The sequence below is a fragment of the Sphingomonas sp. 2378 genome, from assembly GCF_038084995.1.
Taxonomy (GTDB): Bacteria; Pseudomonadota; Alphaproteobacteria; order Sphingomonadales; family Sphingomonadaceae; genus Sphingomonas.
Genome location: NZ_JAXCMJ010000022.1, coordinates 1 through 53,006, shown reverse-complemented (window position 1 = coordinate 53,006; position 53,006 = coordinate 1). Strand labels below are relative to the sequence as shown.

Genomic DNA, 53,006 nt, shown 5'->3' with positions numbered 1-53,006 from the left:
GGATCGGTGCCGGGCAGGGGGGGGGCGGGGATCGTTTCCTCGCCACGCGCCGCGCGGGCGGCGCGCTGGATCGCCTCGACCAGCCGGGGATAGATGCCGCAGCGGCAGATATTGGTGATACTCGAGCGGATCACCTCTTCCGAGGGGTCGGGGTTGCGGTGGATCAGCGTGGCGGCGGCCATCACCATGCCGGGGATGCAATAGCCGCACTGGCCGACATTGGCCGCCAGGAACGCCTGCTGGACGGGATGCGATCGATCGCGCGACAGCCCCTCGATGGTGGTGACGACGCTGCCCTCGATCCGCCCGATCGGGACCTGGCAACTGCGCACCGCCCGGCCATCGACATCGACCGTGCATGCGCCGCAATCGCCGGTGCCACAGCCATATTTGGTGCCCGTCAGATTGGACGCATCGCGCAACGCCCACAGCAAGGGCGTGTCGGGCGGCAGGCGATAGCGGACGGGCTGGTTGTTGACGGTCAGGCTGGTCATCGCGGGCGCGGGTTTAGCGGATAGCGCGGCGGACGGCTACCGACCCAGCATCGGCGCGGCGCGGTCGAGCGACAGGTCGGCGTCGGAGAAGCGGATCGGTGTGCGCACACCGGGGACGGTCGATCCGTCCGGCCGCTCGGGCCGGATGGCGAGACCGCGTGCGAGGACTTGCGGATCGGCAAAGGCCTGTTCCACCGTATTGATCGGCCCCGCCGGGACGCCCGCCGCCTCTAGCGCGGCGAGCAGATCGTCACGCCGCCAGCGCGCGGTCGCGGCTTCGATGATCGGCGTCAGCGCGGCGCGGTGCTCGCAACGCAGCGCGTTGGTGGCGAAGCGCGGATCGTCCCCGTCGATCCCGACGATCGCAGCGAAGCGCCGGAATTGCGCATCATTGCCGACCGCCAGGATGAACCAGCCGTCGCTCGCGGGAAAGGCGGCATAGGGCACGATATTGGGATGCGCGTTGCCCAGCCGGGTCGGCGTCACCCCGGAGGCGAGATAGTTCATCGCCTGGTTCGCGAGCACCCCGGTCATCGTGTCGAGCAGCGCCATGTCGATCCGCTGCCCCCGCCCGGTCCGCTCACGCATGTGGAGCGCGGCCTGGATCGCGATGACTGCGTAGAGCCCGGTCATGATGTCGGCGAGCGCGACGCCGATCTTCTGCGGCGCGCCCGTCGACTCGCCGGTCAGGTCCATGATGCCGCTCATCCCCTGGACGATGAAGTCGTATCCCGCCCGTGCCGCATAGGGACCGTCCTGGCCGAAGCCGGTGATCGAGCAATAGACGAGGCGCGGGTTGATCGCCGACAGGCCGTCGTAATCAAGGCCGTAGCGGGCGAGGCCGCCCAGCTTGAAATTCTCGATCACCACATCGGCATCGGCGGCCAGGGCGCGGACCGTCGCCTGCCCCTCGGGGGTGGCGAAGTTCGCGACGATGGAGGTCTTGCCGCGATTGGCCGCGTGGAAATAGGCGGCGTCGCGGCTGCCATCCGGATTGTCGATGAAGGGCGGGCCCCAGCGGCGGGTGTCGTCGCCTTCCGGGCTTTCGACCTTGACGACCTCCGCGCCGAGATCGGCCAGCACCTGCCCGGCCCAGGGACCGGCGAGGATGCGGGCGAGTTCGACGACCTTCAGGCCGGTAAGGGGGGCGGGCTTTACCACTTCAATCCTCCCCAAGCTTGCTTGGGGAGGGGGACCATCCGAAGGATGGTGGAGGGGCGGGACGGACCGGCCATGCCCCTCCACCACGGCCTTCGGCCGCGGTCCCCCTCCCCATCGGAGATGGGGAGGAATTGGGTCTGCATCAAAATGCCGCGATCCCGGTGATGGCGCGGCCCAGGATCAGTGCGTGGACGTCGTGCGCGCCTTCATAGGTATTGACCGTCTCCAGGTTCATCAGGTGACGCATCACCTGATATTCCCCCGAAATACCGTTGCCGCCATGCATGTCGCGCGACACCCGCGCGATATCCAGCGCCTTGCCGACATTGTTGCGCTTGACGATCGAGATCATCTCGGGCGCGAACCGGCCCTCGTCCATCAGCCGCCCGACGCGGAGCGAAGCCAGGAGGCCCAGCGCGATCTCGGTTTCCATATCGGCCAGCTTCTTCTGGAACAGCTGCGTCGCCGCCAGCGGCCGCCCGAACTGCTTGCGGTCCAGGCCATATTGGCGAGCGGCATGGAAACAGAATTCCGCCGCCCCCATCGCGCCCCAACTGATGCCGTAACGCGCACGGTTGAGACAGCCGAACGGACCCTTCAACCCCTCGACATGGGGCAGCAGCGCCTCCTCGCCCACCGCCACCTCGTCCATCATCACCATGCCGGTGATAGAGGCGCGTAAGGAAAGCTTGTTCTCGATCTTGGGCGCGGAGAGCCCCTTCATGCCCTTTTCCAGCACGAAGCCCCGGATCGCGCCGCCATGCGCGTCGGACTTGGCCCAGATCACGAAGACATCGGCGATGGGCGAGTTGGAAATCCAGGTCTTGGCCCCCAACAGGACATAACCGCCCTCGACCTTCTTCGCGGTCGTGCGCATCCCGCCAGGGTCGGAGCCCGCATCGGGTTCGGTCAGCCCGAAACAGCCGATCCACTCGCCGCTCGCCAGCCTGGGCAGATAGCGGCTCTTCTGCGCGTCCGAGCCGTAAGCGTGGATCGGATACATCACCAGGCTGGACTGCACGCTCATCATCGAGCGATAGCCGCTGTCGATCCGCTCCACCTCGCGCGCGATCAGGCCGTAAGCGACATAGGATGCGCCGACCCCGCCATATTCCTCCGGGATGGTCGGCCCCAACAGCCCCAGTTCGCCCATCTCGCGGAAGATTTCGGGATCGGTATGTTCGTTGGCGAAGGCGTCGATAATGCGCGGGGCCAGCCGATCGTCGGCATAGGCGCGCGCGGTGTCGCGGATCATCCGCTCGTCATCGGTCAGCTGGTCGTCGAGCAGAAACGGGTCCGCCCAGTCGAACTTGCCCATTCGGGACATCGGTATCTCTCCTTATGTCCCGCTTCTCCCGAAGCCCGGGGGCTTTGTCCACCCCCGGCATGGGGTCAGGAGAGGGGTTTGCCGGGCGGCGGTGCGGTGGGACCGGTCGAGGGGTTGGCGTCCAGAAACGCGTCAACCGCCCCCAACAAAGTCGACCACCATTCGACCGTATCGGTGAAATTCACGCGCGTGACACCGCCGATCGTCGTCAGGTCATGGGTTATCCGCAGGTCGCCGTCCTTGGTCAGCGCCATCTGCGCGAAGCGCTTCTCGCTGTTCCATTTGTTGACGAAGGCCAGGTCGCGCGGCTTGGACGGGGTCAGCCGCATCGAGAATTGCAGCGAGGCGCATTCCTTATGCGCTTCGCAGTCGTAGAACAGGATGTTGAACTTGTATCCCGCCGCCGAGCTGACGATCATCGGATCGCCCTCGTTATCGGTGTCGACCAGCCCCTGATAGCCCGCGCGGATCATCGCGCCGCCCACCGTCTCGGGCGCGCTGGCGCAGATCAGGTCCTTGGGGCAGGGGGCGCTATCCTTGGCCGAGGCCTCGCCTGCGCATCCCGCCAGCAACGCCGCCGCCGTCCATTGCCACCATGCCATCGTCATTCCCCTGTCGAAACATGGGGTGAATCTAGCATCGATCACTTGTTGCGCAAGCGGATCGATGTCGCCCCGGCCGGAACCGGGGCGACACGCTATGGCGTCAGAGCCTGAAGCTGAGCGTCGCGCGCAGGTCGCGACCGGCGAGCGGTGCGAAATCCTTCAGCACGCTGGCATGGCGGCGCGCATCCACGTCGAAGATGTTGTTCGCTGACAGGGTCAGCGTGGTCGGATTGGCCGCGCCCCAGGGCTTCAACTGGACCGAAGCGTTGACCAGCGTGAAGCCGTCGGTCGGCGTCTCCAGTCCCAGTACGCGGGTCTGCTTGAAGCTGCGCTCCACCTCGACGCGGGCGTTGACGCTGTCCGACTGGGCCTCCAGTCCGCCGAGCAGGCGCAGCGGCGGGATGCGCGGGGCGGGGCCGGTGCCGATGATCTGGGCATGTACATAATCGCCCAGCAGGTCGGCGTTGATCGCATATCGGCCGACCGTGGCGAGGCGCAGCGAGCCCTCCGCCTCGATCCCGTAATAGCGCGCATCGGCCTGGGCATATTGGAAGCAGGGCAGGTCGACCTCGCGGCCCGAAGGCGCGGCGGCGGCTTCGCACGGCCCCTGCGTCACCAGCGCGTCGTAGATGTAGTTGGAGAAGCGGTTGTAATAGGCCGAGGCGTCGAAGCTATAGCCCTCGCCATGACCGTGGACGGTCGCCTCGATACCCCAGCTCGCTTCCTTCTTGAAGTTGGGATTGCCCAGTTCATAGGCTTCGGTCCCGGCATGGGGGCCGTTGGCGAACAGTTCCTCGGCGGAGGGCGCGCGTTCGGTGCGCGACAGGTTCAGGCCCGCGCGCCAGTCGGGCGCGAAGCCGTAGCTGGCCCCGATCGATCCCGAAAAGGCGTCGAAGCTGCGCTGGCCCCGGAAGAAGCGGTCGTCGCTGACGGCGGTGCGGGCGGTCAGCGTGGTGTGCTCGAAGCGGCCACCCGCCTCCATCTTGAACGCACCGCGATCCAGTTGTTGCAGGGTGAACAGGCCGACCTGGGCGGTGTTGTTGCGCGGCAGGAACGCCTCTTCGCCGCGCACGTCGAAGTCGCGGTTGAGGAACTGGACGCCCGACGCGCCCTGCCAGCCGCCACGCTTGGACTGGATCAACTCCAGGCGGCTCTCGATGCCCTTATTGTAGAAGGCGGTGCCGACGCCGCCATCCTCCTCAAGCTCGAAGTGGCGATATTGTGCTGCGCCCGCGCGCAGGCGGATGCGGTCGAGGAAGCCGCCGGTCTGGATCTCGCCGCGCAGGTCGAGACGGTTCTGGACCAGGCTGAGGCGGGGGGCTTCCGGCTCTTCGCCGCCGGGGGTCAGGTTATAGCGGACCGGCACGCCGTACAGGCTGTCGTAATGGCTATAGGCGATGCCCAGCGATCCGGTGTCGGTGATCAGCGCACCGCCGACGCCCGCCGTCCAGGTTTCGCTGGCGGTGTTGGGCAGGCGACCGCGCAGATTGGCGACACCCGCGAAGTCGAGCGGATCGTTCGGCGCCTGCCGTGCCGCCGCCTGTGCCTCCGCACGGGCGCCCCGGGACAGGACATAGCCGCCGATCTTCAGATCGTCGGTCTTCAGACACGAGCCATCGGCGTGGACGACGAACTGCTTGCCCACCGCGACATCGGTCGCCCCGGCGACCGAGCGTTCATTGGCCGCCGAGCCATAGGAGGCGATGCCCGACAGGCGATAGCCCTGCTCAGGCACCGAGCGCGGGATGCGGGTGTCGATGACATTGACCACGCCGCCCACCGCCGACGAACCGAACAGCAGGGCGGAGGGGCCGCGCAGCACCTCGACCCGTTCGGCGAGCAGCGGGTTGATGACCACGGCATGATCGACGCTGGTGTTCGACACGTCGACCGAGCCGATGCCGTCGGTCAGGACGCGGATGCGCTCGCCCTGGAAACCGCGCAGCACGGGGCGCGAGGCGTTGGGGCCGAACGAGGTGGCCGACACGCCCGGCTGGCGCGCCAGCGTCTCGCCGATGGTCGGGCGGATCGAGCGCTGCAATTCGTCGCCGGTCACGATCGAGGTGCCCGACAGCACATCGGTTTCCGACTGCTGCACCGGCGCGGTCACCACGATCTCGCGACCGCGATTGGTCGAGGACGGCGCGCTCTGGCCAGCGGCGGGGGCGGCGAGCAGGCTGGCGAGCGCGGTGGCCGACAGGCCGGACAGCAGAACGGGCTTGAACAAGACAGGGCTCCGATAAGTGAAGCCCCGCCGACTACAGTAGTGTTACAACATATCAAGGGAAAAGTGACATGAGGCTGACCCTTATGTCATCCATTGGCCGCATCCAGGCAGAGCAGGACGCGCAGGCTCCATCCGCCATCGATCCGCTCCGCCGCGATGTCCGCGACCAGATCGCGGCCCAGGGGAATGTCGATCTCGGGCAATGCGTCGAGCCAGGCCGACAGGGCCGCACCCGGCGCGGCGGCCATGGCCAGCGTGATGACCGACCCGCTGAACGTGACCGAGGACCAGGGCTCGACCGTCGATACGGTCAACAGGATGGGGCACCCCGCGCGTCCGGCATGGGCCATCAGCGCACGGGCCAGCCGTTCGCCGCGATCGGTCGGGCGGCGCAAATGGGTGTGGGATCGAACGGAGCCGGCGATGCGATCGTCCAAGGGGGCGGGGGCGCTCATGCGGTCTTCCCCGCGATGAAGCGGGTGACGCGCTCGATCATGCTCGGCCCCGGCTCGCGGCCCTTGCGCAGGTCGCTGACCAGCCGGGGGTCGTTGACCGCCAGCCGCCCGAACTTGGTCTCCGGCATCTGACTGTCCTTCAGATAGCGTTCGATCACTCCCAACAATTCCATGGACATTCTCCCAAAGTCCGATTCTCGAATGATGTTCATGATCTGTTCTTATTTCCAACTTGTCTAGGAAAAATCCTATGACTATATGCGATGGCATGTCGGAGACGGAAATCAGGGCGGTCCTGCAGGAGCTTGCGGCGAAGGCCGGGGTCAGCCTCGCGGCGCTGTCGCGCATGCTGGGCCGGAACGACGCCTATCTTCAGCAATTTGTGCAGCGGGGAACGCCGCGCGTCCTGGCCGAAGGGGATCGGCGACAACTCGCCGAGTTCCTCGGCGTGCCCGAAACCCGGCTGGGCGCATCGGTGGCGGCGGGGCCGATGCTGGTCAGGCGGCTGGCGGTCGCGGCGTCGGCGGGGCCGGGGGCGACGGTCGATGACGAGGTGATGATCGGCGTCGAGGCGATCGACCGCCAGCTTGCCCGACGACTGGGCCTCAGCGACGGCGCGGCCTCGGTCATTCGGGTACGGGGTGATTCGATGGCGCCGGGGTTGATGGACGGCGATCATCTGGTGGTGGACCAGAATGACACCCGCCCGACCGCGCGGGGCGGGCTCTATATCATCCGGATCGGCGACGCACTGATGGTGAAGCGCGTTCGGGCGGGCAGCGGGGGGCTGGTCGCGACCAGCGACAACCCCGCCGCGCCGCCGGTGCCGACCGGGCCGATCGCGGTGATCGGGCGTGTCGTCTGGCAGATGCGGTTGCCCAATTGATCCTTCCCTCTCGCCTGGACAGGGGGGAGAGGGAAGGAGCCAGCGGCAGACGCTATCGCCCTAACGCTGGCGCCACCAAAGCAGCAGCGCCACGACAATTCCCAGCGCCAGCCCGATCAGAACGCCCATCGTCACCTGACCCGTCGCGAGTCCCGCGACGATGCCGCCGACCACGCCGAGCGCGATGAAGAAGCCGCCCGCCGGAGTGGAGGCGCGCGGAGGTCGGGGGGGCTGCGGATCGGTCATGCGCCATGTCCTGCCATGCCCGGCGCGGCGAAACCAGCCGCCCTGTCCCGCCCTGGGCTAAGCTGCCGCACCGTTAACCATCTCGGGGGGTGGCAAAATTCATGACCTCTGCCTAGGGGAACGGTCTTTCGGAATTGGGCTCAGGAGTATTCATGCGCGATCACGGTGGCGAATTCCATGTCGCTCCCTTCGTTACCGGGACCGATGTCGAGATGGCCGCCGAACTGATCGAGACCTTCGGCGAGTCGGCATGCGGTGAAGCCGCGGCCCGCGCCGGACGTAGTCGCGACATGGGCAACCACATCCATTTCTGCCGCTGGCGTCAGATCGAGCGGTTGATCGGTCTGCTCTCCACCGAAAAGGCGTTCGGGACGGTTCACTGATCGCCCCGCGTCCGCTGACTGGCTGACTTGGGTCATCGCGGTGAACGGCATGGCAAATCTGTTCGATCGATGGCGCTTTGGGGTGTCGCAATCGCGTGCGCGCGGCTAGGGATCGGGCATGATGGTCCGCCTGGGGCGGCCGCGCCGCTCGGTCGCCATCCTCGTCTTTGCAATGGGTTTCGGCGGCACGGGCTGGGCCGGGCGTGCGATCGCGCAGACGGCGGCGACTCCATCCGCGCAGACCCAGCCGCCGATAAGCGCCGCGCCCGCGACCGACGCCGACGATCCGACGATGCTCGATCCCAGCGCGCCACTGGCCCCGCTGCCCGAGATCGGCGTGGCCTGGCCCGATCTGGCGCAGGCGCCGGGCGATCCGGCGGGCGCGATGGCCGCGACCGTCGATGCCGCCGCCGAGCGTCGCTATCGCTGGCGGGTCGAGGGGATCGACGGCACGGGCGCGTTACTCCGCCAGCGTTTCGACCAGCTTTCGTCGCTCGACGCCAATGACGGCGAGCCCGCCAATGCCGCGCAGCTCGACCGCCGCGCGCGGGAGGATGCGGCGCTGTTGACCACCCTGTTGCGCGGCGCGGGCTATTATGACGCGCAGGTCTCCACCCGGATCGAGCCGGGGGACGAGCCGACCGTGGTGCTTTCGGCGGTGCCGGGCAATCTCTACCGCTTCGCCGACGTCACGCTGGCCGGGGTGCGGGCGGCGGGGGACAAGACCGCGCCGCTGGAAAGGGCGTTCGGGATCAAGCCGGGCGATCCGGTGGACGCCGACACCATCGTCGCGGGTGAGGCATCGCTGAAGGCGGCGGTGGGCGAGGCGGGTTTCCCCTTCGCCAAGCTGGGCGAGCCGCAGATCGTCGTCGACCGCGCGACGCGGACCGCGACGCTGGACCTGTCGGTCGATCCGGGTTCGGCCAGGCGCTATGGCCGGATCGTCATGGCGAACGACCGGCTGTTCGACGCCGAGCATGTTCAGGACATCGCCCGGTTCAAGCCCGGCCAGCCCTATGATTCCGCCGGGCTGGACGATCTTCGCCGCGCGCTGGTGCAGACGGGGCTCGTCTCCTCGGTCGACGTCAAGCCGGTGCCGGGTGCCACGCCGGAGACGGTGGATATCGCCGTCGCGCTGGAGCCCGCGCCGCCGCACACCATTGCGGGGGAACTGGGTTACGGCACCGGCGAAGGCGCGCGGGCGGCGGTCACCTGGACCGATCGCAACCTGTTCCCGCCCGAAGGTGCGCTGACCCTGCGCAGCGTGCTGGGCACCCGTGAGCAATTGGGCGCGGTCGTCTTCCGCCGCAACAATTTCAACGGTCGCGACCGGGTGCTGACCGCGCAATTCTCCGCCGCGCATATCCTGCGCGACGCCTATGAGGCCAAGACGCTGTCGCTGTCGGGCAGTCTGGAGCGGCAGACCAACATCTTCTTCCAGAAGACCTGGACCTGGTCGCTGGGGGCGGAACTGCTGACCTCGGACGAACGCGACGTGATCGAGTCGACCGGCGAGCCGCGTCGGCGGACCTTCTTCATCGGCGCGCTGCCGACCAGCCTGAATTACGATGGGTCGGACGATCTGCTCAACCCGACGCGCGGCTTTCGCCTGGGCGGGCGGTTGAGCCCGGAATTGTCGTTGCAGGGCAGCGCCTTCGGCTATGCGCGAACGCAGATCGACGCCAGCCTCTATCATCCTTTCGGGGAGCGGGTAGTGCTGGCGGCGCGGACGCGGCTGGGCACCATCGTGGGTGCGCCGCGCGACCAGATCGCGCCGTCGCGGCGTTTCTATGCGGGCGGGGGTGCTTCGGTGCGCGGCTATGGGTTCCAGGCGATCGGGCCGCGCGACGCCAACAACGATCCGATCGGCGGGCGCAGCCTTGCGGAATTCTCGATCGAGGCGCGGGTGCGGACCTTCGGCAATTTCGGGGTGGTGCCCTTTCTGGACGCGGGCAATATCTCGACCTCGCCGCTGCCGCGCCTGACCGGGCTGCGGTTCGGCACGGGGCTGGGCGTGCGCTATTATTCCAATTTCGGGCCGATCCGCCTCGATGTCGGCACCCCGCTCAATCCCCAGCGCGGGGATAGCCGGGTCGCGGTCTATGTCTCGCTGGGACAGGCCTTTTGACCGAGGAGGTTCAGCTTCCCCCATCCCCTGCGCCGCGTCGGGGGATAGGCTGGTGGCGGGTGCTGGGCGGCCTGCTCGCGGCGCTGGTGGCGATCGTCGTCGCGGCGCTGCTGATCGTCGATACGTCGATCGGGCATCGCTGGGTCGCCGACCGGATCGGGACCATCCGTACCGAGACGGGCTTGCGCTTCTCGGTCGGGCGGATCGACGGTTCGGTCTATTCGGACATGCGGCTGGTCGATCTGCGCGTCTATGACCTGGACGGCCTGCTGGTGCAGGTGCCGTCGGCGCGGCTGGACTGGCGGCCCTGGAATTGGGCGCGGGGCACGCTGGCCATCCGGCGGGTCGAGGCGCCGCTGGCGACGCTCTATCATGTACCGCATACCCGGCGGACGGGGCGGCAGGGGCCGATCCTGCCCGATTTCGATATCCGCATCGACCGGTTGCACCTCCAGCGGCTGATCCTCGCCAGGCCGGTGCTCGGCCGCGCGCGCGTCGCGCGGGTCGAGGGGCAGGCGGATATCCGCGACGGGCGCGCGCAGGTGACGCTGAACGCGGGCGTCGCGGGCAGCGACGATCTCCGCCTGAAATTGGACGCGCAGCCCGACCGGGACCGTTTCGATCTGGCGGTCGAGGCGCGGGGATTGCGCGACGGCGTGCTGGCGAAGATGGCGGGCGTCCGCGCGCCCGTGTCGCTCTCCGTGGCAGGCGCGGGGCGTTGGTCGCATTGGGCTGGTCGTGCGCTCGGACGTATCGGCGCGGCGAGCGCGGTCGACCTGTCGCTGTCGGCGCAATCGGGACGCTATGCCCTGTCGGGGACGATCGCGCCCTCGCTGGTCCTGCATGGCCGGTTGCAGCGGATGACCAGCCCCCGCATCATCGTCGCGGGGCAGGGCGATTTCGCCGGGCGGCGGCTGAACGGTGCGCTGGTACTGCGCTCCCCGGCCTTGCGTGTGCGGGCGCGGGGGCTGGTCGATCTGGGCGCGAGCCGTTTCGAGGGTCTGCGCGTCGATGCCCGGTTGCTCCGGCCCGAGGCGCTGTTCGGCAATATGAGCGGACAGGCGATCGCACTGACCCTGCGGCTGGACGGCGCGTTCGATCGCGCGGCGTTCGATTATCGCCTGACCGCAACCCGCTTCGCCTTCGATCGGACCGGCTTCGAGCAGGCATTGGCGGCGGGCAAGGGGCGGCTGGCGGGCGGCTGGCCGCTGACCCTGCCGGTGCGCTTCACGGCGCAGCGGGTGACGGGCGTCGGCGAGGCGGCGGGGGGCATCCTCCATCGCCTGTCGGTGGCGGGCGATCTGCGTATCACCAGTCGAGAGATTGCGGGGCAGGGCCTCGCGCTGCGGTCCGACAAGCTGGCGGGGCGGTTGAACCTGCGGATCGACCTGACCAATGGGCGCTACGATGTCGGGCTGGACGGGGCGTTGCAGCGTTACCTGATCCCCGGCCTCGGCATCGTCGATGTCCGCTCGCGGCTCAGCGCGGTGCCCGGGGCGAATGGGCATGGCACGCGCGTCGTCGGGCGGGGCGAGGCGCAGGTCCGGCGGCTCGACAATGACTTCCTCCGTTCGCTGGCCGGGGGATTGCCGCACCTGACCACCGATCTGGAGCGTGGGGCGGACGGCGTCTTCCACTTCCATCGCCTGGTCCTGACCGGGCCGAGCATCCGCCTGACCGGGGAGGCCATCCGGCGGACCGATGGCACGTTCCGCTTCGTCGGCGGCGGGCAGCAGAAGAGCTATGGCCCGGTGCAGATGGTGCTGGACGGACAGATCGACCGACCGACGCTCGATCTGGTTCTCGCCTCGCCCAACGCGGCACTCGGCCTGCGCGACGTGAAGGCGCATCTCGACCCCAGCGATCAGGGCTTCACCTTCCGCGCTGCCGGGGGATCGCGGCTGGGGCCGTTCCAGGCGGCGGGCGCGATCCTGTTGCCCAGGGGGCAGGACGCGGTCGTTCAGATCAACCCGCTGACCGTCGCGGGCACCCGCGCGACCGGGGCGCTGACCGTGGCGGCAGGTGGTTTCGCCGGTCGGCTGGACGTGGCGGGCGGTGGCCTGTCGGGCGAACTGCTGTTCCGCCCGGTCGGCGAGGTGCAGCGGATCGAGACGCATCTCGCCGCACGCCAGGCGCAGATTTCGGGCATCACCGTGCGGCAGGGGCGGCTGGACCTGGTCGCGCTGCTCGACCCCGCCGGTGCCTCGGTCGAGGGGAGCGCCCGTGCGCAGGGGTTGCGGCACGGCGCGTTCAACATCGCGCAGTTGAACGGCACCGCCCGGATGCGCGGCGGCACGGGCGAGGTGCGGGTCGGCATTTCGGGCTCGCGCGGGCGGGCCTTTGCGATCCAGACGGTGACGCAGGTCACGCCCGACCGTTTCGCCGTGAGCGCGCAAGGGACGCTCGACCGGCGTCCGCTCCAGTTCCTGTCGCCCGCCATCGTCACGCGCGAAGGCGATGGCTGGGTGCTGGCCCCGACCCGGCTGAGCTTCGCGGGCGGCGAGGCGAAGCTGGCCGGCCGGCTCGACCCCGACGCGACGGAGGTGCAGGCCAGCCTGACGCGGATGCCGCTGACCGTGCTGGATATCGGCTATCCGGGGCTGGGCCTGGGCGGCAGCGCGACGGGGACGCTGACCGTGCGACAGGGGGCGGGCGCGCCGACCGGCAAGGTCGACCTGACCATTCGCGGGCTGACCCGCGCCGGGCTGGTCCTGACCTCGCGCCCGATCGATATGGGGGTGGCTGGGGTGCTGTCCGCCGACCGGCTGGGCGTGCGTTCGGTCATGGCATCGGGCGGGCGGATCATCGGACGCGCGCAGGCGCTGCTGGTGCCCGCCGCGCAAGGCGACTGGGCGAGCCGGATGCAGACCGGGCGGCTGATCGCGCAGCTTCGCTATGCCGGGCCCGCCGATACGCTGTGGCGGCTGACCGGGGTCGAGATGTTCGATCTGTCCGGCCCCGTCGCGATCGGCGCGGACGTCAGCGGATCGTTGAACCAGCCGGTCATTCGCGGCGCGGTGAAGGCGGTCGGCGCGCGGATCGAAAGCGCGACGACCGGCACCGTCCTGACCGATGTGCAGGCGAACGGGCGGTTCGGCGGTTCGCGGCTGGTCATCGATCGCTTCGCCGCGCAGGCGGGGCGCGAGGGGCGGGTCAGCGGCACCGGCCAGTTCGAGTTCGCCGCCGCCAACGGCGTCGGGCTCGATCTGTCGCTTCAGGCGAGCAACGCGACGATGATCGCGCGCGACGATATCGGCGCGACGGTGACGGGTCCGCTGACCATCCATTCGGATGGGGCGGGGGGTACGATCGCGGGCGACGTGGTGCTGAACCGCAGCCGCTATCGCCTGGGTCGGGCCACGGCGGCGACGGCGGTGCCGCAACTCAACATCCGCGAGATCAACATTCCCGGCGGCGGCGAAGAGGACGACGCGCCGCGCAAGCCATGGACGCTGGCGATCCGGGCGAAGGCGCCGGGTGGCCTGATCGTCTCCGGCCTGGGGCTGAACAGCGAATGGTCGGCGGACCTGAAGATCGGCGGCGCGCCCGACAATCCGGCGATCACCGGCCAGGCGACGCTGATCCGGGGCGATTACGAGTTCGCCGGTCGCGAATTCGATCTGGCGCGCGGGGTCATCCGCTTCGGCGGCGAAGTGCCCGCCAACCCGGCGCTCGACATCGCGGCCAATGCCAATGTTCAGGGACTGAGCGCCTCGATCCGCGTGACCGGCACCGCGCTGAAGCCCGAGATCGGTTTCTCCAGCACGCCCGCTCTGCCCAATGACGAACTCCTCTCGCGCCTGTTGTTCGGCACCTCGATCGCCAGCCTCTCCGCGCCCGAGGCATTGCAGTTGGCGGCGGCGGTGGCAGCGTTGCAAGATGGCGGCGGCGGGCTGAACCCGATCAACGCGGTGCGGCGCGCGGCGGGGCTCGACCGGCTCCGCGTCCTGCCCGCCGATGTGCAACAGGGGCGCGCCACCTCGGTCGCGGCGGGCAAGTACATCACCCGCAAGCTCTATGCGGAGATCATTACCGACGGGCAGGGCTATTCGGCGACCCAGGTGGAGTTCCAGGTCACCCGGTGGCTGTCGCTGCTCTCCAGCATCTCGACGCTGGGGCGGCAGAGCGTGAACGTGCGGATATCCAAGGACTATTGATGCGTTGCCGCCCAAAACCGGACAGGAGCATTGCATGGAAAAGACCGCCTTCATCGCCCGGACCGGCGGCCCCGAGGTCATCGAGTGGCGAGAGGCCGAACTGCCCCCGCCCGGCGCGGGCGAGGTGCGGATGCGGCATCATGCGGTCGGGCTGAACTATATCGACACCTATCATCGCAGCGGGCTCTATCCGATCGATCTGCCCGGCGGACTGGGCTCGGAAGCGGCGGGCATGGTCGAGGCGGTGGGCGAGGGCGTTACCGACTTCGCCGTCGGCGACCGGGTGGGCGTATTCGGCCCGGCACGCGGTGCCTATGCGACGGCGCGCAACGTCGCCGCCGATTTGCTCGTGCCCTTGCCCGATAGCGTCGACGACCGGACGGCGGCGGCGATCCTCCTGAAAGGCACGACGACCGCTTTCCTGATCGAGGATTGCGCGAAGGTGCAACCTGGCTGGACCGTGCTGGTCCATGCGGCGGCGGGCGGGGTCGGGCATCTGGCGGTCGGCTGGCTCAAGGCGATCGGCGCGACCGTGATCGCCACGGTCGGCAGCGAGGCCAAGGCGGAAAAGGCTCGCGCGGCGGGGGCGGATCATGTCATCCTCAACCGGCACGAGGATGTCGCGGCGCGCGTGCGGGAGATTACCGGCGGTGCGCGCGTGCCGGTGGTGCTGGACGGCGTGGGCAAGGCGACCTGGGACGCCTCGCTGAATAGTGCCGCGCGGCGGGGGCTGGTGGTGAGTTTCGGCAATGCGTCGGGGCCGGTGGATGGCGTCAATCTGGGGATATTGGCGTCGAAGGGATCGCTGTTCGTAACCCGGCCGACCCTGTTCGACTATGCCGTCAGCCCCGCAGAGAAACGTCATCTGGTCTCGCGGGTCTTCGCGATGCTGGATAAGGGCGCGATCACGCCGGAGATCGGCCAGACCTTCGCGCTGACCGACGCGGCGGATGCTCACCGCGCAATCGAAGCGGGGGAGACGGTGGGGAGTTCGGTGCTGCTCCCTTGAGGGACGGGGCGTCGGGGCGTGGCCTTCGACTTCGCTGAGGCTGAACGGAGTTTTGTGATTACCCATTCCCGACCTCCGTTCGGCCTGGGCGAAGTCGAAGGCCAAGGGATTCACCCCGCCCCGAAATCCCGTTAGACTAAAGCCCGACCCGTCCTCGGAGACATTGATGTTCCCGTTTCTGTTGCTCGCCCTGCAAGTCGCGCCTGCTCCTATCGCGACGCCTACGCCAACCGTGGCCGAAGCCCCAAAACCCGTCATGGTCCGCGTCGCGATGCAGACCAGCCTTGGACCCGTAGTGCTCGATCTCGACCGCACCCATGCGCCGATCACCACCGCCAATTTCCTGCGCTATGTCGACCAGCACCGGCTGGACGGCGTGACCTTCTACCGCACGGTCCGGCCAGCCGCCGATTTCGGCTTCGTCCAGTTCGGTATCCAGAACGAGCCCAAGCGCATCCTTCCCCCCATAGCGCATGAGCCGACGACCAAGACCGGGATCAAGCATACCGACGGTACGATCTCGGTCGCGCGGCTGGCGCCCGGTTCGGCACGCGGCGACTTCACCATCATGGTCGGCGACCAGCCTTCGCTGGACGCGGACCCGTCCAAGCCCGGCGACAATCTGGGCTATGCCGCCTTTGGCCATGTGGTCGAGGGGATGGACGTGATCCACCGCATCCTCGACGCCCCCGCCGATCCCGCCAAGGGGCCGTTCAAGGGCGAGATGCTGGCCGCGCCGGTCAAGATCCTGTCGGCCAGGCGGGTGGCGGTCGGGCAATGAGCGGCCCGTTGCTGATCATCGGGACGGTACGGTTGCCGCCGGAGAATCTCGATGCGGCCCGTCCGGTGATGCGGGCGATGGTCGAGGCCAGCCGCGCGGAGCCGGGCTGTCTGGACTATGGCTATGCCGAGGACGTGCTCGATCCCGGCCTCATCCATGTGACCGAGATGTGGGCCGATCAGGCGGCGCTCGATCGGCATTTCGCCTCACCCCATATCGCCCGGTGGCGGGCGGCATGGCCATCGCTCGGACTGGGTGAACGGAACCTTCGGCTCTACGGGGTAAGCGAAGCTCGCGCCATTTGAGCGGGTGGAGGCGGGCTGTGGCCGTGCTGGTTACGTCGGACGCCGCCTGCGTATCCGCACGCGGCGCTGGCGAATCTTCAGCGGCACGGCGATCGCAACGAACACCGCCATGGCCGACAGGGGCAGGATGGCGTCATGCTCGCGCATCATGGCCAGGGCTATGGCGCAGGCTATGGCCAGGTAGGGCGTCAGCTTGGTCAGCCACCACAGCCCCGATCCCCATCCGGGCTGATCCCTGATGTCTTTCCCGGCGACCAGAAGCGCCGTCGTCGCCCCGACCTTAGTCCCCAGCGTCAGAACGACGATCCAGCTCAACAGGTCGGCAAAGGTCGAAAATCCAAAGCTGAGCAACACGGATCGCCCCCTCCCCAAAAAGAGATCGTCGCAAAACCCGCCAGACCATCCCGGCGAAGGCCGGGATCCAGTTGGGGATAGGCTGGCAAACCACTCCCATCGCCTCGCAACTGGACCCCGGCCTTCGCCGGGGATGGTGCGATGGGGTCTGCAACGATCCCCAAAAAGAAAGGGGCCTTGCGGCCCCTTTCCCCGTAGTGACATCGATCAGGGGCTGGATCAGCCGCTGTAATACATGTCGTATTCGACCGGGCTGGGGGTCATTTCCCAGCGCATCACTTCGCTCATCTTCAGCTCGATATAGCTTTCGATCTGGTCCTTGGTGAACACGTCGCCCTTCAGCAGGAAGTCGTGGTCGGCGGCCAGCGAGTCGAGCGCTTCGCGCAAGCTACCAGCGACGGTCGGCACCTGGGCCAGTTCGGCGGGCGGCAGGTCGTACAGGTTCTTGTCCATCGCCTCGCCCGGATGGATCTTGTTCTGGATACCGTCCAGACCCGCCATCAGCAGCGCCGCATAGGCGAGATACGGGTTCGCCAGCGCGTCGGGGAAGCGCACTTCGACGCGCTTCGACTTCGGGCCGGTGCCGTAGGGGATGCGGCACGAGGCCGAGCGGTTGCGCGCCGAATAGGCGAGAAGCACCGGCGCTTCGTAACCCGGCACCAGACGCTTGTAGCTGTTGGTGGTCGGGTTGGTAAAGGCGTTCACCGCCTTGGCATGCTTGATGATGCCGCCGATGAAGTACAGGCAGGTTTCCGACAGACCGGCATAGCCGTTGCCGGCGAACAGCGGCGTCTTGCCTTCCCAGATCGAGAAGTGGGTGTGCATGCCCGAGCCGTTATCTTCCTTGATCGGCTTGGGCATGAAGGTCGCGGTCTTGCCATAGGCATGGGCGACCTGGTGCACGACATATTTGTAGATCTGCATGCGGTCGGCGGTCTGGGTCAGCGTGCCGAAGGTCAGGCCCAGCTCGTGCTGCGCGGCGGCGACTTCATGGTGATGCTTGTCGCAGGGCAGGCCCATTTCGAGCATGGTGGTGACCATCTCGCCCCGGATATCGACCGCCGAGTCGACCGGCGCGACGGGGAAGTAGCCACCCTTGGCGCGCGGACGGTGGCCGAGATTGCCGCCCTCATATTCGCGACCGGTGTTGGTCGGCAGTTCGATATCGTCGATCTTGAAGTAGGAGGACGAATAGTTGGTGTCGAACTGCACGTCGTCGAACATGAAGAATTCGGCTTCCGGGCCGACATAGACGGTGTCGCCGATGCCGGTGGTCTTCACGAAAGCCTCGGCGCGCTTCGCGGTCGAGCGCGGATCGCGGGCGTAGAGTTCGCCCGTCGACGGCTCGACCACGTCGCAGAACACGATCAGCATCGGGGTCGCCGAGAAGGGATCGGTGTAGACGGCGTCGAGGTCGGGCTTCAGGACCATGTCCGACTCGTTGATCGCCTTCCACCCCTCGATCGACGAACCGTCGAACATCAGGCCGTCGGTGAATTCGTCCTCGCCCAGGATCGACGCGACCATGGTCAGGTGCTGCCACTTGCCCTTGGGATCGGTGAAACGCAGATCGACCCACTCGATCTCTTCGTCCTTGATCTTCTTCAGGATGTCGCTGGCCGTATTCGCCATGTGTCGTTCTCTCTCTGCTTAAGGCCGTGCCCCGGAAACCGGGACCGGTGAAAAACTGCTAATCGGCCCGGGTGTCATCCCGGTGACGAAGAGGGTGGGGGCGTCAGATCGCCGCGTCGTCGCGTTCGCCGGTGCGGATGCGGAGCGCCGTCTCGACCGGGATCACGAAGATCTTGCCGTCGCCGATGCGGCCCGTCTGCGCGGCGGCGGCGATCGCCTCCACCACCCGCTCGGCCAGACCATCCTCCACCACCACCTCAAGCTTCACTTTCGGCAGGAAGTCGACGACATATTCGGCGCCGCGATACAGCTCGGTATGCCCCTTTTGGCGGCCGAAGCCCTTGGCCTCGGTGACGGTGATGCCGGACACGCCGATCTCATGCAACGCTTCCTTCACCTCATCGAGCTTGAACGGCTTGATGATCGCCTCAATCTTTTTCACGAGTCTGACTGTCCCCGATGATGTTCGAACCCTCGCCCGATCATGCGCGTAGCATGGACCGTGCCAATTGCGTCGCTCTCCTGTGAGAGCAAGGATATGGTAGGGATGACGCCCGAAAATCGGGCAGAAGAACTGATGCTGCTCGTTTTGTGGGCAGCGGTCACAACAGGCCCTGCACGGCTTCGGGCGGACGGCCGATGACCACGCCATTTGGCGTTTCGACCAAAGGCCGTTCGATCAGGATCGGGTTGGCAACCATCGCGGCAAGGATCGTCGCGTCGTCGGCGTTCAGCAACTCCTTCGCCTCGGTCTCAGCTTTGCGCAGGCCTTCGCGGGGGCTCAGCCCGGCCCTGGCATAGAGCCGCGCCAGTTCCCCGGCCGTCGGGGGAGTCTTGAGATATTCGATCACCGTCACATCCGCGCCCGCTTGCGTCAGCAGGGCCAGCGCCTCGCGCGACTTGGAGCAGCGCGGGTTGTGGAGGATCGTCGCCTTCATCGCCGATGCTTTTGGCATGGGCGGCGCGGAATGTGGAGGGGGTATCGGGAAAAATCGGGAAGGGGAGGGCCCCTCCACCACCGGGTCTTGCCCGGCGGTCCCCCTCCCCAAGCTGGGCTTGGGGAGGAATGGGTTTTCGCAAATCCTCCCCATTTCTGATGGGGAGGGGGACCGCCCCGCGCAGCCGGGGGTGGAGGGGCAGGATGCTTACGCCCCCTGCTTGGCCAGCCACTCCTCCAGCCATTTGATCGTATAGTCGCCTTTCTGGAATTCGGGATCGTCCAGCAGCGACTGGTGGAGCGGGATGGTGGTCTTCATCCCCTCGATCACGAACTCCTCCAGCGCGCGACGCAGGCGGCGTAGCGCGCCCTCGCGGGTCGTGCCGTACACGATCAGCTTGGCGATCATGCTGTCGTAATAAGGTGGCACCTTATAGCCCTGATACAGCCCGCTATCGACACGGACATGCATGCCGCCCGGCGCGTGATACATCTTCACCGTGCCCGGCGAGGGGGCGAAGGTGCGCGGGTCTTCCGCGTTGATGCGGCACTCGATGGCATGGCCGCGGAACTGGACGTCTTCCTGGCGGAGCGTCAGCGGGTGCCCCTCGGCGACGCGGATCTGCTCGCGCACCAGGTCCAGGCCGGTGATCATCTCGGTGACGGGATGCTCGACCTGAAGGCGGGTGTTCATTTCGATGAAATAGAACTCGCCATCTTCCCACAGGAATTCGATCGTGCCCGCGCCCCGATAGCCCATGTCCGCCATCGCCTTGGCCACGACGCCGCCCATGCGCGACCGCTCCTCGGCGGAGATGATCGGGGAGGGGGCCTCCTCCAGCACCTTCTGGTGGCGGCGCTGGAGCGAGCAGTCGCGCTCGCCCAGATGGATCGCGTTGCCGTTGCCGTCACCGAACACCTGGAATTCGATATGCCGGGGGTTGCCCAGATATTTTTCCATATAGACGGTGGCGTCGCCGAACGCGGCCTTCGCCTCGGAGCCCGCCTGCTGCATCAGCGTTTCGAGCTGGTCTTCGGAGGACACGACCTTCATGCCGCGTCCGCCGCCGCCCGAGGCGGCCTTGATGATCACCGGATAGCCGATCCCGGCCGCCAGGGCCTTGGCCTCCTCGAGATCCGCGATCGCGCCGTCCGAGCCGGGGACCAGCGGCAGGCCCAGCGCACCCGCCGTCCGCTTGGCCTCGACCTTGTCGCCCATCACCCGGATATGTTCGGGCTTGGGGCCGACGAAGATCAGGCCGTGCGCTTCGACGATCTCGGCGAACTTGGCGTTCTCCGACAGGAAGCCATAGCCGGGGTGGATCGCATCCGCGCCCGAAATCTCGGCGGCGGAGATGATGTTGGGGATGTTGAGATAGCTGTCGGTCGCCGAGGGCGGGCCGATGCACACCGCCTGGTCGGCCAGGCGCACATGCATGGCATCGGCGTCGGCCGTGGAGTGCACGGCGACGGTCTCGATCCCCATCTCGTGACAGGCGCGGTGGATGCGGAGCGCGATCTCACCGCGATTGGCGATCAGGAGTTTCTTGATCTGCGCCAAGGCGGCTTACTCGACGACGACCAGGGGCTGGTCGAATTCGACCGGCTGGCCGTTTTCCACCAGAACGGCGGTGACGGTGCCAGCGGCGGTCGCGGTGATCGGGTTCATCACCTTCATCGCTTCGACGATCAGCAGCGTATCGCCCGCCGACACCTTCTGGCCCACGACGGCGAAGGGCTTGGCCCCCGGTTCGGCCGATAGATAGACGGTGCCGACCATCGGCGACTTCACCGCATTGGCCGAGACGGCCGGGGCGGCGGCTTCCGCAGGCGCGACGGCTGCCGGGGCTGCCACCACGGGAGCGGGCGCGGCGGCGACGGGCGCAGGGGCATAGGCCATCTGCGCGGCGGGGGCCGCCTTGCGCGCGACGCGGATCCTGCGGTCGCCATGCTCGACCTCGATCTCGGTCAGGGCGGTGGCGTCGAGCAGCTCGGCGAGCTGACGGACGAGGTCGACATCGACCTTCATCGCTTGTTCAGTCTTTTCGGTCATGGGACGCGCTCCTGTCAGAACCGGGCGGCGGCTTCAAGCGCGAGCAGATAGGAATGCGCGCCAAAACCGGCGATTGTGCCTTTTGCGGCACGCCCGATATAGCTTTCGTGGCGGAATGGCTCCCGCGCATGGGGGTTGGAAAGGTGAACCTCGATCACCGGCGTCTTCACCGACTTGATCGCGTCGTGAATCGCGATCGACGTATGGGTGAAGCCACCGGCGTTGAGCAGCACGGCCTTCGCCTCATAGGCCTGCGCCTCGTGCAGCCAGTCGATCAGATGGCCTTCATGGTTGGACTGGCGCATGTCGATCTCCAGATCGAGTTCGCGCGCCCGGTCCTCCAGCATTCCCGCGATATCGTCCAGCGTGTCATGGCCGTAGATATGCGGCTCGCGCATACCCAGCAGGTTCAGGTTCGGCCCGTTGAGGACATAGATGGTCGCGGGCATCGGCACTCCCATGGTTGCGGCTCGGGGTGGCCGGGCCTAGATCGAGGGCCTTCCTTAACCGCATGCCCTATCCCACGTCGAGCGGGCAGCGACTTGCATGGTAAGTGACACTGATATGCCCCATACCGATGGAACCGTGACGATCACCGTGAATGGCGAGCATAAGCGGGTGGCGGCTGGCCTGTCGCTGGCCGATCTGGCGAGCCAGTTGGGGCTGGTGCCCGAAAAGGTGGCGGTGGAGCGCAATCTGGAGGTCGTGCCCCGCTCGACGCTGGCGCAGGTCGAGGTCGAGGATGGCGACGAGATCGAGATCGTCCATTTCGTCGGCGGCGGCGACCATCCGGTCGCGGGTGGCGGCGGCGATCACGCGGCGGCGCCCATGACCGAGGCGGCGGACGATGATTCGTGGGAGGTCGCGGGCAAGCGCTTCCGCTCACGCCTGATCGTCGGGACCGGCAAGTATAAGGACTTCGCCCAGAATGCGGCGGCGGTCGAGGCGGCCGGGGCGGAGATCGTCACCGTCGCGGTGCGCCGGGTGAACGTGTCGGATCGCAACGCACCGATGCTGACCGATTATATCGACCCGAAGAAGATCACCTATCTGCCCAACACGGCGGGCTGCTTCACCGCCGAGGATGCGATCCGCACGCTGCGGCTGGCGCGTGAGGCGGGCGGCTGGGATCTGGTCAAGCTGGAGGTGCTGGGCGAGGCGCGGACGCTCTACCCGGATATGGTCGAGACTCTGCGCGCGACCGAAATCCTGGCCAGGGAAGGCTTCAAGCCGATGGTCTATTGCGTGGACGATCCCATCGCGGCCAAGCGGCTGGAGGATGTGGGCGCGGTCGCGATCATGCCGCTGGGCGCGCCGATCGGGTCTGGACTCGGCATTCAGAACAAGGTCACGATTCGATTGATCGTGGAGGGGGCCAAGGTGCCCGTGCTGGTCGATGCGGGCGTCGGCACCGCGTCCGAGGCGGCGGTGGCGATGGAACTGGGTTGCGACGGTGTGCTGATGAACACCGCGATCGCCGAGGCCAGGGACCCGGTGCTGATGGCCCGCGCCATGAAGGCGGGGGTCGAGGCGGGGCGCATGGCCTATCGTGCGGGGCGGATGGGGATGCGCCGCTATGCCGACCCGTCCAGCCCGCTCGCTGGCCTGATCTGACATTAATTTCAGGGAACCCCCCGCGTAACGACGTGTTTAGTCTCCGAGTGTTCAACGGGATCATTCGATCCCCAGTAAATGGAGGCCGCGATGGGTGAGCTCACCGACAAGATCAAGGGCAACGTCAACGAACTGGTTGGCAAGGCCAAGGAAGCGCTCGGCGATCACAACCACGACGCCGATTTGAAGGCCGAGGGGCAGGCCCAGCAGCTCAAGGGCAAGGGTCAAGAAGTTAAGGGGTCGGTGAAGGGCGCTCTTGGCGACAACATCTGAACCTGCTAGTCGTTTTCTGACTAAAGCAATCAGCAACGAACTCACCGCCCCGGTTTGCGCCGGGGCGGTTTTCTTTTGTCGAAATGAAATCAAATAGTGCAATCGTTTTCTTGGTAGCGTTACTTTGGAGGCGTTGCTGGTATCTGATGCCATATTTGCGAGGAGAGAGGCTTCGGCAAAGCTGCTTGCGGGTGAAGAACGCTTGATAGCGGAATGTCCCTCCGGCAGCGCTCACGCGCTGCCGCTCGCCCTGGCAGGGTAGGAAACTGCGCTACCGCCCCGCGATTCGCGACAGGGTCGTGGCGGGGGTGATGACCTCGATATCGGTCTTCAGATGCAGCAGACGGACGCCCGTTTCGGCCATGGCGCGCGACAGGGCGGGGGCGAAGTCTTCGGTCCGTGCGACCGTCTCGCTCCAGCAACCATAGGCCCGCGCCAGTGCCGCGAAATCGGGATTGGCAAGTGCCGTTGCCGCGACCCGGCCGGGATATTCCCGCTCCTGATGCATCCGGATCGTGCCATAGCCGCCATTGTCGACCAGGATCACCAGCATCGACGCGCCATGCTGAACGGCGGTCGCCAGTTCCTGTCCGTTCATCAGGAAACAGCCATCGCCGGCCAGCGCCACCACCGTCCGGTCGGGGTGGCGAAGCGCGGCGGCGGTGGCGGCGGGGACGCCATAGCCCATGGCGCCGCAGGTGGGAGCCAACTGGCTCCCCGGCTCATAGCGCCAGTATCGGTGCCACCAGCCGGAATAATTGCCCGCGCCGTTGCAGATGATCGAGTCGGCGGGAAGCCGCTCCCGCATCGCCGCGACGCATTGCCCCAGGTCCAGCGTCACACCCTCGCGCGGGGCGGGCTCCGACCAGGCGAGATATGCGGCATGGGCCTCGACGCCCGAGGCATGGGGAGTACCCTGCTCGGACGCCATCAACTCCAGCATCGCGACGGCTTCGGCAACGTCGCCGCAAAGCGCCAGATCGGTGCGATAGACGCTGTGCAATTCCTCCGGGTCGGGATGGACGTGGATCAGCGTCTGGCCGGGATGGTCGGGGGTGATGAGGGTGTAGCCATCGGTCGTGGCTTCGCCCAGGCGCGCGCCGAGAACGATGAGCAGGTCGGCCTCCCGCACGCGGGCGACCAGCGCGGGGTTGGGGCCATAGCCCAGATTGCCCGCATAGACGGGGCATGTGGCGGACACCGCATCCTGCCGCCGGAACGCCGCCACCAGCGGGACGCCCGCCGCTTCGCCCCATTGCTCGACCAGGGCGACGGCATCGGCGTCCCAGTACGCGCCGCCGATGATCGCGACCGGTCGCTCGGCCTTGGCGATCATGTCATGGGCGGCGAGTATGTCGATGATCGACACGTCCTGCACGGGCCGCTCGATCCGGGGGCGGGTACGGCCCTCGACCAGATCGCACAGCATGTCCTCGGGCAGCGCCAGCACGACCGGGCCGGGCCGCCCGCTCATCGCCGTGGCATAGGCGCGCGCGACATATTCCGGGATTCTTGCGGCGTCATCGATCCGCGCGGCCCATTTGGCGAGCGGGGCGAACATCGCTTGGAAGTCGACCTCCTGAAAGGCTTCGCGGTCGCGCGTGCCCCGATCGACATCGCCGATGAACAGGATCATCGGCTGCGAGTCCTGCTTCGCCACATGCACGCCGATCGCCGCATTGGTCGCACCCGGCCCGCGCGTGACGAAGGCGATCCCCGGCCGCCCGGTCAGTGTGCCGTCGGCGCAGGCCATGAAGGTCACGCCCCCCTCCTGTCGACAGGTGACGAGGTCGATCGCGGGGGTGTCGTGCAGCGCGTCGAGCACGGCCAGGAAGCTCTCGCCCGGCACGGTGAAGATACGGTCGCACCCCTGTTCGAGAAGCGCATCGACAAGCAGGCGTCCGCCGGTGATCTGGGTCATCGCGGCCAGCCTAAACCCGCTTGCCGTCCCAGCGCAAACGCCGGGTTGACCCGGCTCCGTCGCTCCGCCTAACGCTGGCCCCCATCATAGGGAGGACGCCCATGCAGAAGCTTTATCCCGACGCGGCGCACGCGCTGGATGGCCTGTTGTTCGACGGCATGACGATCTGTGCGGGCGGCTTCGGCCTGTGCGGCATCCCGGAACGGCTGATCGACGCGATCGAGGCGGCCGGGACCAGAGACCTGACCATCGCCAGCAACAATGCCGGGATCGACGGCGTGGGGCTGGGCAAGCTGCTCCGCTCGCATCAGGTCAAGAAGATGATCTCCTCCTATGTCGGCGAGAACAAGGAGTTCGAGCGGCAATATCTCAGCGGCGAGCTAGAGGTGGAATTCTGCCCCCAGGGAACGCTGGCCGAGCGGTGCCGGGCAGGGGGCGCGGGCATCCCCGGCTTCTACACCAAGACCGGCGTCGGCACGAAGGTGGCCGAGGGCAAGGAAGTGAAGAGCTTCGACGGGGAGGACTATATCCTCGAACGCGGCATCCGCGCCGACCTGTCGATCATCAAGGGGTGGAAGGCCGACGAGGCCGGGAACCTGATCTTCCGCAAGACCGCGCGCAATTTCAACCAGCCGATGGCGACGGCGGGTCGCATCTGCGTGGCCGAGGTGGAGGAGGTGGTGCCGGTCGGCAGCCTCGACCCCGACCAGATCCACCTGCCGGGCATCTATGTAAAGCGGATGATCGTTGGCGCTCCGTATGAGAAGAAGATCGAGTTTCGCACGGTGCGTGAGCGGGTTTGATGTCTTGGGGGAGGGGGATGCGGAGAGCGCCAGCCCTCCCCCCGCCCCCCTCCCGCTTGCGGGAGGGGGAGCGTGCTTGGCGGATGGGGGAATCCATGAAACGCACGAAGATTGAGCACGACGGTAGCAACGCAACCTCTCCCCTCCCGCAGGCGGGAAGGCTCCCCGGCCTGAGGCTTGGCATAGCCCTTGCCACCGCCCTGACCCTATCCGGCTGCGTCGTCGCCGTCGGTAACAACAGCCCCGCACCCCCACCTCCCGCGGCCACGAACTCCAAGCTGGCGGGGATGCAATATCTCTACGGCTCGGCGGAGGCCGACGCGATCTCGCGCCAGGCGTGGAATGCGCTGGTCACCTATGCCGCCGACAGGGTCCGCCACCCACCACGCGACAGCGTCGTGCTGGAACAGGGCGCGACCCTCGACGCACCCCGCTTCGTATCCTGCACCGGCAAGCGTCCGGCGGCGGTGTTCGACGTCGACGAAACCGTCCTCCTCAACCTCGGTTTCGAGCATGACGACCTGACCGGTCGCGTCGACCGCGACTTCCCGACCCGCTGGCGCGCCTGGGAGCAGAGCGACGGCCGTGCCGTGCTGCCCACGCCCGGCGCAGGTGCCGCGATCGCCGATTTGCGGACGATGGGCGTGACGGTGATCTTCAACACCAATCGCGACGATGCGGCGGGGACGGCCCGCGCGATCGACGCGGCGGGGCTGGGCCCGGCGGTGCATGGCGACACGCTCTTCGTGCGCACCGACACCAATACCGGCGACAACAAGGATGCCCGTCGCTGGCGTATCGCGGAGCGTTATTGCGTAATCGCGATGGGCGGTGATCAACTGGGCGATTTCAGTGACTTGTTCAACGGCGCCGCCAGCGCGTCCGAGCGTCGGGCCCGGGCCGATGGCCCGCGTGTCGCGGCTCTTTGGGGGCGTGGCTGGTTCGTCTTCCCCAATCCCGTCTACGGCAAGGCGCTGAAGGGCAGCGCCGACGACATCTTCCCCGCCGACCGGCGGTGGCATCCGACAGGAGAGCAGTGACCATGGCCTGGACCCGCGACGAAATGGCCGCCCGTGCGGCCAGGGAACTGAAGGACGGATTCTACGTCAATCTCGGCATCGGCATCCCGACCCTGGTGGCCAACCATATTCCGCAAGGGGTCGAGGTCACGCTGCAATCCGAGAACGGAATGCTGGGCATCGGGCCCTTCCCCTATGAGGACGAGGTCGATCCCGACCTGATCAACGCGGGCAAGCAGACGATCAGCGAACTGCCCCACTCGGTCTATTTCTCGTCCGCCGACAGCTTCGCGATGATCCGGGGCGGGCATATCGACCTGACCGTGCTCGGCGCGATGGAGGTGTCCGAGGGCGGCGACATCGCCAACTGGATGATCCCCGGCAAGATGATCAAGGGCATGGGCGGCGCGATGGACCTGGTTGCGGGCGTCAAGAAGATCATCGTGGTGATGGAGCATAACGCCAAGGACGGCAGCCCCAAGTTCATCCCCGAATGCACCCTGCCGCTGACGGGGCGCAATGTGGTGGACATGATCGTCACCGACCTTGCCGTGTTCCAGCGGCCCGATCATGACAGCGCCTTCCGCCTGATCGAATGCGCGCCTGGCGTGACGGCGGATGAGGTCGCGGCCAAGACCACGGCGAAGTTCCAACGCTGATGGCCTATACCCTCATCACCGCGAACCGGAATTATTCCAGCTGGTCGCTGCGTCCCTGGCTGCTGATGAGGGCGCTGGGGATCAATTTCACCGATCGGATCGAGCCGTTCGAGGCGGTGGAGAATTACGTGGCGTTCCGCGCCTTCTCGCCGACGGGGCAGGTGCCGGTGCTGTTGAATGACGGGCGGGTGGTGTGGGATTCGCTCGGCATCGCGCTCTATCTGGCCGAGCGGCATCCGGGCGTCTGGCCGGAGGACGAGGGCGCACGCGGCTGGGCTATGGGCGCGGTGGCGGAGATGCACGGCGGCTTCGCGGCGCTCCGGGCCGAACGGACGATGAATATCGGCGTTCGCGTCTATCCCAAGCCCCCTTCGTCACGCCTGGAGCGCGATGTCGCAAGGCTGGTCGAGCTATGGAGCGAAGGTCTGTCGCGCTTCGGCGGGCCGTGGCTGGCGGGCGAGACCTTCTCGGCGGTCGACGCCTTTTACGCGCCCGTGGCGTTCCGGGTGCGGACCTATGGCATCGATGTCGGTGCGGCGGGCGCGGCGTGGGTCGAGACGGTGCTGGCGTATCCGGCGGTGAAGGACTGGGAGGCGCAGGCGCTGGCCGAGACGTGGCGCGATCCGGATCATGAGGCCGAACTGCTGGAATGCGGCAGTGTGACGGAGGATTATCGCGCCAAGGGCCTCCCTATCCCCGCGCCGTCTCCGGCATGACCAGCCGGTACAACACCAACCCACCCCCCGCGATCACCGCGAGCAGCCAGAAGGCGGCGTGATAGCCCGCCCCGACGATCATCACCCCGGCCAGCGAGGTGCTGAGTGCGCCGCCGATACCCTGGATCGTCGTCACCGCCCCTTGAGCGACGTTGAACCGCCCCGACCCCTGCATGATCGCGGCAACGATCACCGGGCCCAGCGCCCCCAATATCCCCGCGCCCACGCCGTCGAGCAACTGGATCGCCAGCAACCAGCCCGGCGCATCCGACACGGTGTAGAGCAGCCCGCGCGCCGCCAGCACGGCAAAGGCCACCAGCATGATCGGCCGGTGGCCCCAGTCATCCGCCTTGCGCCCGACGACCATCGCGACGGGCACCATCACCAGTTGCGCCCCGACGATACAGGCGGAGGTCAGCGACGTCGCCTTGTCGCCACCCACCTCGCGCGCCAGCAATTGCCCGACCGAAGGGAGCATCGCCGCGTTGGACAGATGGAACAGGAACCCCGCCGCCGCGAACCAGGCAAGCGTCGGCGCGCCCTTCAGCGTCTGCCAGAGCGAGGGCGGGTCGCAGGCGTCGTCCGCTTCCTCGTCGTCGTCGGAACAGCCGCGCGCCATGGCATGGTCGATCCGCTGGGGATCGAGCGACAGCGTCGCCCCGATGCTCAGCGCCGCCAGCCCGGCCATCAGCCAGAAGACCACGACCGGCCCGAACTTCCACGCCAGCAGCCCGGCCAGCGCGGCGGACACGGCGTTTCCGGCATGGTTGAACGCCTCGTTCCGCCCGATCCGCGCGGTGAAGGCCTTGGGCCCGACGATGCCCAGCGAGATGGCGGCGATGCCCGGCGCGAAGACCGACGCCGCGACGGCGGCCAGCGACTGCCCGGCGGCGACCGCCCAGAATCCCTCGACAAAGGGCAGCGAGGCGGAGGCCAGCGTTACCGCGACGGCGGCGGCGACTAGCACGGCGCGCTTGGCATAGACCCGGTCGATCAACGCCCCTGCGGGTGCGTTGGCGATCAGCCCGGCGATCCCGGCGATCGTCATGACGACCCCGGCGCTCGCCTCGTTCCACCCATGGCTAGGGCCACGTACCGAAACGAGATAGATGGCGAGATAGGGCCCCAGCCCGTCGCGCACATCCGCCAGGAAGAGGTTCATCGCGTCGAGCGCGGGCAACCGCTCGCGCCGCGCGTGGGAAGGCCGGGGCAGCGCGGCGGTCGCCATGGATTGCACACCTGGATCAAGGAACGGGACCGCCGGAACGCCGCATCCGGCCGACGGGTCCATGACAAATCCGACATTTGCGCGGGCGCGGCGAAATAACATTGCGCCCGGCCTTTGCCTCGCGCATGTTTTCGGATAACAGCGCCCCCATCATGGCCCAACGACCCCAGACTCTGTACGAGAAGATCTGGGCCGCGCACGTTGTCGAACGGCGGCCCGATGGCACCTGCCTCATCTATATCGACCGTCACCTCGTTCATGAGGTGACGAGCCCACAGGCCTTCGAAGGGCTACGCGTCGCGGGCCGCCAGGTGCGCCGTCCCGAGCTGACGCTGGCGGTTCCCGACCATAATCTGCCGACGACGCCGCGCGTCGATGCGGCGGGCCACCTGTTGCCCATCGCCGACCCGGAAAGTGCGCAGCAACTGGATGCGCTTCGCCGCAACACCGCCGAGTTCGGCATCGACTATATCGACGCGACGGCGGCGGAGCAGGGCATCGTCCATGTCGTCGGGCCGGAACAGGGCTTCACCCTGCCGGGCACGACTTTGGTCTGCGGTGACAGCCATACTTCGGCGCACGGTGCGCTGGGCGCGCTAGCCTTCGGTATCGGCACGTCGGAGGTCGAGCATGTGCTGGCGACCCAGACGCTGCTGCTCTCGCCCTCCAAGACGATGGAGGTCCGCGTCGACGGTGTGCTGGGTTACGGCGTGTCGGCCAAGGACGTGGTGCTGGCGATCATCGGCAAGATCGGCGCCGCGGGCGGCACCGGCCATGTCATCGAATTCACCGGCAGCGTCATCCGCAACCTGTCGGTCGAGGGTCGCCTGACCATCGCCAACATGTCGATCGAGGGCGGCGCGCGCGCCGGGCTGATCGCGCCGGACGAAACGACCTTCGCCTATCTGAAGGGGCGTCCGATGGCGCCGCAGGGCGCGGACTGGGACAAGGCGGTCGCCTGGTGGCGGACGCTGCCGACGGATCCGGGGGCGGTGTATGACAAGGTCGTCATGCTCGACGCCGCCGATATCGCCCCCAACCTGACCTGGGGCACCAGCCCCGAGGATGTGGTGCCGATCACCGGCATCGTCCCCGATCCCGACAACTTCGCCGATCCGTCGAAGCGTGAGGCGGCACGCAAGTCCCTGGATTATATGGGGCTGGAGCCGGGGACGGCGATGCGGGACGTGGCGATCCAGCATGTCTTCATCGGCAGTTGCACCAACAGCCGCATCGAGGATCTTCGCGCCGCCGCCGCCGTGGCGCGCGACCGCCGCGTGGCGGACGGCGTCCGCGCGCTCGTCGTGCCCGGATCGGGGCTGGTCAAGCGCCAGGCCGAGGCCGAGGGGCTGGACCGGGTGTTCGTCCAGGCGGGCTTCGAATGGCGCGAGCCGGGCTGTTCCATGTGCCTCGCCATGAACCCGGACAAGGTGCCGCCGGGCGAGCGTTGCGCCTCGACCTCCAACCGCAATTTCGTCGGGCGGCAGGGGCCGGGGGCGCGCACCCATCTGCTGTCCCCCGCCATGGCGGCGGCGGCGGCCGTGACCGGGCGCCTTTCCGATGTTAGAGAGTTGATGCATCGCGATTTCGATCGTGAAGCGATCTGACCGCCAAGGCAGGGGAGACACATATCATGAAGCACGTATTGGTCATGCTCGTCACCGGCGCGGTTCTGTGCGGCGCCGCCGCCTATGCCGCGGGGATAGCATCGCGCCCCGCCACCGCGGAGCAGCGCCGCTGACGCGGACGCCTTGAAGACAGGATAATCGCATGAATCCGGTTACGACCGTGTCCGGCACCGCCTATCCCTGGGGTGCCAAGAATATCGACACCGACGTCATCATCCCCGCGCATTGGTTGAAGACCATCACCCGCGCCGGGTTGGGGTGCGGCGCATTCGAGACGGTGCGGGCGCAGCCGGGCAATATCTTCGACGATCCCGCCTATGCGGGCGCGCCGATCCTGATCGCAGGCGATAATTTCGGTTGCGGGTCGAGCCGCGAGCATGCCGCATGGGCGCTGGCCGATATGGGCATCCAGGCGGTGATCGCGCCGAGCTTCTCGGATATCTTCTCCGGCAATGCCTTCAAGAACGGCATCGTGCCGGTCGTCCTGCCGCAGGAGGCGGTCGATCGTCTGCTGGAGGTGGCCAGGGATCAGCCGATCACGGTCGATCTGGAGACGATGAGCGTCACCACGCCGTTTCAGGATCGCTTTCCCTTCGAACTCGATCCGTTTCGTCGCGAATGCCTGATGAACGGCCTGGACGAAGTGGGCCTGACACTGGCCCGTGACGAGGCGATCGGCGCGTTCGAGGGGCGGATGGCGAGCGGTCGCCCCTGGGTCGAGGGCCGGGCGCGGCTCCAGCCGGAAGCCGCGCTCGACGCTTGAGCGCGGCAGGCCGCGCCTCTCGAACCAAGGTGTTTGCGGCTTAGGACGCGGTGAGGATCACCGCCGCGATCACGGCCCAGATCGCCAGCGACCCGATGATGCCGTTGATGATGCCGACCATCGGGCCGCCGTCACGCCCGCCGTCATGGGGCAGGGGGAAGGTGTTGCGCATGGCTCTCTCCTATGCTGCGGATCGGGCGACCTCGGCAGGACCGGCGGGCGCTCCGTCTCATTTTTTCTTGTAATTCCAATACGATCGTTGGCGACCTAAAGTTCCCGACGTTACGATAGAGAAACGAGATTTCGGCTATCCGACGGGCTCGTGCTGGGCATCGGTTGCGCGGGGCGACGGTCCATCCTATCTCGGCGCCATGACTAATTCGCCCCGAGCGGGCAGGGGGATGGCGGACCGATGGACAGTTTTGACGAGCGCAGGCGCGGGTTCGAGGCGAAGTTCGCGGCGGATCAGGACATGATGTTCCGCATCACGGCGCGGCGCAATCGCCTGGTCGCGCAATGGGCGGCGCAGCGGATGAAGCTGACCCCCGCCGAAACCGATGCCTATGCCAAGGCGGTCGTGCAGGCCGATTTCGAGGAAGCGGGCGATGAGGATGTCATCCGCAAGCTGCTGGGCGACCTGACCGCCGCCGGGATTGATGTGGACGAAGCCGAGGTTCGCCGCGCGCTGGACGAGCAACTGGTCGAGGCGCGCCGCCAGTTGCTGGAGAGCCGCTGACATGCCGATGGCCGCCGACGATATCGCCGCAATGATCCGCGCCGCCATCCCCGATGCGCAGGTCGCCATCACCGACCTGGCCGGGGATGGCGACCATTATGCCGCGCATGTGACCGCCGCCAGCTTTGCGGGGATGAGCCGGGTGGCCCGCACCCGCGCCATCTATGCCGCGCTGGGCGGGCGCATGGGGGGGGAACTCCACGCCCTGCAACTGACCACTGCGGTACCCGCCGCCTGACCCCTTTCCTGAGGATGACCGATATGACCGACGATACGAACGCGCGGATCGACGCGCTGGTGAAGGGCAATGCCGTCCTGCTGTTCATGAAGGGCACGCCGCTCTTCCCGCAATGCGGTTTCTCCAGCCGGGCGGTGGCGATCCTCAACCATCTGGACGTGCCGTTCGAGAGCGTGGACGTGCTCCAGGACCAGGGCATCCGTCAGGGTATCAAGGCCTATTCGGACTGGCCGACCATCCCGCAACTCTATGTGAAGGGCGAATTCGTCGGCGGATCGGACATCATGATGGAGATGTACGAAAGCGGCGAACTGGCCGAATTGATCCAGGACGTGAAGACCGCGTGATGCGACAGGGGGCCGGATGAAGATCCGGCCCTTTTTTATCCTCCCCGGAACGGGGAGGGGGACCGCCGCGAAGCGGTGGTGGAGGGGGGGGCTCCACGAGTGACGTCCTTTGTGGAGGCCCCCCTCCGTCAGGGCTGCGCCCTGCCACCTCCCCGTGCCGGGGAGGATCGAGTGGCCTATTGACTACGTCTGTAATCGCTGTAGGATTACATCTGTAATCAATGAGAGGGCGAGTCGATGGCCGAGCGTATCAGCGATGCCGAACACGCGGTGATGGAGGTCCTGTGGGAGGACGCTCCGCTGACCGCGCAGGACGTGGCGGAGAGGGTCGATCCCGAACGCGGTTGGACGACCAATACGGTCAAGACGCTGCTCGGCCGCCTGCTCGCCAAGGAAGCGATCGCACATGAGGAACAGGGGCGGCGCTATCTCTATCGCCCGCTGGTCGCGCGCGACGATTATGTCGTGGGCGAGTCCCGCCGCCTGATCGACCGGCTGTTCGGTGGTCGCCTGACCCCGCTGGTCGCGCATCTGGCCGAGCGGGACGAACTGACCGCGCAGGATATCTCCGAGATCGAGGCGCTGCTCAAGGAACTGAAGGCGTGAGCGGCGCGACCCTGGGCTGGATGGTGGAGGCGATGGTCGCCTCGACCATCCTCATGGCGCTGGTCCTGCTGGCTCGGCGTCATGTCCGCGAGGCCTTTGGGCCGCAGATCGCCTACGCGCTCTGGGCGCTGCCGCTGCTCCGGCTGTTGCTGCCCCGCATGCCGCAACAGGTGTCGGAGCAGGCGACGCCGCCGCTTTCGGCGATGGGCGAGACGCTGAACGCCTATGTCGTCGTGCCGATGGCGACGCAGCTTCCCGCACCGATCACCACGTCCAGCCTCTGGCCGAGCCTGGGGCAGGGGATCGCGCTGTTCTGGATCGTCGGGGCCGCCGGGTTCCTGGCATTTCAGCTTCTCCGCCACTGGCGCTTCCGCAGCCGGTTGCTTGCGACGGCCGAGCCGCTGGAGGCAGTGGACGGCGTCCATGTGGTGGCCAGCGACGGTGCACCGGGGCCGCTCGCCTTCGGGATCTGGCGCCGTTACGTTGCCTTCCCGCGCGATTTCGCCGAGCGCTACGACGCCGACGAGCGCGACCTGGCGCTGGCGCATGAGCTGGGCCACCATGCGCGCGGCGACCTGATCGCCAACTGGATCGCGCTCGGCGTACTGGCGCTCCACTGGTTCAACCCGATCGCCTGGCGCGCCTTCCATGCGTTTCGCGCCGATCAGGAACTTGCCAATGACGCCCGCGTGCTGAAGGGCCGCAGCCGCGCCGACCGGCATGTCTATGCCTGCGCGATCGTCAAGGCCGCGCATGGCCGGGCGCTGTCGGGCGCATGCCATCTCCACACCATCGATGATCTGAAAGGGAGGCTTAAGATGTTGACCACTTCTCCGACATCGCGTCGTCAATTGGCGCTGGGCGCGGCGACCGTGTCGTTGCTGGTGCTGGGCGGGCTGGGGATGACGGCGTCGGGTACTCCGGCGGCGGCGGCGCTGACCAAGAAGGTCGAACGGACGATCGGCGTCGACCTGACCACACCCGCCTTGCCCGCAGCGCCCGAAGCGCCCGAACAGGCCGAATCGCCCGAACCCCCTGAAGCGCCCGAAGCCCTTGTCGCGCCGTCGACGGTGGCATCACCCGGCGTCGCCGCACCCGCCGCACCCGCCAGGCCGGCGGTCGCGGCGGCACCGCTGGACCCGATGGCCCCCATGACGCCGATGGTCCCGGAAACGCCGCAAGTCGCGGAAACGGACGGGATGCGTGTCGTCGCCACCCGCAACGGTCGCCGTTTCCGGATCGTGACCACCGACGGCCGCGTCCCGATGGGCCCCATGCCGCTGGTCCGGTCGGGGGCGTGTGGCACCGCCGGCAGCGACACGCGGACGAGCTATGTCACGACCAATGGCCGGACGAAGCAGCAGGTGACCGTCATCTGCACCGACCGGATCGAGAAGATGGCGCGCCAGGCATCTCTCTCCGCCATCAGTGCGCAGCGCACGGCGCAGACGAATATGAGGATCGCGCTCGCCAGCATCGAAAGCGCGCGCGCCTCGATCATCCGCGATCGCAACCTGTCCGAGGATGCTCGCCGCGACGCGCTGAATGGCCTGAACGAGGCGACCGCCGAGCTGAAGGCCGAGATGGCGAACCGCGACGAGGATTGATCCTTCACGATGTTACCCCAACTCGACCCCTGTGTTCGCTCGTCGGGCACAGGGGTTGCCTCTTGCGCGCCTCTTGCCCACATATAGGGCGATGGCTGAGCACCCGACCGGCATTCCGATCCAGCTTGAGCCGCTGGTTTCCCGCGTGCTCGCCCCCAATGCCTCGCCCTTCACCTATACGGGGACGCAGACCCATATCGTCGGCGACCGTGACGTCGCGGTGATCGATCCGGGGCCCGACGATCCCGCCCATCTCGACGCGCTGCTGCGCGCCATCGGCGGACGCCGCGTGGAAGCGATCGTGATCACCCATCACCACCGCGACCATAGCCCGGCCGCCCGCCCGCTGGCGAAGGCGACCGGCGCGCCCATCGTTGGCGCGGCCCCCTTCGCACCGGATTATGATGGCGGTCGGTCCGACGCGGCGTTCGACCGGGACTATGCGCCCGACCGGGTGCTGGCGGAGGGGGAGGGCGTGTCCGGCGATGGGTGGACGCTGACCGCGCTGGCCACGCCGGGCCATACCTCCAACCATCTGGCCTTCGCGCTACCCCAGGCCCGGGCGCTGTTTTCCGGTGATCATGTCATGGGCTGGTCGACCAGCATCGTTTCGCCCCCCGATGGCGACATGGCCGATTATATGGCGAGCCTGGAAAAGCTGATGGAGCGCGACGACCGCGTCTATTATCCCGGACACGGCGAGGCGGTCGACAATCCGCTGCGGCTGGTGCGCGGGATGCTGGGCCATCGCAAGCAGCGCGAAGGGCAGATTCTGCGCCTGCTGCGCCAGGGCGACGACCTGACCATCGCGGCGATGACCGCGCGCATGTATGTCGGGCTGAACCCCAGGCTGCTTCCGGCGGCGGAACGCTCGGTCATGGCGCATCTCTACGACCTGCGCACACGCGGGCTGGTCCGCGAGGAAGGAGCATCATGGACGAGCGCGGCGTGACCTCTCCCGAGCCCGCAACTCCGTCACGCGGCGGTGTCGGCCTGCTCCTGACCAAGGTGGCCGGCGTGCTGGTGCTGCTGGTCCTGGCGGGCCTGATCGCCATATGGGGCGTGCAGCGCTATATCGCCGACCGGCTGACCCCCGATCCGACGACGATCGCGCGGGCGAGTCTGGACGGGCTTCGCGAGCAGAACCGGCTGTCCGCCTTCGCCGCGCGCTATGTCGCGGTCGTCACCTCGCGCCAGTCGCAACTGGGTTTTTCGACCGAGCGGACGCTGATCATGCCGGGCATGGTCCGCTATGAGGTCGATCTGGGCAAGCTGCGCCAGCAGGATGTCCGCTGGGACGCTGGCAACCGCACCCTGTCGGTCACATTGCCGCCGGTGGAGATCGACGGGCCGCAGGTCGATCTGGCGGCGATCCGCGAATATGGCTCGGGCGGCGTGCTGACCACCTTTACCGATGCCGAGCAGCGGCTGGACGCCGCCAATCGCACTGCCGGACAGGTCGAGTTGATGCGCCAGGCCCGCGCGCCGTCGCCGATGAAGCTGGCGCGCGATGCGACCCGCCGTGCGGTGGAGCGGAGCTTTGCCATGCCGCTACGCGCCGCCGGGGTGGATGCGACCGTGAAGGTGCACTTTTCCGACGAGTCGCCCAACGACGAACATTGGGACACCACCCGCACGGTGCAGGAGGTTCTGGGCAACGCGGGTTAACGTCACCGATTGTCGGCGCACGCGCGTGCGCCTAGGGGAAATGACATGACCATCCAGACGAATCTGACGGGCCTCGACCTGCGCGCCGAGATCGACCGCCTCCGCAAGGAACGCAACGCCGTCATCCTCGCCCATTATTATCAGAAGCCCGAGATTCAGGACCTGGCCGATTTCGTCGGCGACAGCCTGGACCTCAGCCGCAAGGCGCAGGCGACCGATGCGGACGTCATCGCCTTTTGCGGGGTGCGCTTCATGGCGGAGACGGCCAAGATCCTGTCGCCCGACAAGATCGTGGTCCTGCCCGACATGGCCGCCGGGTGCAGTCTGGAGGATAGCTGTCCCCCGGAGCAGTTCGCCGAGTTCCGCGCCCAGCACCCGGACCATATCGCGCTGACCTATATCAACTGCTCGACCGAGGTGAAGGCGCTTTCCGACATCATCGTGACGTCATCCTCTGCCGAGCAGATCCTGTCGCAGATCGATCCCGATCAGAAGATCATCTTCGGCCCCGACCGCAATCTCGGCGGCTATCTGGCGCGCAAGACCGGGCGCGAGATGCTGCTCTGGCCGGGCGTGTGCATCGTGCACGAGGCGTTCAGCGAGACCGAACTGCTCAAGCTGCGTGCCCAGTATCCCGATGCGCCGATCGCCGCGCATCCCGAATGTCCCGCCGTCATCCTCGACCATGCCGATTATGTCGGATCGACGCGCGGCATCCTGGAATTCGCGCAAACCGTGACCGGTGACACGCTGATCGTCGCGACCGAGCCGCACATCATCCACCAGATGCAGAAGGCGATGCCGGGCAAGACCTTCATCGGCGCGCCGGGCGCGGACGGCAACTGCAACTGCAATATCTGCCCGTACATGGCGCTGAACACGATGGAGAAGCTGTATCTGGCGCTCCGCGACCTGACCCCGCGCGTCGAGATCGAGGAAGGGCTGCGGCTCCAGGCCAAGAAGAGCCTCGACGCGATGCTGACGCTCGCCAGCGGCACGGTGGGCCAGGGCGATCTGGGTCCGGTCCGCGCGGGATGATCGACGGGTTCGACCTCGACGCTTTCGTGACGGCGACGCTGGCCGAGGATCTGGGGCCGGGGGGCGACATCACCTCCGCCGCCGTGATCCCGGGCGAGGCGCGCTTCATCGGCACCATGGCCAGCCGTGACGCGATCACCGTCGCCGGGCTGCCCATTGCCGAGGCGTTCTTTCGCCGCCTCGACCCGGATGTGGTGATCGAGCGGCTGGTCGAGGATGGGGCGAGCGTCGCACCGGGCACCGCGTTGCTCCGCCTGTCGGGCAAGGCACGGGCGATGCTGACGGCCGAGCGTTCGGCGCTCAACACCGTCCAGCACCTGTCGGGCATCGCGACGATGACGGCGGCCTATGTCGCCGCGATCGAGGGGACCGGCGCGACGCTGCTCGATACCCGCAAGACGATCCCCGGCCTTCGCCTGATCGAGAAATACGCGACCCGCATGGGTGGCGCGCAGAACCATCGCATGGGCCTGTGGGATGCGGCGATGATCAAGGACAATCACGTCGCGGTCGCGGGCGGGATCGGCCAGGCCGTGACGGCCGCCAAGCATGCGGGGATCGCCCGGATCATCGTCGAGGTCGACCATCTCGACCAGATCGAGCCCGCGCTGGCGGCGGGGGCGACTCATCTGCTGCTCGACAATATGGGCCCGGCGCAATTGGCGCAGGGCGTCGCCCTGGTCGAGGGGCGCGTGCCGACCGAGGCATCGGGCGGCGTCCGGCTGGACACCATTCGCGCGCTGGCGGAAACCGGCGTGACCTATATCAGCGTGGGCCGCTTGACCCAGTCGGCCCCGGCGGCGGATATCGGACTGGATTTCGCCGCCGCCTGACGACGGCGTTTCGTGAAGGGGAAAAGGGCGTGCGACCGAAATCGGTGATATTGGGCGAGCGGCTGTCGTTCCTCGCCATCCTGTTGCTGCTCGTGCTGGCGGTGCTCGGCTGGAACGATACGGTGGCGCAGGCGGGGGTGGCGATCGCGGTGATCGCCAATGGCTTGCTGATCGGGCTGTTCCTGTTGGCGACCCTGCTGGTCACGCGGATGGCGAGCCGGGGCGGACTGGTCTTCCTGGTGATCCTGACCGTGCTGAATCTGCTCGGTTTTCTGTATCAGGTGTCCGAAGGCGCGCTGGCGCAGGGGCTGTTCGGGGTGCTGACCAGCGTGCAGGCGGCGGCGTCGCTGGTCGCCGTCGTCATGCTGATGCGGCCCAATGCGATGGCCTGGTATCGCACCATGGCGGAGGTGAGTGAGGCATGAAGACGACCCTGATCGCGCTGGCGATGCTGGCGGCACCGCAACTGGCGGGCGCGCAGACGCTGCAATGCTCCGCCCCGATGGCCACGCAGAGCATCCGCCCCGATCTGCCCAGCGACAGCCAGCCGGTGCGTGTCCTGCCCATCGGCGGCTATACGCTGGCCATCACCTGGAGCCCGCAATATTGCCGCGATCCCAAGGGGGACAGCCGTTTCCAGTGCGGATCGGGCAACCGCTTCGGCTTCACCCTGCATGGGCTTTGGCCCGATGGGGTGGGCAAGGACTGGCCGCAATATTGCCGCCCGACCGCGATTCTGCCCCAGCCGGTCGTGCGCCGTCACATCTGCGCCACGCCTTCGGCCCAGTTGATGCAGCATGAATGGGCCAAGCACGGCACCTGCATGGCGGGCTATAGCCCGTCGCGCTATTTCACCCAGTCGAACGGCTTGTACCACCGCCTGCGCTTCCCCGACATGAATGCGCTGTCACGCCGTAGCGCGCTGACCGCAGGCGATCTGGCGAGTGCGGTGGCGGCGGCGAACCGGGGCATGACTGCCGACATGATGCGCGTGACCGCGACCCGCGACGGCTGGCTGGACGAAATCTGGATCTGCCTGAACAAGGCGTTCCGCTATAGCCGCTGCCCGGCCCATCAGGGCGGATTGTCGCCCAGCGCGCCGATCAAGATCTGGCGCGGGGCACGCTGAGCCGGTTATCCCTCCACCGTCACGGTGGAGGGGTGATGCTTGTCGAGATGCTTGCGGATGATCCGCAGGTTCCGGGTGTTGGACCGGAACAGCACGTCCGCCGCATCGCCGATCAGCGGCACGAAGCCCAGCACCGCGTCGAAGCCGACATTGCCCATCATCCGCAGCATCTGGAACTTCGACAGGCCGAGATTGCGCGCCTCCCAGATGATATAGCTGCCCAGCGCGGCGGCGGCGATATCGCCGACGACGGGGACCAGCCCCAGCACCACGTCCAGCCCGATCGGGCGGTTGATGCCGGGCAGCACGACCACGCGCTCCAGCATGGCCTCCATCGCCTCGATCCGGCGACGGCTGGCGGCGATCCCCTTGTCGAGAGGAAGCACGTCGAAGGCGCCGGGATCGATACGGGATGCGTTGGCCATGGCTATCAGTTGGGGGTGCCCCGCAGATGGTTCAATGGATGCCATGCGCGACTATTGGCCTGATATTGCCGCAAGCGATTGGCGACGAGCGACCAGCGCAGCGGGCGGGCCAGCGGAATGAAGGGCGTGTCGGCGTTCAATGCGGCATCGGCAAGGGCGATGGCCCGGCTCCGCTCCGCCAGCGTGGGAGCGAGCCGCGCCTGCTCGATCGCCGCCTGGGCCGCCTCGCCACAGGGCGCGCAGGCGGTGGCGATATACCAGCGGGCGCTGTCGAAGGGCGCGACCGCATCGATCAGCCGCAGATCGGCGGGCGCGTCGCTCGCCACCCGTTCCGGCGTGATGCCGATGCGCAGCAGGGTCGCGCCGATCTGCCCGTAGAGCAGGTTCGCGCCGGGCCCGTCGGGTAGTGCGATCCGCAGCCTGACCGGCTGTCCCCATGCCGCGACCCGGGCGCGTGCACCCGCGCGCCGTTCGTCCAGCGTCAGCAGCGCCCAGCCTGGGATTTGCGGCGGAGCATCCGAATCCAGCGCATCGGGCAGCAATCGGTCGGTCGCCTCCCAATTGGGCGCCACCGCTGACAGCAATGCCGCCCGGTCGAATGCCGATGACAGGGCCTGGCGATTGGCGGGATCGGCCAGAAAGCCTTGGCGATTGGCGATGGACAGTCCGAACAGCCCGGCGGCAGGATCGATTCGGACGGCGGCGGGGTTGATCTGTGCGCCGTCCAGCAACGGCCATTCCGCGAACCGCCCCCCCAGCATCAGGTCCGACCCACCCTGGGCAAAACGCAGGATCGCGCGGGCCGGACTCTCGGAGATCAGGCGGACATCGTCCTCGGGCGCCGGTGCAGCATCGTCGTCGGGCTCGGCACGCCGGGGATCGGGAATGGGGCGAAGCAGCGGCGGCGGCCCGGCGCGGATGATCCGGAACGGTCCCGTGCCATGCCGCGTCCGATCGATGATCGCCATTTCGGGCTGGGCGAACAGCTTGAGCAGGTCGGGACGGGGCCGTGAGAGTCGCACCTCGATGACCTGCGGGGTCATCACGACGATCTCGTCGATCGCGGTCAGGAACGGCGCGAGCGGATTGCCGGATCGCGGAGAGGCGAGGCGGCGGAGGATCGGCACGATTTGCTCGGCGGTGACGGGGCTGCCATCATCCCACTTCGCCTCGCGCAGGCGGAAGATGAAGCTGCCGCCGTCATCGATGACTATCCAGCGTTCGGCCAGTCCCGGCTCGATCTGTCCATTGGCATCGAACCGGACCAGCCCCTGCGCCAGCGAATCCCGCAACAGGCGATGCGATGTATCGCCATCGGCGAAGCCGGATCGGCCGGGGCCTGATACGCCGCCGCTTCGCCCGTGAACCGCACTGACGGTCACCGCTCCGGTATCGGCCTGGCGGTTACAGCCGCCGACGGACAGAAGCGCGACGGCCAGAGCCATGGTGCGGACGGCGGGACTCGAACCCGCACTCCAGGGGAAGCCGATTTTAAGTCGGCAGCGTCTACCGGTTTCGCCACGTCCGCGCACGGGCACAGGAAGAGACGAGGTCGCCGCAAAGGTCAAGTGAAGACCGGTCGTCAGGCTATGATAGTATTGCCTGTCTCCCGCTCCACTGCCGGATGCGCGCGAAAAGGGATCAGCCGGCCTCGACGTTCAGGCGAGCGCGCATTTCCTTGCCGGGCTTGAAATAGGGAACGCGCTTGGCGATGACCTCGACGGTTTCGCCGGTGCGGGGATTGCGTCCGGTACGTGCGCCGCGCGAGCGGGTCGAAAAGGCGCCGAAGCCGCGCAGTTCAACACGACCGTCATCCGCAAGACGTTTTGTGATTTCGTCAAAGAAGATAGTCACGATCAACTCGACTTCACGCGGGTTGAGCCCCGGATTGTGTTGACCGATTTTCTGCACCAGTTCCGAACGGATCATCGTCTAGTCCCAAGCTATAGACCAGCCGTTCCTAACCTGTGTTTCTCGCTGCTGAAAGTGTTTTTATTATACAATTAAGCAACGGGTATGTCTAATTATGTCAAACATGCACGAAACCGGGACATGCTTAAAAAAACATGCCCCGGTCCAGTGGTTTACTTCTGCGTACGAGCCTTCAGTGCTTCGCCCAGAATATCGCCCAGCGACGCGCCCGAGTCGGACGAACCATACTGAGCCACCGCCTGCTTCTCTTCGGCGATCTGCATCGCCTTGACCGAGAAGGTCGGCTTCTTCGAACGATCGAAGCCGGTGACCATCGCGTCAAACTTCTGGCCGACCTGGAAGCGCTCGGGGCGCTGCTCGTCACGGTCGCGACCCAGATCGGTGCGCTTGATGAAGCCGGTCGCGCCATCGTCGCCCGCCTGGACTTCGAGGCCCGCATCGCGGACTTCGAGGACGGTCACGGTGACGACCTGATTCTTGTTCAGGCGATCGCCAGCCGCAGCCACGCCGCCGGCGACGGGGCCGCCGCGCTCGAGCTGCTTCATGCCGAGCGAGATACGCTCCTTCTCGGGGTCGATGTCCAGGACCACGGCCTGAACGACTTCGCCCTTGCGGTGCAGGTTGAGGGCATCCTCACCCGACACGCCCCAGGCGATGTCCGACATGTGGACCATGCCGTCGACATCGTTGTCCAGGCCGATGAACAGGCCGAACTCGGTCGCGTTCTTGACTTCGCCCTCGACGGTCGAGCCGATCGGATGGGCAGCGGCGAACGCTTCCCACGGATTGGCCTGGGCCTGCTTGAGACCCAGCGAGATGCGGCGCTTTTCCTGATCGACTTCGAGAACGACCACATCGACTTCCTGCGAGGTCGAGACGATCTTGCCCGGATGGACATTCTTCTTGGTCCAGGACATTTCCGACACGTGGACCAGGCCTTCGATGCCCGGCTCCAGTTCGACGAACGCACCATATTCGGTGATGTTCGTGACGCGGCCCGACAGCTTGGCGCCGACCGGATACTTCGAACCGGCACCATCCCACGGATCGCTCTCAAGCTGCTTCATGCCGAGCGAGATGCGCTGCGTGTCCTTGTTGATGCGGATGATCTGCACCTTCACGGTGTCGCCGATCGCGATCATCTCCGACGGATGATTGACGCGCTTGTACGACAGGTCGGTGACGTGCAGCAGGCCGTCGATGCCGCCCAGGTCAACGAACGCACCATAGTCGGTGATGTTCTTGACGACGCCGTCGATGATCTGACCCTCGGCCAGGCTCTGGATCAGGCCCGAACGCTGCTCGGCGCGGGTTTCTTCCAGAACGGCGCGACGCGACACGACGATGTTGCCGCGCTTGCGGTCCATCTTCAGGATCTGGAACGGCTGCGGGATGTCCATCAGCGGGGTGACGTCGCGGACGGGGCGGATATCGACCTGGCTACCGGGCAGGAACGCCACGGCGCCGTTCAGGTCGACGGTGAAGCCACCCTTCACGCGGCCGAAGATCACGCCTTCGACGCGGGCCGACTTCGAGAATTCGAGCTCCAGCTTGTCCCAGGCGGCCTCGCGGCGCGCGCGGTCGCGGCTGAGCATCGCTTCGCCGTGCATGTTCTCGACGCGGTCGACATAGACCTCGACTTCGTCGCCGACCTTCAGGTCGGCCTTCTGGCCGGGGGCAGCGAATTCGCGGAGGGGCACACGGCCTTCCGACTTCAGACCGACGTCGATGACGGCCATGTCGTTTTCGATCGCGGTGACGGTGCCATGCACGACGCGACCCTCGAAGCTGTCGGCACCGCCGAACATGTCATCGAGCATCGCCGCGAAATCGTCGCGCGTGGGCTGGGGGTTGGTTGCCATAAAAGGGTTAGGTTCCTGATAGTTTTCCGCCTCCGGTCCGGGCGATTCCCAAGACCTTCGACGATGGCCGCGCCGACCCCATGCCGACGCCACCAGGCCCGAAGATGGTACTGACACACGGAAAAGCGGCGGTCCGCCAGAAATGCGGAAAGGACGCTGGGGGCATGGCCCCGCGTCAGCCTCTCCGCGGAACAGGGTCCGCGAGCGCGCCGCCTATAGCCGAAAAGGGGATTTCGCGCAAGGAGAGGGCATCCTCCCCGGCACGGGGAGGATCAGCGCGCCTTGGCGGTCACCTGCGCGTCGACGAAGTGGATCGCGCGGGCCACCGCTGCGTCGATCGTCAGGTTGGAGGTATCCAGCGCCGCCGCATCCGCCGCCTGGGTGAGGGGGGCCGTGGCCCGGCCACTGTCCCGTTCGTCTCTCGCCCGGATATCGGCGAGCACTTGCTCGAACGTCACGTCCGCGCCGTTCTCGGCCAGTTCGTTGTGTCGACGGCGCGCACGGACCTGGGGGCTGGCCTTGACGAACAGCTTGGCGTCGGCGTCGGGTGCGATGACCGTGCCGATATCGCGCCCGTCGAGGATCGCGCCGCCCGGCTGGTTGGCGAACCGCTTCTGCCGCTGGAGCAGCGCCGCGCGGACCAGCGGATGCGCGGATACGATCGAAGCAAGCTTGCCCGTCTCGTCATCACGCAACGACGGATCGGCCAGCAACGCGTCGTCGAACCCGCATGCCGCGATCGCATCGGCTTCGCGGGTCGGGTCGAGATCCATCGCCCGCACCGTCGCTGCCACCGCGCGATAGAGCAGGCCGGTATCGAGATGCGGCAGGCCGTAATGCTTCGCCAGAGCGCGGGCGATGGTGCCCTTGCCGCTCGCCGCCGGTCCGTCGACAGCGATGATCATGCAAAGGCTCCCAGCTTTTCCAGCGTGTCGAAGAAGAGGGGGTAGCTGGTGGCGACCGGCGCGGCGTCGTCCAGCGTCACGGACTCGCGGGCGTGGAGCGCGGCGATCGTCATGCTCATCGCGATCCGGTGGTCGAGCAACGTGGCGATGGTCGCGCCGCCGGGGATCGGATCGCCGCCCGTGCCGGTCACGGCCATGCCGTCCTCATATTCCTCGCAAGCGACGCCACAGGCTCCCAGCGCATCGGCCATGGCGGTGATGCGATCCGATTCCTTGACGCGCAATTCTTCCGCCCCGCGAGCGATGGTGGTGCCCTTGGCGAAGGCCGCCGCGACGAACAGCACGGGATATTCGTCGATCATGCTCGGCGTCAGTTCGGGCGGAACCTCGATCGCCGAGAGCGGGGCGTGACGGACGCGCAGGTCCGCGACCGGCTCGCCGCCGACGATTCGGGCGTCGAGTTCGGTGATATCGGCGCCCATCATCCTCAGCGCGGCGATGATGCCGGTGCGGGTCGGGTTCATGCCGACATTGGTGATGGTCACATCCGCGCCCGGCACGATCGAGCCGGCGACCAGCCAGAAAGCGGCCGATGACGGATCGCCCGGTACGACGATATTCTGCGGCTTCAACTCCGCCTGTCCACGAATCGTGATGACCCGGCCTTCGGGGGAGGGGGTGACGGTCAGGTCCGCACCGAATCCCGCCAGCATCCGCTCGCTATGGTCGCGGGTGGCGATCGGCTCGATCACGGTCGTCTCGCCCGGCGTATTGAGACCCGCGAGCAGGATCGCCGACTTCACCTGTGCCGAGGCGACGGGCAGGGTATAGCGGATCGGCACGGCGGGGTTGATCCCGCGAACCATCAGGGGCAGGCGGCCGCCCGGGGTATCCTGAAAGACCGCGCCCATCTGCGACAGCGGCTCGATCACCCGGCCCATCGGGCGCTTGGAGAGCGAGGCGTCGCCGACAAAGGTCGCGGTGATCGGATGGCTGGCGACCAGACCCATCAACAGGCGCGTCGAGGTGCCCGAATTGCCCATGTCGAGCGCGGTTTCGGGCTGGAGCAGCCCGCCGACGCCGACGCCGTGGATCACCCATAGCCCGTCGTCCTGCCGGACGATATCCGCGCCCATCGCGCGCATCGCGGCGGCGGTGGCGAGCACATCCTCACCCTCCAGCAACCCCTCGACGCGGCTTTCACCGACCGCGAGCGCGGAGAGCATCAGCGAGCGATGGCTGATCGATTTGTCGCCCGGAACGGCGATGGTGCCGCGAAGGGCGGCGGCGGCTCGCACGGTGCGAGGCTGGGGAAGAGTGTGCGCCATAGATGGCGCGGGCTTTTGACAGGGGCCTTGCGCTGTGGCAAGGCGCGCCCACTTTTCGCTCCGGCGGAAAACCCAATCCGAAAGGTGATACACGGCATGATCAAGCCGGAATGGGGCACGAAGCGTACGTGCCCGAAATGCGCGACGCGCTTTTACGACCTCGAAAAGGACGACCCTGTCACCTGCATCAATTGCGGGACGCAGTGGGAGCCCGAGCCCATCCTGAAGTCGAAGCAGCCTCTGCCGTTCGAGCAGAACAAGCCCGAAAACAAGGAAGCCGACAGCGATCTGGCGGGCGGTGACGACGAAGATCTGGACATCACCGGTGAGGACGAAGAGCCCTCGCCCGACGATGAAGTCGATCTGGGTGGCGACGACGATCTGGGCGTGGAAACGTCCAGCGAGGACGACGAACACTAAGGTGTCGGAACGGCTCGGCGGGCGCTCGAAAAAAGTGCTTGCCGAGCCCCGGCGGCCCCGCTACTGGGCTGCCTCCACAGCGGAACGGGGCCGTAGCTCAGCTGGGAGAGCGCTGCAATGGCATTGCAGAGGTCAGGGGTTCGATCCCCCTCGGCTCCACCATTCCGCCGGATGATTCAGCGCGATTCGATCCGCTGACAGGCAAGCCCGCATCCCGCCGGGCATAGCCGAAATCGATGGGGCCGTAGCTCAGCTGGGAGAGCGCTGCAATGGCATTGCAGAGGTCAGGGGTTCGATCCCCCTCGGCTCCACCATTCACGAGTAGATTGAATTGGGCGTCACCTGACCGGTGGGGCCTTTTGCGCGTTTCGGCCTCACCGCTTCCGCAACGCCGGAGCGGCGCGGACGGCGGTGGGATTGCCCGTGACGGACCGTCCGGTTCGCTTGGGAGGATCGCATCCAGGCCAGGAGAGGCAAAGCCCGGATCAGAAAGGCGGTCGAGTGTTTCGCATGGGCCGCAAGCCGATCGCGCGCATAGGGCATGCAGGCTTCCTATCCGCCGACATTTCCCGTGCGACGATGATGGTTCGGCACGTCCGGGATAGGAAAAAGGCCGGGCCGATCGACGGCCCGGCCCCTGTGATTACGCCGCCAGCCCGTGATGGCGCAGCAGCGCGTCCGGCTGCGGTGCGCGGCCCCGGAAGGCGCGGAAATTCTCCGCCGCCGGGCGGCTCGCCCCGCGTGCCAGCACCTCGCGGCGGAAACGGTCGCCCGCCGCCTGGCCTTCCTCAGCGAATGCGGCGAAGGCGTCCGCCGACAGTAGCTCGGCCCAGAGATAGCTGTAATAGCCCGCCGCATAGCCCCCCGCGAAGATGTGGCTGAAGCTGTGCGGGAAGCGATTCCACTCCGGCGGACGGATCACCGCCACTTCGTCGCGCACCGCGTTCAGCACCTCCATCACCCGGCCGCCCGTTGCCGGATCGTAATCCCGGTGGAGCCGCAGGTCGAAGGTCGCGAACTCTATCTGGCGGAGCAGGAACAGCCCGGCCTGGAAACGCCGCGCCGCCAGCATCTTGGCGAAAAGGTCATCGGGCAGCGGCTCGCCGGTTTCGACATGCGCCGACAAGGCGGTCAGCGTGGCACGGTCCCAGGCGAAATTCTCCATGAACTGGCTGGGCAACTCGACCGCATCCCATTCCACGCCCGAAATCCCGCCGATCGACGGCAGATCGACCTCGGTCAGCAGATGGTGCAACACATGGCCGAACTCGTGCAGCAGCGTGACGACATCGCCATGCGCCAGCAGGGCAGGGGTGTCGCCGGTCGCGGGCGGGAAGTTGCAGGTCAGATAGGCGATCGGCCGGTGGAAGCGATCGGCATCGCGGAAGCGCGGACGGCACACATCCATCCAGGCGCCACCGCGTTTCCCTGCACGCGCATGGAAATCGCAATAGACACCCGCGACGATCTCGCCGCTTTGGTCCTGCACGTCATAATAGCGGACATCGGCGTTCCACACCGACACGCCCGCACGCTCGACCAGACGGATGCCGTAAAGCCGCTCGATCAGCGCGATCGTGCCCTCCATCACGCGGGGCAGGGGGAAATAGGCGCGGATCGCCTCGCGATCGACGCCGAAGCGCTCGCGGCGCATATGCTCGGCGACGTAACCCGTGTCCCAGGGTTCCAGCTTGGCGATGCCGAACTTTTCGGCGGCATAGGCGCTCGCCTCGGCCAGTTCGCGCTCGGCGAGCGGGCGCGCGCGGGTGGCCAAGTCGGACAGGAAAGCCAGCGCCTCGTCCGCCGACTGCGCCATCTTGGTTTCGACCGAACGCGCCGCAGCGTCACTGAACCCGAGAAGCTGGGCCGCCTCGTGACGCAATGCCAGGATACGGTCGATCCGTGCGCTGTTGTCGTGGCTGGGATCGGCGGCCTGGTCAGAGGCGCGGGTGGCGTAAGCCTTGGCCACACGCGCTCGAAGGTCGCGATTGTCGGCCTGGGTCAGGATCGCCTGGACGCTGGGTTCGCGCAGCGTGACCAGCCAGCCGTCCAACTCCTTCTCGGCGGCATAGGCGGCCAGGATCGCCTTCGCATTGTCGGTCAGGCCCGACAGCAGTGCCTCGTCGGTGACACGCTCGCTCCACGCCTCGCTCGAATCGAGTACGGCATTGCCGAATTCGGTGGTCAGCTTGTTCAGCTCGACCCCGATCTCTCGGAAGCGCGCCTTGGCGGCATCGTCCAGCGCCACGCCCGACAAGGTGAAATCGCGCCGCGCCAGCACCACGGCGCGCGCCTCCGCCTCGGTCAGCGGCGCCAGGTCCACCCGGGTGAAGGCGGCGAACAGGCGCGGGTCCTGTCCCGCCTCCAGCCCATATTCCGCCAGCCTGGCCTGCGCCTCGGCAAAGGCGGCGCGCAGTTCGGGCGTGTCGGCGACAGAATGGAGATGGCTTGCCGGCGACCAGCCGCGCGCGATCGCGAAGCCCGCCCGCTCGCTGGCCAATACGACATCGGCGAAATCGCTGGCGTTGGAGCCGCCGATCCGGTCGGCGGCGGCGCGCGCGTCGGCGATCATCTGGTCGACGGCCGGAACCAGATGCTCCGGCCGGATCGCGGCGAAATCGGGAAGGTCGGTATCGGCAAGAAGCGGATTCATGGTCATTCGGCGTCCTTGAGAAACATATGTCGCAGGCTCATCTCGGCAGCGTCGACGCTTTCGGCAAGGCCCTGTTGCGCCAGCCAGCGTCGATCATGGTGGCAATCGGCATAGCGCGCGCCGTGGTCGCAGATCAGGGTGGCGACCGAACCGACCTGTTCGGCGGCCGTCATTTCCAGCGCCAGCATCGCGGTTGCGACGAAGTTCGTTCCCGTCGACGGGCCCACCGGACGGCCGAGCAGTTCGCTGGCGATCCGCATCCCGGCGATCGACACGGCATCGGGCAGCTTCATCATCCGGTCGATCGTACCGGGCAGGAAGGACGGCTCGACTCGCGGACGTCCGACCCCCTCGATTCGCGATGGCTGGGTGCAGCGTGCCGCGGGATCCCCGTCGCGATACCCCGCAAAAAAGGCGCTATGTTCGACATCGGCGACGCACAGCCGGGTCGGCAGACCGCGATGGCGGCAATGGCGTCCGATGGTAGCGGCGGTCCCGCCGGTGCCCGCACCGACGACGATCCAATCGGGGACCACATGCGGCTCGCCCGCCATCTGGGTCAGGATCGCCGAACCGATATTGTCGCAGCGCCAGTCGGTCGCCGGGGCGGCGTTGGTGAACTGGTCGAGATAGACCCCACCCAGCGCATCGGCCAGATCGCGGGCTTCGTCATACAGCCGGTGCGGCGCGACCAGATGGCACTGCCCCCCCTGAGCGGCGATGGCCCGGATCTTGGCGGGCGCGGTGCTGGCGGGCATGACGGCGTGAAAGGGCAGGTCGAGCAGCCGTGCGAAATAGGCCTCCGATACCGCGGTCGAGCCGGACGACGCTTCTACCAAAGGCCGCCCCTCGCGGATCACGCCCGCGACGACGCCGCTGGTGAAGAGCGAACGCGCCAGCCGGTGCTTCAGGCTGCCGGTCGGGTGCGCCGACTCGTCCTTCATATAGAGATCGATCGAGGGAGCCGCCGGCAGGTGAAGCGCCAGCAACGGCGTCTCCGGGCAGCGACGCCGGTCGCGGTCGAGCACGCCCAGCGCACGGGCGACAAAATCCCGGTCAATCGGGCGCTCGGCCGTCACGATCCCCAGCCGCTCGGCCGCCGAAGCATGGCTGGATGTGTCCTGATGGGGTGGATTCGCGGTGGTCATCAACATCGACTTTTCCTTATTCGTCGATAAGAATATGCGGAATCACCTGCCAAATCATACCAAAGCTGCGGTGTAATCGCGGTTGGAATGTAAGAAATTTGCGGATCAACGCGCCATGATCGATAAAATTGACACTGCCATTCTTACCCAGCTTCAATCCGACGCCAGCCTTTCGGTCGCGGAGATCGCGATCCGGGTGAACCTCTCCCAAAATGCCTGCTGGCGGCGCATCCGGCGGCTCGAGGAAGAGGGGTATATCCTGAAGCGCGTCGCGCTGCTCGATCCCGAAAAGCTGGAGGCCGGCATGGCGGTGTTCGTCAGCGTCCGTACCGCCGAGCACTCTGCCGAGTGGCTGGACACCTTCGCGCGCGCGGTCAGCGATATGCCTGAGGTGGTCGAATTCTATCGGATGGCGGGGGAGGTCGATTATCTGCTGAAGATCCGCGTCGCCGACATCAAGGCTTATGACCGCGTATATAAGCGGCTGATCGAACGGGTGAGGCTGGTCGATGTCAGCGCGGCCTTCGCCATGGAGGAGATCAAGCATAGTACCGCCATCCCGCTACCCGGACGATAGCCCAATCCGATACCAATTGCATTTTATGCAACTCAATTTGCTCATGTTGCATTTGCGTAAACCGTCGTTGCGGTGCACAAGGATCGGGCCTTTCAGGCATCCTCTCCTAAAAACTTTTCGGCCGGTCGCATGACCGGCCTTTTTTTTGGCCGGAATTTCCCCTACGGAATTCCGGCATCACCCGCCAAACACACAAACAGAATCGATAATCAGGAGCGGAAGCCGCCGGTAGGACCGGCATCGGCAGGGCGATCGGGATGGGGGTTGAGCGATTCGGGCATTGCTCCCCCCAACTTCCACGGCGCGATTCGCGCGCTCCCTGACCATCCTAAGGTGACATTACGGCTCTCCGGGGTCTATTCCTCCGATTTCGCGATACGTTCGCCTGACCAGGTCCGGCATCGCATCATTCGACCGAGGAGCGCCCGTGATCCAGCGCCTGTTTTCCGTATTCGAACCTTTCGTACTGAGCCTTTTGGGAACGGTGCTGCTGGCGACCGTCCTGCCCGCGCAGGGTGGGTTCGCCACCTTCGCCTCTTATCTGGCGGATGCCGGGATCGTGCTGCTCTTCTTCCTGCACGGTGCCAAGCTTTCCCGCGATGCGATCTGGGTCGGTCTGCGCAACTGGCCGCTGCATCTGGCGGTGCTGGCGTCGACCTTCCTGTTGTTTCCGGTGCTGGGCCTGGGGCTGTCGCACCTGCCGGGTGTCGATTCGTCCTTCGCGGCGGGCTTGCTGTTTCTGACGCTGCTCCCTTCGACGGTGCAGTCCTCCATCGCCTTCACCGCCATCGCGCGGGGCAATGTGGCGGCGGCGATATGCAGTGCATCCTTTTCGAATCTGCTCGGCATCGTGCTGACCCCGGCGCTGGTCGCACTGTTGATGCGGGTGAACGGCGGGGCGGGGGTGTCGCTTGCCTCGATCGAAGGAATCCTGATTCAATTGCTCGCGCCCTTCGTGGCAGGGCATCTGTTGAGGCCATGGATCGGCGGCTTTGTCGGTCGCCACAAGTCCTTGCTGACGATCGTCGATCGCGGATCGATCCTGCTGGTCGTCTATACGGCCTTCGGCGCGGCGGTGGTGGAAGGGTTGTGGACCCGGGTGTCGCCGGGCGACCTGGGGCAACTGATCCTTCTATGCATGCTGCTGCTGGGCATCGTTCTGGCCGCGACCTATGCGATCGCACGGGCGATGCGCCTTTCCCCGGAGGACGCGATCGTCCTCCAATTCTGCGGATCGAAGAAGAGCCTGGCCTCCGGCGTCCCGATGGCGGGCGTGCTGTTCCCGGCGGCACAGGTCGGCGTGATCCTGTTGCCCGTCATGCTGTTCCACCAGATCCAGCTGATCGCCTGCGCGATGCTCGCTCGGCATTATGGGGACAGGGCGGGGAGGGAGGGCGAAGAGCCGAGCCGCACGCTTTGACAGAGGGATATGACGCTGCGGTGCAAGAAAAATGGCAGTGATGTGAAAAAAGCTGTTGACCCGAATCGCGGGTCGGCCTAGAGGGGTTTCACCGCAGCGGTGGTCGCCGAGACTGACCGATGCAGCTACGACAGACTGGCGCGCTTGGGGCCCTGGGAACGGGGTGGACTGGTGTTGCCGGTGATTTGTTGTCTGGCTCTTTGACATTGTAGGTTAGATGAAGGGACATGCGGGCGGCGGCTTGGCGGTTGTCCTGGGCATTCAAGGTGCTCGGGGATCGTTAACAAGCTTTAAGCCAGTTCGTATGTCTCGTTACATATCCACTTGAATATGTGATGTGCAGGAATTGGCTCCTTGAAGTGAGCGGTTT

General features: G+C 66.9%; 55 protein-coding genes and 3 tRNA genes. 31 read left to right on the top strand and 27 right to left on the bottom strand.

Annotation, left to right across the window (positions count from 1 at the left end; all coding sequences use genetic code 11):
• From SM191_RS12175 to SM191_RS12145, 7 genes are all read right to left on the bottom strand, one after another.
• Positions 1-494: (2Fe-2S)-binding protein (locus SM191_RS12175; protein WP_341506423.1), on the bottom strand; the 494-nt coding region annotated here is incomplete at its 3' end.
• Positions 495-530: 36 nt separating this feature from the next.
• Positions 531-1,655, bottom strand: a complete 1,125-nt coding sequence (locus SM191_RS12170) for a CaiB/BaiF CoA transferase family protein (RefSeq protein WP_341506422.1) — start codon at positions 1,653-1,655, stop codon at positions 531-533.
• A 142-nt stretch (positions 1,656-1,797) separates the two neighbouring features.
• The gene (locus tag SM191_RS12165; RefSeq protein ID WP_341506421.1) at positions 1,798-2,982 is read right to left on the bottom strand and encodes an acyl-CoA dehydrogenase; all 1,185 of its coding nucleotides are present in this window, start codon (positions 2,980-2,982) and stop codon (positions 1,798-1,800) included.
• A 65-nt stretch (positions 2,983-3,047) separates the two neighbouring features.
• Positions 3,048-3,584 carry a YbjN domain-containing protein gene (locus SM191_RS12160; protein WP_341506420.1) on the bottom strand — a complete coding sequence of 179 codons (537 nt, stop codon included), beginning with the start codon at positions 3,582-3,584 and terminating at the stop codon, positions 3,048-3,050.
• Between the two features lie 103 nt (positions 3,585-3,687).
• Complete coding sequence (locus tag SM191_RS12155; RefSeq protein ID WP_341506419.1) at positions 3,688-5,814, bottom strand: TonB-dependent receptor; 2,127 nt, start codon at positions 5,812-5,814, stop codon at positions 3,688-3,690.
• A gap of 86 nt (positions 5,815-5,900) precedes the next feature.
• The gene (locus tag SM191_RS12150; protein WP_307001467.1) at positions 5,901-6,269 is read right to left on the bottom strand and encodes a hypothetical protein; all 369 of its coding nucleotides are present in this window, start codon (positions 6,267-6,269) and stop codon (positions 5,901-5,903) included.
• A complete protein-coding gene (locus tag SM191_RS12145) occupies positions 6,266-6,442 on the bottom strand; it encodes a hypothetical protein (RefSeq protein ID WP_341506418.1) in 177 nt (58 codons plus the stop codon). Before SM191_RS12145 ends, SM191_RS12150 begins: the two co-directional genes overlap by 4 nt.
• 77 nt (positions 6,443-6,519) lie before the next feature.
• Between SM191_RS12145 and SM191_RS12140 the strand changes: the two genes are divergently transcribed.
• Positions 6,520-7,155 carry a S24 family peptidase gene (locus tag SM191_RS12140; protein WP_341506417.1) on the top strand — a complete coding sequence of 212 codons (636 nt, stop codon included), beginning with the start codon at positions 6,520-6,522 and terminating at the stop codon, positions 7,153-7,155.
• Positions 7,156-7,215: 60 nt separating this feature from the next.
• Here SM191_RS12140 and SM191_RS12135 read toward each other — a convergent pair whose 3' ends face one another.
• Positions 7,216-7,401, bottom strand: a complete 186-nt coding sequence (locus SM191_RS12135; RefSeq protein WP_341506416.1) for a hypothetical protein — start codon at positions 7,399-7,401, stop codon at positions 7,216-7,218.
• 152 nt (positions 7,402-7,553) lie between these two features.
• On the opposite strand from SM191_RS12135, the gene SM191_RS12130 reads away from it, so the two are divergent.
• From SM191_RS12130 to SM191_RS12105, 6 genes are all read left to right on the top strand, one after another.
• On the top strand, positions 7,554-7,784 hold the full coding sequence (locus tag SM191_RS12130) for a hypothetical protein (RefSeq protein WP_267435717.1): 231 nt from the start codon (positions 7,554-7,556) through the stop codon (positions 7,782-7,784).
• A 172-nt stretch (positions 7,785-7,956) separates the two neighbouring features.
• Positions 7,957-9,912 carry an autotransporter assembly complex protein TamA gene (locus SM191_RS12125; RefSeq protein WP_445949851.1) on the top strand — a complete coding sequence of 652 codons (1,956 nt, stop codon included), beginning with the start codon at positions 7,957-7,959 and terminating at the stop codon, positions 9,910-9,912.
• Positions 9,909-14,069 (top strand): translocation/assembly module TamB domain-containing protein, encoded by a 4,161-nt coding sequence (locus SM191_RS12120; RefSeq protein WP_341506414.1) that lies wholly within the window; start codon positions 9,909-9,911, stop codon positions 14,067-14,069. The genes SM191_RS12125 and SM191_RS12120 overlap by 4 nt, the downstream gene beginning before the upstream one ends.
• A 34-nt stretch (positions 14,070-14,103) precedes the next feature.
• Positions 14,104-15,078, top strand: a complete 975-nt coding sequence (locus tag SM191_RS12115; protein ID WP_341506413.1) for a quinone oxidoreductase family protein — start codon at positions 14,104-14,106, stop codon at positions 15,076-15,078.
• Between the two features lie 166 nt (positions 15,079-15,244).
• A complete protein-coding gene (locus tag SM191_RS12110; RefSeq protein WP_445949850.1) occupies positions 15,245-15,859 on the top strand; it encodes a peptidylprolyl isomerase in 615 nt (204 codons plus the stop codon).
• Entirely contained in the window at positions 15,856-16,164 is a 309-nt protein-coding gene (locus SM191_RS12105) for a putative quinol monooxygenase (protein ID WP_307001453.1), read from the top strand. The genes SM191_RS12110 and SM191_RS12105 overlap by 4 nt, the downstream gene beginning before the upstream one ends.
• Positions 16,165-16,194: 30 nt before the next feature.
• Here SM191_RS12105 and SM191_RS12100 read toward each other — a convergent pair whose 3' ends face one another.
• The 7 genes from SM191_RS12100 to aroQ all read right to left on the bottom strand — a co-directional run bounded on the left by SM191_RS12100 (position 16,195) and on the right by aroQ (position 21,589).
• The gene (locus SM191_RS12100) at positions 16,195-16,518 is read right to left on the bottom strand and encodes a hypothetical protein (RefSeq protein WP_341506412.1); all 324 of its coding nucleotides are present in this window, start codon (positions 16,516-16,518) and stop codon (positions 16,195-16,197) included.
• Between the two features lie 219 nt (positions 16,519-16,737).
• Positions 16,738-18,150: a type I glutamate--ammonia ligase gene (gene glnA, locus SM191_RS12095; protein WP_341506411.1), complete on the bottom strand. Its 1,413-nt coding sequence runs from the start codon at positions 18,148-18,150 to the stop codon at positions 16,738-16,740.
• A gap of 103 nt (positions 18,151-18,253) precedes the next feature.
• On the bottom strand, positions 18,254-18,592 hold the full coding sequence (locus tag SM191_RS12090) for a P-II family nitrogen regulator (RefSeq protein WP_007405799.1): 339 nt from the start codon (positions 18,590-18,592) through the stop codon (positions 18,254-18,256).
• A gap of 160 nt (positions 18,593-18,752) precedes the next feature.
• Positions 18,753-19,088, bottom strand: a complete 336-nt coding sequence (gene arsC, locus SM191_RS12085; RefSeq protein ID WP_341506410.1) for an arsenate reductase (glutaredoxin) — start codon at positions 19,086-19,088, stop codon at positions 18,753-18,755.
• A 207-nt stretch (positions 19,089-19,295) separates the two neighbouring features.
• Positions 19,296-20,648, bottom strand: coding sequence for an acetyl-CoA carboxylase biotin carboxylase subunit (gene accC / locus SM191_RS12080; RefSeq protein ID WP_341506409.1), 1,353 nt, complete (start codon positions 20,646-20,648; stop codon positions 19,296-19,298).
• A gap of 6 nt (positions 20,649-20,654) precedes the next feature.
• Positions 20,655-21,140, bottom strand: a complete 486-nt coding sequence (accB, locus tag SM191_RS12075) for an acetyl-CoA carboxylase biotin carboxyl carrier protein (RefSeq protein ID WP_341506408.1) — start codon at positions 21,138-21,140, stop codon at positions 20,655-20,657.
• 14 nt (positions 21,141-21,154) lie between these two features.
• Positions 21,155-21,589, bottom strand: a complete 435-nt coding sequence (aroQ, locus tag SM191_RS12070; protein ID WP_307001444.1) for a type II 3-dehydroquinate dehydratase — start codon at positions 21,587-21,589, stop codon at positions 21,155-21,157.
• Positions 21,590-21,704: 115 nt separating this feature from the next.
• Here aroQ and thiS point away from each other — a divergent pair, with 115 nt between their 5' ends.
• Together thiS and SM191_RS12060 are read left to right on the top strand one after the other, a co-directional pair.
• Positions 21,705-22,754: a sulfur carrier protein ThiS gene (gene thiS / locus SM191_RS12065; RefSeq protein ID WP_341506407.1), complete on the top strand. Its 1,050-nt coding sequence runs from the start codon at positions 21,705-21,707 to the stop codon at positions 22,752-22,754.
• Positions 22,755-22,844: 90 nt separating this feature from the next.
• Complete coding sequence (locus tag SM191_RS12060; RefSeq protein WP_307001440.1) at positions 22,845-23,027, top strand: CsbD family protein; 183 nt, start codon at positions 22,845-22,847, stop codon at positions 23,025-23,027.
• Positions 23,028-23,298: 271 nt separating this feature from the next.
• Here the strand turns inward: SM191_RS12060 and SM191_RS12055 are convergent, their stop codons facing one another.
• Positions 23,299-24,948 carry a thiamine pyrophosphate-binding protein gene (locus SM191_RS12055; protein ID WP_341506406.1) on the bottom strand — a complete coding sequence of 550 codons (1,650 nt, stop codon included), beginning with the start codon at positions 24,946-24,948 and terminating at the stop codon, positions 23,299-23,301.
• Positions 24,949-25,049: 101 nt separating this feature from the next.
• On the opposite strand from SM191_RS12055, the gene SM191_RS12050 reads away from it, so the two are divergent.
• From SM191_RS12050 to SM191_RS12035, 4 genes are all read left to right on the top strand, one after another.
• The gene (locus SM191_RS12050; protein WP_341506405.1) at positions 25,050-25,751 is read left to right on the top strand and encodes a CoA transferase subunit A; all 702 of its coding nucleotides are present in this window, start codon (positions 25,050-25,052) and stop codon (positions 25,749-25,751) included.
• A gap of 287 nt (positions 25,752-26,038) precedes the next feature.
• Positions 26,039-26,791: an HAD family acid phosphatase gene (locus tag SM191_RS12045; protein ID WP_341506404.1), complete on the top strand. Its 753-nt coding sequence runs from the start codon at positions 26,039-26,041 to the stop codon at positions 26,789-26,791.
• Positions 26,792-26,793: 2 nt separating this feature from the next.
• Positions 26,794-27,429, top strand: a complete 636-nt coding sequence (locus tag SM191_RS12040; RefSeq protein ID WP_341506425.1) for a CoA transferase subunit B — start codon at positions 26,794-26,796, stop codon at positions 27,427-27,429.
• Complete coding sequence (locus SM191_RS12035; RefSeq protein WP_341506403.1) at positions 27,429-28,145, top strand: glutathione S-transferase family protein; 717 nt, start codon at positions 27,429-27,431, stop codon at positions 28,143-28,145. The genes SM191_RS12040 and SM191_RS12035 overlap by 1 nt, the downstream gene beginning before the upstream one ends.
• Here the strand turns inward: SM191_RS12035 and SM191_RS12030 are convergent.
• On the bottom strand, positions 28,120-29,373 hold the full coding sequence (locus tag SM191_RS12030) for an MFS transporter (RefSeq protein ID WP_341506402.1): 1,254 nt from the start codon (positions 29,371-29,373) through the stop codon (positions 28,120-28,122). The two genes, SM191_RS12035 and SM191_RS12030, sit on opposite strands and share 26 nt — an antisense overlap.
• Before the next feature lie 152 nt (positions 29,374-29,525).
• Here SM191_RS12030 and leuC point away from each other — a divergent pair, with 152 nt between their 5' ends.
• Both leuC and leuD read left to right on the top strand, forming a co-directional pair.
• Positions 29,526-30,980 carry a 3-isopropylmalate dehydratase large subunit gene (gene leuC, locus SM191_RS12025; protein ID WP_341506401.1) on the top strand — a complete coding sequence of 485 codons (1,455 nt, stop codon included), beginning with the start codon at positions 29,526-29,528 and terminating at the stop codon, positions 30,978-30,980.
• A gap of 163 nt (positions 30,981-31,143) precedes the next feature.
• A complete protein-coding gene (leuD, locus tag SM191_RS12020) occupies positions 31,144-31,764 on the top strand; it encodes a 3-isopropylmalate dehydratase small subunit (protein WP_341506400.1) in 621 nt (206 codons plus the stop codon).
• Positions 31,765-31,804: 40 nt separating this feature from the next.
• Here the strand turns inward: leuD and SM191_RS12015 are convergent, their stop codons facing one another.
• Positions 31,805-31,936, bottom strand: a complete 132-nt coding sequence (locus SM191_RS12015; protein WP_341506399.1) for a hypothetical protein — start codon at positions 31,934-31,936, stop codon at positions 31,805-31,807.
• 240 nt (positions 31,937-32,176) lie between these two features.
• Here SM191_RS12015 and SM191_RS12010 point away from each other — a divergent pair, with 240 nt between their 5' ends.
• The 11 genes from SM191_RS12010 to SM191_RS11960 all read left to right on the top strand — a co-directional run bounded on the left by SM191_RS12010 (position 32,177) and on the right by SM191_RS11960 (position 39,966).
• Positions 32,177-32,500, top strand: a complete 324-nt coding sequence (locus tag SM191_RS12010) for a DUF1476 domain-containing protein (RefSeq protein ID WP_307001419.1) — start codon at positions 32,177-32,179, stop codon at positions 32,498-32,500.
• A gap of 1 nt (position 32,501) precedes the next feature.
• Entirely contained in the window at positions 32,502-32,738 is a 237-nt protein-coding gene (locus SM191_RS12005) for a BolA/IbaG family iron-sulfur metabolism protein (RefSeq protein ID WP_341506398.1), read from the top strand.
• Between the two features lie 23 nt (positions 32,739-32,761).
• On the top strand, positions 32,762-33,085 hold the full coding sequence (gene grxD, locus SM191_RS12000) for a Grx4 family monothiol glutaredoxin (RefSeq protein ID WP_341506397.1): 324 nt from the start codon (positions 32,762-32,764) through the stop codon (positions 33,083-33,085).
• A 237-nt stretch (positions 33,086-33,322) separates the two neighbouring features.
• Entirely contained in the window at positions 33,323-33,691 is a 369-nt protein-coding gene (locus tag SM191_RS11995) for a BlaI/MecI/CopY family transcriptional regulator (RefSeq protein ID WP_307001415.1), read from the top strand.
• Positions 33,688-35,298, top strand: a complete 1,611-nt coding sequence (locus SM191_RS11990) for a M56 family metallopeptidase (protein ID WP_341506396.1) — start codon at positions 33,688-33,690, stop codon at positions 35,296-35,298. Before SM191_RS11995 ends, SM191_RS11990 begins: the two co-directional genes overlap by 4 nt.
• A 91-nt stretch (positions 35,299-35,389) precedes the next feature.
• Positions 35,390-36,250 carry an MBL fold metallo-hydrolase gene (locus SM191_RS11985; RefSeq protein WP_341506395.1) on the top strand — a complete coding sequence of 287 codons (861 nt, stop codon included), beginning with the start codon at positions 35,390-35,392 and terminating at the stop codon, positions 36,248-36,250.
• Positions 36,232-36,966 carry a DUF4230 domain-containing protein gene (locus SM191_RS11980; RefSeq protein ID WP_341506394.1) on the top strand — a complete coding sequence of 245 codons (735 nt, stop codon included), beginning with the start codon at positions 36,232-36,234 and terminating at the stop codon, positions 36,964-36,966. Before SM191_RS11985 ends, SM191_RS11980 begins: the two co-directional genes overlap by 19 nt.
• 45 nt (positions 36,967-37,011) lie before the next feature.
• Positions 37,012-38,004, top strand: coding sequence for a quinolinate synthase NadA (gene nadA, locus SM191_RS11975; RefSeq protein ID WP_341506393.1), 993 nt, complete (start codon positions 37,012-37,014; stop codon positions 38,002-38,004).
• Positions 38,001-38,837 (top strand): carboxylating nicotinate-nucleotide diphosphorylase, encoded by an 837-nt coding sequence (gene nadC, locus SM191_RS11970; protein WP_341506392.1) that lies wholly within the window; start codon positions 38,001-38,003, stop codon positions 38,835-38,837. Before nadA ends, nadC begins: the two co-directional genes overlap by 4 nt.
• A 29-nt stretch (positions 38,838-38,866) precedes the next feature.
• Positions 38,867-39,262 carry a hypothetical protein gene (locus SM191_RS11965; protein ID WP_341506391.1) on the top strand — a complete coding sequence of 132 codons (396 nt, stop codon included), beginning with the start codon at positions 38,867-38,869 and terminating at the stop codon, positions 39,260-39,262.
• The gene (locus SM191_RS11960; protein ID WP_341506390.1) at positions 39,259-39,966 is read left to right on the top strand and encodes a ribonuclease T2 family protein; all 708 of its coding nucleotides are present in this window, start codon (positions 39,259-39,261) and stop codon (positions 39,964-39,966) included. Before SM191_RS11965 ends, SM191_RS11960 begins: the two co-directional genes overlap by 4 nt.
• A gap of 5 nt (positions 39,967-39,971) precedes the next feature.
• On the opposite strand, the gene SM191_RS11955 is transcribed toward SM191_RS11960, so the two are convergent.
• The 7 genes from SM191_RS11955 to aroA form a co-directional block, all read right to left on the bottom strand.
• A complete protein-coding gene (locus SM191_RS11955; protein WP_307001396.1) occupies positions 39,972-40,391 on the bottom strand; it encodes a DUF4112 domain-containing protein in 420 nt (139 codons plus the stop codon).
• Positions 40,392-40,396: 5 nt separating this feature from the next.
• Positions 40,397-41,836: an ABC transporter substrate-binding protein gene (locus tag SM191_RS11950; protein ID WP_341506389.1), complete on the bottom strand. Its 1,440-nt coding sequence runs from the start codon at positions 41,834-41,836 to the stop codon at positions 40,397-40,399.
• Positions 41,836-41,919, bottom strand: a tRNA-Leu gene (locus SM191_RS11945). Before SM191_RS11945 ends, SM191_RS11950 begins: the two co-directional genes overlap by 1 nt.
• A 113-nt stretch (positions 41,920-42,032) precedes the next feature.
• Complete coding sequence (locus SM191_RS11940) at positions 42,033-42,320, bottom strand: integration host factor subunit beta (RefSeq protein ID WP_307001377.1); 288 nt, start codon at positions 42,318-42,320, stop codon at positions 42,033-42,035.
• A 155-nt stretch (positions 42,321-42,475) separates the two neighbouring features.
• On the bottom strand, positions 42,476-44,185 hold the full coding sequence (rpsA, locus tag SM191_RS11935; protein WP_175310703.1) for a 30S ribosomal protein S1: 1,710 nt from the start codon (positions 44,183-44,185) through the stop codon (positions 42,476-42,478).
• A 272-nt stretch (positions 44,186-44,457) separates the two neighbouring features.
• A complete protein-coding gene (locus SM191_RS11930; RefSeq protein WP_341506388.1) occupies positions 44,458-45,090 on the bottom strand; it encodes a (d)CMP kinase in 633 nt (210 codons plus the stop codon).
• Positions 45,087-46,418, bottom strand: a complete 1,332-nt coding sequence (aroA, locus tag SM191_RS11925; protein ID WP_341506387.1) for a 3-phosphoshikimate 1-carboxyvinyltransferase — start codon at positions 46,416-46,418, stop codon at positions 45,087-45,089. The genes SM191_RS11930 and aroA overlap by 4 nt, the downstream gene beginning before the upstream one ends.
• 96 nt (positions 46,419-46,514) lie before the next feature.
• On the opposite strand from aroA, the gene SM191_RS11920 reads away from it, so the two are divergent.
• From SM191_RS11920 to SM191_RS11910, 3 genes are all read left to right on the top strand, one after another.
• Positions 46,515-46,838, top strand: a complete 324-nt coding sequence (locus SM191_RS11920; protein WP_058717749.1) for a TIGR02300 family protein — start codon at positions 46,515-46,517, stop codon at positions 46,836-46,838.
• 86 nt (positions 46,839-46,924) lie between these two features.
• Positions 46,925-47,000 (top strand) — tRNA-Ala (locus SM191_RS11915).
• A gap of 76 nt (positions 47,001-47,076) precedes the next feature.
• A tRNA-Ala gene (locus tag SM191_RS11910) sits at positions 47,077-47,152 on the top strand.
• A 329-nt stretch (positions 47,153-47,481) separates the two neighbouring features.
• Here SM191_RS11910 and SM191_RS11905 read toward each other — a convergent pair.
• On the bottom strand, positions 47,482-49,497 hold the full coding sequence (locus tag SM191_RS11905; RefSeq protein ID WP_341506386.1) for a M3 family metallopeptidase: 2,016 nt from the start codon (positions 49,495-49,497) through the stop codon (positions 47,482-47,484).
• Positions 49,494-50,639, bottom strand: coding sequence for a PLP-dependent cysteine synthase family protein (locus tag SM191_RS11900; protein WP_341506385.1), 1,146 nt, complete (start codon positions 50,637-50,639; stop codon positions 49,494-49,496). Before SM191_RS11900 ends, SM191_RS11905 begins: the two co-directional genes overlap by 4 nt.
• A gap of 115 nt (positions 50,640-50,754) precedes the next feature.
• On the opposite strand from SM191_RS11900, the gene SM191_RS11895 reads away from it, so the two are divergent.
• Both SM191_RS11895 and SM191_RS11890 read left to right on the top strand, forming a co-directional pair.
• Positions 50,755-51,216, top strand: coding sequence for an Lrp/AsnC family transcriptional regulator (locus SM191_RS11895; protein WP_341506384.1), 462 nt, complete (start codon positions 50,755-50,757; stop codon positions 51,214-51,216).
• Between the two features lie 430 nt (positions 51,217-51,646).
• A complete protein-coding gene (locus tag SM191_RS11890) occupies positions 51,647-52,636 on the top strand; it encodes a bile acid:sodium symporter family protein (RefSeq protein WP_341506424.1) in 990 nt (329 codons plus the stop codon).
• The last annotated feature ends 370 nt before the right edge of the window (positions 52,637-53,006 follow it).

What these genes read in the sequence shown, in the direction of transcription:
- SM191_RS12045 (WP_341506404.1), top strand. Translation starts at nt 26,039, where the DNA reads ATGCAATATCTCTACGGCTCGGCGGAGGCCGACGCGATCTCGCGCCAG.
- SM191_RS11895 (WP_341506384.1), top strand. Translation starts at nt 50,755, where the DNA reads ATGATCGATAAAATTGACACTGCCATTCTTACCCAGCTTCAATCCGAC.
- SM191_RS12135 (WP_341506416.1), bottom strand. Translation starts at nt 7,401, where the DNA reads ATGACCGATCCGCAGCCCCCCCGACCTCCGCGCGCCTCCACTCCGGCG.
- SM191_RS12165 (WP_341506421.1), bottom strand. Translation starts at nt 2,982, where the DNA reads ATGTCCCGAATGGGCAAGTTCGACTGGGCGGACCCGTTTCTGCTCGAC.
- SM191_RS12060 (WP_307001440.1), top strand. Translation starts at nt 22,845, where the DNA reads ATGGGTGAGCTCACCGACAAGATCAAGGGCAACGTCAACGAACTGGTT.
- arsC (WP_341506410.1), bottom strand. Translation starts at nt 19,088, where the DNA reads ATGAAGGCGACGATCCTCCACAACCCGCGCTGCTCCAAGTCGCGCGAG.
- nadC (WP_341506392.1), top strand. Translation starts at nt 38,001, where the DNA reads ATGATCGACGGGTTCGACCTCGACGCTTTCGTGACGGCGACGCTGGCC.
- SM191_RS12115 (WP_341506413.1), top strand. Translation starts at nt 14,104, where the DNA reads ATGGAAAAGACCGCCTTCATCGCCCGGACCGGCGGCCCCGAGGTCATC.
- thiS (WP_341506407.1), top strand. Translation starts at nt 21,705, where the DNA reads ATGCCCCATACCGATGGAACCGTGACGATCACCGTGAATGGCGAGCAT.
- leuC (WP_341506401.1), top strand. Translation starts at nt 29,526, where the DNA reads ATGGCCCAACGACCCCAGACTCTGTACGAGAAGATCTGGGCCGCGCAC.
- SM191_RS12050 (WP_341506405.1), top strand. Translation starts at nt 25,050, where the DNA reads ATGCAGAAGCTTTATCCCGACGCGGCGCACGCGCTGGATGGCCTGTTG.
- SM191_RS12040 (WP_341506425.1), top strand. Translation starts at nt 26,794, where the DNA reads ATGGCCTGGACCCGCGACGAAATGGCCGCCCGTGCGGCCAGGGAACTG.
- SM191_RS12055 (WP_341506406.1), bottom strand. Translation starts at nt 24,948, where the DNA reads ATGACCCAGATCACCGGCGGACGCCTGCTTGTCGATGCGCTTCTCGAA.
- SM191_RS11930 (WP_341506388.1), bottom strand. Translation starts at nt 45,090, where the DNA reads ATGATCATCGCTGTCGACGGACCGGCGGCGAGCGGCAAGGGCACCATC.
- SM191_RS12125 (WP_445949851.1), top strand. Translation starts at nt 7,957, where the DNA reads ATGGGTTTCGGCGGCACGGGCTGGGCCGGGCGTGCGATCGCGCAGACG.
- SM191_RS12015 (WP_341506399.1), bottom strand. Translation starts at nt 31,936, where the DNA reads ATGCGCAACACCTTCCCCCTGCCCCATGACGGCGGGCGTGACGGCGGC.
- aroQ (WP_307001444.1), bottom strand. Translation starts at nt 21,589, where the DNA reads ATGCCCGCGACCATCTATGTCCTCAACGGGCCGAACCTGAACCTGCTG.
- SM191_RS12160 (WP_341506420.1), bottom strand. Translation starts at nt 3,584, where the DNA reads ATGGCATGGTGGCAATGGACGGCGGCGGCGTTGCTGGCGGGATGCGCA.
- aroA (WP_341506387.1), bottom strand. Translation starts at nt 46,418, where the DNA reads ATGGCGCACACTCTTCCCCAGCCTCGCACCGTGCGAGCCGCCGCCGCC.
- SM191_RS11980 (WP_341506394.1), top strand. Translation starts at nt 36,232, where the DNA reads ATGGACGAGCGCGGCGTGACCTCTCCCGAGCCCGCAACTCCGTCACGC.
- SM191_RS12035 (WP_341506403.1), top strand. Translation starts at nt 27,429, where the DNA reads ATGGCCTATACCCTCATCACCGCGAACCGGAATTATTCCAGCTGGTCG.
- SM191_RS12130 (WP_267435717.1), top strand. Translation starts at nt 7,554, where the DNA reads ATGCGCGATCACGGTGGCGAATTCCATGTCGCTCCCTTCGTTACCGGG.
- SM191_RS11995 (WP_307001415.1), top strand. Translation starts at nt 33,323, where the DNA reads ATGGCCGAGCGTATCAGCGATGCCGAACACGCGGTGATGGAGGTCCTG.
- rpsA (WP_175310703.1), bottom strand. Translation starts at nt 44,185, where the DNA reads ATGGCAACCAACCCCCAGCCCACGCGCGACGATTTCGCGGCGATGCTC.
- nadA (WP_341506393.1), top strand. Translation starts at nt 37,012, where the DNA reads ATGACCATCCAGACGAATCTGACGGGCCTCGACCTGCGCGCCGAGATC.
- SM191_RS11905 (WP_341506386.1), bottom strand. Translation starts at nt 49,497, where the DNA reads ATGACCATGAATCCGCTTCTTGCCGATACCGACCTTCCCGATTTCGCC.
- SM191_RS12140 (WP_341506417.1), top strand. Translation starts at nt 6,520, where the DNA reads ATGACTATATGCGATGGCATGTCGGAGACGGAAATCAGGGCGGTCCTG.
- SM191_RS12010 (WP_307001419.1), top strand. Translation starts at nt 32,177, where the DNA reads ATGGACAGTTTTGACGAGCGCAGGCGCGGGTTCGAGGCGAAGTTCGCG.
- SM191_RS12110 (WP_445949850.1), top strand. Translation starts at nt 15,245, where the DNA reads ATGTTCCCGTTTCTGTTGCTCGCCCTGCAAGTCGCGCCTGCTCCTATC.
- glnA (WP_341506411.1), bottom strand. Translation starts at nt 18,150, where the DNA reads ATGGCGAATACGGCCAGCGACATCCTGAAGAAGATCAAGGACGAAGAG.
- leuD (WP_341506400.1), top strand. Translation starts at nt 31,144, where the DNA reads ATGAATCCGGTTACGACCGTGTCCGGCACCGCCTATCCCTGGGGTGCC.
- SM191_RS11955 (WP_307001396.1), bottom strand. Translation starts at nt 40,391, where the DNA reads ATGGCCAACGCATCCCGTATCGATCCCGGCGCCTTCGACGTGCTTCCT.
- SM191_RS11985 (WP_341506395.1), top strand. Translation starts at nt 35,390, where the DNA reads ATGGCTGAGCACCCGACCGGCATTCCGATCCAGCTTGAGCCGCTGGTT.
- SM191_RS11900 (WP_341506385.1), bottom strand. Translation starts at nt 50,639, where the DNA reads ATGACCACCGCGAATCCACCCCATCAGGACACATCCAGCCATGCTTCG.
- SM191_RS12105 (WP_307001453.1), top strand. Translation starts at nt 15,856, where the DNA reads ATGAGCGGCCCGTTGCTGATCATCGGGACGGTACGGTTGCCGCCGGAG.
- SM191_RS11960 (WP_341506390.1), top strand. Translation starts at nt 39,259, where the DNA reads ATGAAGACGACCCTGATCGCGCTGGCGATGCTGGCGGCACCGCAACTG.
- SM191_RS12145 (WP_341506418.1), bottom strand. Translation starts at nt 6,442, where the DNA reads ATGGAATTGTTGGGAGTGATCGAACGCTATCTGAAGGACAGTCAGATG.
- grxD (WP_341506397.1), top strand. Translation starts at nt 32,762, where the DNA reads ATGACCGACGATACGAACGCGCGGATCGACGCGCTGGTGAAGGGCAAT.
- SM191_RS11920 (WP_058717749.1), top strand. Translation starts at nt 46,515, where the DNA reads ATGATCAAGCCGGAATGGGGCACGAAGCGTACGTGCCCGAAATGCGCG.
- SM191_RS12150 (WP_307001467.1), bottom strand. Translation starts at nt 6,269, where the DNA reads ATGAGCGCCCCCGCCCCCTTGGACGATCGCATCGCCGGCTCCGTTCGA.
- accB (WP_341506408.1), bottom strand. Translation starts at nt 21,140, where the DNA reads ATGACCGAAAAGACTGAACAAGCGATGAAGGTCGATGTCGACCTCGTC.
- SM191_RS11950 (WP_341506389.1), bottom strand. Translation starts at nt 41,836, where the DNA reads ATGGCTCTGGCCGTCGCGCTTCTGTCCGTCGGCGGCTGTAACCGCCAG.
- SM191_RS11940 (WP_307001377.1), bottom strand. Translation starts at nt 42,320, where the DNA reads ATGATCCGTTCGGAACTGGTGCAGAAAATCGGTCAACACAATCCGGGG.
- SM191_RS12005 (WP_341506398.1), top strand. Translation starts at nt 32,502, where the DNA reads ATGCCGATGGCCGCCGACGATATCGCCGCAATGATCCGCGCCGCCATC.
- SM191_RS12030 (WP_341506402.1), bottom strand. Translation starts at nt 29,373, where the DNA reads ATGGCGACCGCCGCGCTGCCCCGGCCTTCCCACGCGCGGCGCGAGCGG.